The 52,061-nt window shown below is 50.3% G+C and carries 53 protein-coding genes (1 of these 53 only partly in view); all 53 read right to left on the bottom strand.

Going from position 1 to position 52,061, the window contains the following annotated elements:
- Window positions 1–559: 559 nt before the first annotated feature.
- Window positions 560–4,867 (bottom strand): PolC-type DNA polymerase III, encoded by a 4,308-nt coding sequence (locus AC0YOA_RS11435; protein ID WP_475786610.1) that lies wholly within the window; start codon window positions 4,865–4,867, stop codon window positions 560–562.
- A 28-nt stretch (window positions 4,868–4,895) separates the two neighbouring features.
- Window positions 4,896–6,344 (bottom strand): proline--tRNA ligase, encoded by a 1,449-nt coding sequence (gene proS, locus AC0YOA_RS11430; protein ID WP_475786609.1) that lies wholly within the window; start codon window positions 6,342–6,344, stop codon window positions 4,896–4,898.
- Between the two features lie 8 nt (window positions 6,345–6,352).
- Window positions 6,353–7,633 carry an RIP metalloprotease RseP gene (gene rseP / locus AC0YOA_RS11425; protein WP_475786608.1) on the bottom strand — a complete coding sequence of 427 codons (1,281 nt, stop codon included), beginning with the start codon at window positions 7,631–7,633 and terminating at the stop codon, window positions 6,353–6,355.
- A 79-nt stretch (window positions 7,634–7,712) separates the two neighbouring features.
- The gene (locus AC0YOA_RS11420) at window positions 7,713–8,852 is read right to left on the bottom strand and encodes a 1-deoxy-D-xylulose-5-phosphate reductoisomerase (protein WP_475786607.1); all 1,140 of its coding nucleotides are present in this window, start codon (window positions 8,850–8,852) and stop codon (window positions 7,713–7,715) included.
- A gap of 15 nt (window positions 8,853–8,867) precedes the next feature.
- The gene (locus tag AC0YOA_RS11415) at window positions 8,868–9,665 is read right to left on the bottom strand and encodes a phosphatidate cytidylyltransferase (protein WP_210041139.1); all 798 of its coding nucleotides are present in this window, start codon (window positions 9,663–9,665) and stop codon (window positions 8,868–8,870) included.
- 26 nt (window positions 9,666–9,691) lie between these two features.
- Entirely contained in the window at window positions 9,692–10,444 is a 753-nt protein-coding gene (locus AC0YOA_RS11410) for an isoprenyl transferase (protein WP_379112719.1), read from the bottom strand.
- Between the two features lie 86 nt (window positions 10,445–10,530).
- Window positions 10,531–11,085, bottom strand: coding sequence for a ribosome recycling factor (frr, locus tag AC0YOA_RS11405; RefSeq protein ID WP_475767696.1), 555 nt, complete (start codon window positions 11,083–11,085; stop codon window positions 10,531–10,533).
- Window positions 11,085–11,813: a UMP kinase gene (pyrH, locus tag AC0YOA_RS11400; RefSeq protein ID WP_210041145.1), complete on the bottom strand. Its 729-nt coding sequence runs from the start codon at window positions 11,811–11,813 to the stop codon at window positions 11,085–11,087. Before pyrH ends, frr begins: the two co-directional genes overlap by 1 nt.
- A gap of 212 nt (window positions 11,814–12,025) precedes the next feature.
- Window positions 12,026–12,676, bottom strand: coding sequence for a translation elongation factor Ts (gene tsf / locus AC0YOA_RS11395; protein ID WP_475767698.1), 651 nt, complete (start codon window positions 12,674–12,676; stop codon window positions 12,026–12,028).
- A 127-nt stretch (window positions 12,677–12,803) separates the two neighbouring features.
- Complete coding sequence (gene rpsB / locus AC0YOA_RS11390; protein WP_210041149.1) at window positions 12,804–13,502, bottom strand: 30S ribosomal protein S2; 699 nt, start codon at window positions 13,500–13,502, stop codon at window positions 12,804–12,806.
- A 232-nt stretch (window positions 13,503–13,734) separates the two neighbouring features.
- The gene (locus AC0YOA_RS11385; protein ID WP_475786606.1) at window positions 13,735–14,376 is read right to left on the bottom strand and encodes a hypothetical protein; all 642 of its coding nucleotides are present in this window, start codon (window positions 14,374–14,376) and stop codon (window positions 13,735–13,737) included.
- Entirely contained in the window at window positions 14,369–14,950 is a 582-nt protein-coding gene (locus AC0YOA_RS11380) for a hypothetical protein (protein WP_475786605.1), read from the bottom strand. Before AC0YOA_RS11380 ends, AC0YOA_RS11385 begins: the two co-directional genes overlap by 8 nt.
- A gap of 32 nt (window positions 14,951–14,982) precedes the next feature.
- Entirely contained in the window at window positions 14,983–15,315 is a 333-nt protein-coding gene (locus tag AC0YOA_RS11375) for a hypothetical protein (protein WP_475786604.1), read from the bottom strand.
- Window positions 15,316–15,373: 58 nt separating this feature from the next.
- Window positions 15,374–16,780 (bottom strand): DUF342 domain-containing protein, encoded by a 1,407-nt coding sequence (locus tag AC0YOA_RS11370; RefSeq protein ID WP_210041157.1) that lies wholly within the window; start codon window positions 16,778–16,780, stop codon window positions 15,374–15,376.
- A gap of 19 nt (window positions 16,781–16,799) precedes the next feature.
- The gene (locus tag AC0YOA_RS11365) at window positions 16,800–17,585 is read right to left on the bottom strand and encodes a FliA/WhiG family RNA polymerase sigma factor (RefSeq protein WP_475786603.1); all 786 of its coding nucleotides are present in this window, start codon (window positions 17,583–17,585) and stop codon (window positions 16,800–16,802) included.
- A 4-nt stretch (window positions 17,586–17,589) separates the two neighbouring features.
- Window positions 17,590–18,021: a hypothetical protein gene (locus tag AC0YOA_RS11360; protein WP_475786602.1), complete on the bottom strand. Its 432-nt coding sequence runs from the start codon at window positions 18,019–18,021 to the stop codon at window positions 17,590–17,592.
- A gap of 1 nt (window position 18,022) precedes the next feature.
- On the bottom strand, window positions 18,023–18,517 hold the full coding sequence (locus AC0YOA_RS11355; RefSeq protein ID WP_475786601.1) for a chemotaxis protein CheD: 495 nt from the start codon (window positions 18,515–18,517) through the stop codon (window positions 18,023–18,025).
- Window positions 18,514–19,101, bottom strand: coding sequence for a chemotaxis protein CheC (locus AC0YOA_RS11350; RefSeq protein WP_210041165.1), 588 nt, complete (start codon window positions 19,099–19,101; stop codon window positions 18,514–18,516). The genes AC0YOA_RS11355 and AC0YOA_RS11350 overlap by 4 nt, the downstream gene beginning before the upstream one ends.
- Window positions 19,102–19,138: 37 nt before the next feature.
- On the bottom strand, window positions 19,139–19,600 hold the full coding sequence (locus tag AC0YOA_RS11345; protein WP_475767714.1) for a chemotaxis protein CheW: 462 nt from the start codon (window positions 19,598–19,600) through the stop codon (window positions 19,139–19,141).
- Window positions 19,601–19,669: 69 nt separating this feature from the next.
- Complete coding sequence (locus AC0YOA_RS11340; protein WP_475786600.1) at window positions 19,670–21,754, bottom strand: chemotaxis protein CheW; 2,085 nt, start codon at window positions 21,752–21,754, stop codon at window positions 19,670–19,672.
- A gap of 49 nt (window positions 21,755–21,803) precedes the next feature.
- A complete protein-coding gene (locus tag AC0YOA_RS11335) occupies window positions 21,804–23,069 on the bottom strand; it encodes a protein-glutamate methylesterase/protein-glutamine glutaminase (RefSeq protein ID WP_475786599.1) in 1,266 nt (421 codons plus the stop codon).
- A gap of 29 nt (window positions 23,070–23,098) precedes the next feature.
- The gene (locus tag AC0YOA_RS11330) at window positions 23,099–23,971 is read right to left on the bottom strand and encodes a MinD/ParA family protein (RefSeq protein ID WP_210041173.1); all 873 of its coding nucleotides are present in this window, start codon (window positions 23,969–23,971) and stop codon (window positions 23,099–23,101) included.
- Window positions 23,964–25,313: a flagellar biosynthesis protein FlhF gene (flhF, locus tag AC0YOA_RS11325; protein WP_475786598.1), complete on the bottom strand. Its 1,350-nt coding sequence runs from the start codon at window positions 25,311–25,313 to the stop codon at window positions 23,964–23,966. The genes AC0YOA_RS11330 and flhF overlap by 8 nt, the downstream gene beginning before the upstream one ends.
- The gene (gene flhA / locus AC0YOA_RS11320; RefSeq protein WP_475786597.1) at window positions 25,310–27,343 is read right to left on the bottom strand and encodes a flagellar biosynthesis protein FlhA; all 2,034 of its coding nucleotides are present in this window, start codon (window positions 27,341–27,343) and stop codon (window positions 25,310–25,312) included. Before flhA ends, flhF begins: the two co-directional genes overlap by 4 nt.
- 64 nt (window positions 27,344–27,407) lie before the next feature.
- Entirely contained in the window at window positions 27,408–28,499 is a 1,092-nt protein-coding gene (gene flhB, locus AC0YOA_RS11315; RefSeq protein WP_475767725.1) for a flagellar biosynthesis protein FlhB, read from the bottom strand.
- A 20-nt stretch (window positions 28,500–28,519) separates the two neighbouring features.
- Complete coding sequence (gene fliR / locus AC0YOA_RS11310) at window positions 28,520–29,308, bottom strand: flagellar biosynthetic protein FliR (RefSeq protein WP_475786596.1); 789 nt, start codon at window positions 29,306–29,308, stop codon at window positions 28,520–28,522.
- An 11-nt stretch (window positions 29,309–29,319) separates the two neighbouring features.
- The gene (gene fliQ, locus AC0YOA_RS11305; RefSeq protein ID WP_210041183.1) at window positions 29,320–29,589 is read right to left on the bottom strand and encodes a flagellar biosynthesis protein FliQ; all 270 of its coding nucleotides are present in this window, start codon (window positions 29,587–29,589) and stop codon (window positions 29,320–29,322) included.
- A gap of 25 nt (window positions 29,590–29,614) precedes the next feature.
- Window positions 29,615–30,367: a flagellar type III secretion system pore protein FliP gene (gene fliP / locus AC0YOA_RS11300; RefSeq protein ID WP_475786595.1), complete on the bottom strand. Its 753-nt coding sequence runs from the start codon at window positions 30,365–30,367 to the stop codon at window positions 29,615–29,617.
- Window positions 30,364–30,924 carry a flagellar biosynthetic protein FliO gene (locus AC0YOA_RS11295; protein WP_475786594.1) on the bottom strand — a complete coding sequence of 187 codons (561 nt, stop codon included), beginning with the start codon at window positions 30,922–30,924 and terminating at the stop codon, window positions 30,364–30,366. Before AC0YOA_RS11295 ends, fliP begins: the two co-directional genes overlap by 4 nt.
- A 61-nt stretch (window positions 30,925–30,985) precedes the next feature.
- Window positions 30,986–31,348: a response regulator gene (locus tag AC0YOA_RS11290; protein WP_188992526.1), complete on the bottom strand. Its 363-nt coding sequence runs from the start codon at window positions 31,346–31,348 to the stop codon at window positions 30,986–30,988.
- Window positions 31,349–31,383: 35 nt separating this feature from the next.
- Window positions 31,384–32,607: a flagellar motor switch phosphatase FliY gene (fliY, locus tag AC0YOA_RS11285; RefSeq protein WP_475786593.1), complete on the bottom strand. Its 1,224-nt coding sequence runs from the start codon at window positions 32,605–32,607 to the stop codon at window positions 31,384–31,386.
- Window positions 32,597–33,598, bottom strand: coding sequence for a flagellar motor switch protein FliM (fliM, locus tag AC0YOA_RS11280; RefSeq protein ID WP_210041192.1), 1,002 nt, complete (start codon window positions 33,596–33,598; stop codon window positions 32,597–32,599). The genes fliY and fliM overlap by 11 nt, the downstream gene beginning before the upstream one ends.
- Before the next feature lie 42 nt (window positions 33,599–33,640).
- Window positions 33,641–34,123 carry a flagellar basal body-associated FliL family protein gene (locus tag AC0YOA_RS11275; protein ID WP_210041194.1) on the bottom strand — a complete coding sequence of 161 codons (483 nt, stop codon included), beginning with the start codon at window positions 34,121–34,123 and terminating at the stop codon, window positions 33,641–33,643.
- The gene (locus AC0YOA_RS11270) at window positions 34,120–34,347 is read right to left on the bottom strand and encodes a flagellar FlbD family protein (RefSeq protein WP_210041196.1); all 228 of its coding nucleotides are present in this window, start codon (window positions 34,345–34,347) and stop codon (window positions 34,120–34,122) included. Before AC0YOA_RS11270 ends, AC0YOA_RS11275 begins: the two co-directional genes overlap by 4 nt.
- 57 nt (window positions 34,348–34,404) lie before the next feature.
- Complete coding sequence (flgG, locus tag AC0YOA_RS11265) at window positions 34,405–35,226, bottom strand: flagellar basal body rod protein FlgG (protein WP_210041198.1); 822 nt, start codon at window positions 35,224–35,226, stop codon at window positions 34,405–34,407.
- 106 nt (window positions 35,227–35,332) lie between these two features.
- Entirely contained in the window at window positions 35,333–35,710 is a 378-nt protein-coding gene (locus AC0YOA_RS11260) for a TIGR02530 family flagellar biosynthesis protein (RefSeq protein WP_475786592.1), read from the bottom strand.
- Window positions 35,703–36,221, bottom strand: coding sequence for a flagellar hook capping FlgD N-terminal domain-containing protein (locus AC0YOA_RS11255; protein WP_210041202.1), 519 nt, complete (start codon window positions 36,219–36,221; stop codon window positions 35,703–35,705). The genes AC0YOA_RS11260 and AC0YOA_RS11255 overlap by 8 nt, the downstream gene beginning before the upstream one ends.
- 49 nt (window positions 36,222–36,270) lie before the next feature.
- On the bottom strand, window positions 36,271–37,770 hold the full coding sequence (locus AC0YOA_RS11250; RefSeq protein WP_475786591.1) for a flagellar hook-length control protein FliK: 1,500 nt from the start codon (window positions 37,768–37,770) through the stop codon (window positions 36,271–36,273).
- Between the two features lie 47 nt (window positions 37,771–37,817).
- Window positions 37,818–38,726 (bottom strand): MotE family protein, encoded by a 909-nt coding sequence (locus AC0YOA_RS11245; RefSeq protein ID WP_475786590.1) that lies wholly within the window; start codon window positions 38,724–38,726, stop codon window positions 37,818–37,820.
- Between the two features lie 53 nt (window positions 38,727–38,779).
- Entirely contained in the window at window positions 38,780–39,226 is a 447-nt protein-coding gene (gene fliJ, locus AC0YOA_RS11240; protein WP_475786589.1) for a flagellar export protein FliJ, read from the bottom strand.
- 26 nt (window positions 39,227–39,252) lie between these two features.
- Window positions 39,253–40,578, bottom strand: coding sequence for a flagellar protein export ATPase FliI (gene fliI, locus AC0YOA_RS11235; RefSeq protein WP_475767741.1), 1,326 nt, complete (start codon window positions 40,576–40,578; stop codon window positions 39,253–39,255).
- On the bottom strand, window positions 40,568–41,392 hold the full coding sequence (locus AC0YOA_RS11230) for a FliH/SctL family protein (protein ID WP_475786588.1): 825 nt from the start codon (window positions 41,390–41,392) through the stop codon (window positions 40,568–40,570). Before AC0YOA_RS11230 ends, fliI begins: the two co-directional genes overlap by 11 nt.
- Window positions 41,385–42,398 carry a flagellar motor switch protein FliG gene (fliG, locus tag AC0YOA_RS11225; RefSeq protein WP_475786587.1) on the bottom strand — a complete coding sequence of 338 codons (1,014 nt, stop codon included), beginning with the start codon at window positions 42,396–42,398 and terminating at the stop codon, window positions 41,385–41,387. The genes AC0YOA_RS11230 and fliG overlap by 8 nt, the downstream gene beginning before the upstream one ends.
- An 11-nt stretch (window positions 42,399–42,409) precedes the next feature.
- Complete coding sequence (gene fliF, locus AC0YOA_RS11220; protein WP_210041215.1) at window positions 42,410–43,981, bottom strand: flagellar basal-body MS-ring/collar protein FliF; 1,572 nt, start codon at window positions 43,979–43,981, stop codon at window positions 42,410–42,412.
- A 44-nt stretch (window positions 43,982–44,025) separates the two neighbouring features.
- On the bottom strand, window positions 44,026–44,283 hold the full coding sequence (gene fliE, locus AC0YOA_RS11215) for a flagellar hook-basal body complex protein FliE (protein WP_475768401.1): 258 nt from the start codon (window positions 44,281–44,283) through the stop codon (window positions 44,026–44,028).
- Between the two features lie 87 nt (window positions 44,284–44,370).
- Entirely contained in the window at window positions 44,371–44,820 is a 450-nt protein-coding gene (gene flgC / locus AC0YOA_RS11210) for a flagellar basal body rod protein FlgC (RefSeq protein ID WP_210041217.1), read from the bottom strand.
- Between the two features lie 5 nt (window positions 44,821–44,825).
- Window positions 44,826–45,230 carry a flagellar basal body rod protein FlgB gene (gene flgB / locus AC0YOA_RS11205; protein ID WP_210041219.1) on the bottom strand — a complete coding sequence of 135 codons (405 nt, stop codon included), beginning with the start codon at window positions 45,228–45,230 and terminating at the stop codon, window positions 44,826–44,828.
- A 238-nt stretch (window positions 45,231–45,468) separates the two neighbouring features.
- Window positions 45,469–46,239, bottom strand: a complete 771-nt coding sequence (gene codY, locus AC0YOA_RS11200) for a GTP-sensing pleiotropic transcriptional regulator CodY (RefSeq protein ID WP_210041221.1) — start codon at window positions 46,237–46,239, stop codon at window positions 45,469–45,471.
- A gap of 32 nt (window positions 46,240–46,271) precedes the next feature.
- The gene (gene hslU / locus AC0YOA_RS11195) at window positions 46,272–47,678 is read right to left on the bottom strand and encodes an ATP-dependent protease ATPase subunit HslU (protein ID WP_475767752.1); all 1,407 of its coding nucleotides are present in this window, start codon (window positions 47,676–47,678) and stop codon (window positions 46,272–46,274) included.
- 37 nt (window positions 47,679–47,715) lie between these two features.
- Window positions 47,716–48,261 carry an ATP-dependent protease subunit HslV gene (gene hslV / locus AC0YOA_RS11190; protein ID WP_475786586.1) on the bottom strand — a complete coding sequence of 182 codons (546 nt, stop codon included), beginning with the start codon at window positions 48,259–48,261 and terminating at the stop codon, window positions 47,716–47,718.
- 53 nt (window positions 48,262–48,314) lie between these two features.
- Window positions 48,315–49,661, bottom strand: coding sequence for an FADH(2)-oxidizing methylenetetrahydrofolate--tRNA-(uracil(54)-C(5))-methyltransferase TrmFO (gene trmFO / locus AC0YOA_RS11185; protein ID WP_475786585.1), 1,347 nt, complete (start codon window positions 49,659–49,661; stop codon window positions 48,315–48,317).
- 35 nt (window positions 49,662–49,696) lie between these two features.
- Complete coding sequence (gene topA / locus AC0YOA_RS11180; RefSeq protein WP_475767756.1) at window positions 49,697–51,793, bottom strand: type I DNA topoisomerase; 2,097 nt, start codon at window positions 51,791–51,793, stop codon at window positions 49,697–49,699.
- A 26-nt stretch (window positions 51,794–51,819) separates the two neighbouring features.
- On the bottom strand, window positions 51,820–52,061 hold the 3' portion of the coding sequence (gene dprA, locus AC0YOA_RS11175) for a DNA-processing protein DprA (protein ID WP_475786584.1). 895 nt of this gene lie beyond the right edge of the window; only the last 242 of its 1,137 coding nucleotides appear in the window; its start codon lies off the right edge, out of view; the stop codon is at window positions 51,820–51,822.

Below are 52,061 nucleotides of genomic sequence, written 5' to 3'. Positions count from 1 at the left end.
CTGCAACTGCTAGCTGCTGATTTATGCAGCTCAGTTGTCAGTCCAAATTCTGCAACTGCTAGCTGCTGATTTATGCAGCTCAGTTGTCAGTCCAAATTCTGCAACTGCCAGCTGCTGATTTATGCAGCTCAGTTGTCAGTCCAAATTCTGCAACTGCCAGCTGCTGTTTATGCAGCCCAGTTGTCAGTCCAAATTCTGCAGCTGTTAGCTGCAAATTTATGCAGCCTAGTTGTCAGCAAAACTTTGCAACTGCCAATTGCATATACAAGCAATCCAGTCGCCGCATCGGCAACTGTTAATTGCGCACATATGCAATTCAGTTGCACGTAAAAAATGCTATAACTGTTGGCCGATATCTTACCGGCCAATCGGTTAATCGTAACCGCAAAAAGCTATTGACAAAACGTAAAGAGTGGGTTTCCCCACTCTTCTGCGAAAAAGTCGTATCATCAGCATTGCCAGAAAGATTATACCATAACCATGATGTGGTGACAACAAAGGAATTACATACTCACTTGGAAACACAGGCATTAGACCGCTTTACTCTCTAAAATAAATTTTAGAATAAGGACAGCTGGTTCGATTCAGGAAGGCCGCGGAAGCAGCCCATTGTACCGAGCACTTCAATGATCGTTTTGGATGCCTTGGACTTCTGCTGAAAATCTTCCACGGAGAGAAATTCACCTGACTCCCGCGCAGCAGCAATGTTTCGGGCCGCATTATCCCCGATTCCGGCAATGGCCGCAAACGGCGGAATAAGCGAACGATCGTCAACGATAAATTTCGTGGCGTCCGAACGGTAAAGATCAATCGGCTTGAACGAGAAGCCGCGTGCCGTCATCTCAAGCGCCATCTCGAGCAGCGAGACGGATCCTTTCTCCTTGGGCGTCGCTGTAAAACCCTTTTGCTCGATTTCAATCAGCTTGCGCAAAATCGCATCATAGCCTTGACAGAGCAGCTCCAGATCGAAATCCTCCGCACGAACGGTGAAATAGGTCGCATAATAGGCAATTGGATAATAAAGTTTGAAAAAGGCCGTTCTGACGGCGGATATAACATAGGCGGCGGCATGCGCCTTCGGAAACATATACTCGATTTTCAGACAAGAATCAATATACCACTGAGGAACCTTGCAGTTCTTCATTTCCTCGATCCATTCCGGCGTCAGTCCCTTGCCCTTCCGCACGCTTTCCGTAATCTTGAACGCAAGCCCTGCATCCATACCCGCTTTATAGATCAAATAAAGCATGATGTCATCCCGGCAGCCGATAACCGTCTTGATCGTGCAGGTACGGTTCTTGATTAGCTCCTGGGCATTGCCGAGCCAAACACCGGTTCCATGCGACAGGCCGGATATTTGGAGCAAATCGGCAAATGACGACGGCTTCGTCTCCTCCAGCATTTGTCTGACAAATTTGGTGCCCATCTCCGGAACGCCATATGTAGCTACCGGGGTCCGGATTTTCTCGGCTGAGACACCAAGCACTTCCGAGGAATTGAACATGCTCATGACCTTCGGATCGTTCATTGGTATGGTTGTCGGATCAACGCCTGTTAAATCCTGCAACATCCTCATCATGGTCGGATCATCGTGCCCGAGTATATCAAGCTTGAGCAGATTGCTCTCGAAAGCATGATAATCAAAATGGGTTGTTTTCCACTCGGAGCCCGTGTCGTCGGCAGGATACTGAACCGGAGTGACTTCCTCCACTTCCATGTAATCCGGCACAACTACGATCCCGCCTGGATGCTGGCCCGTGCTTCGTTTCACCCCGGTAAAGCCCCCGGCCAAACGCAGAATCTCGGCGCCGCGCCACTTCTTGCCATGGTCTTCCTCATACTTCTTGGTATAGCCGTATGCCGTCTTCTCCGCGATCGTACCGATCGTTCCTGCCCGGAAAACGTTCTCTGGACCAAACAGCTCCTTGGTGTAATTATGGGCAATAGGCTGGTATTCACCGGAAAAGTTAAGATCGATATCGGGCACTTTATCGCCCTTGAAGCCCAGGAAGGTTTCGAACGGAATGTCCTGGCCTTCACCCTTGAGAGGCTTGCCGCAATTGGGACATTTTTTGTCCGGCAGGTCAAAACCGCTCGGGTAGCTCCCGTCCAGGAACCATTCGCTGTATTTGCAGGCCTCGTCCAGGCAGCTGTAGTGTGCAGGAAGCGGGTTAACCTCGGATATCCCGAGGAAAGTGGCCACAACCGATGATCCTACCGATCCCCGCGAACCGACGAGATACCCGTCTTCATTCGATTTTTTGACCAAACGCTCGGATATCAGGTAGTTGGCTGAGAAACCGAATTTAATGATGGGCACAAGCTCTTTCTCCAGACGCTGGACGACGACATCCGGCAGTTCTTCCCCATACAGCCGTTTGGCCGTATCGTAGCATTTGCTGCGTATTTCCTCATCCGCCCCATCGATGATGGGGGTGAACAGTTTTTCCGGGAACATATCAAACGGCTCAAAGCGGTCGGCAAGCTCCGAGGTATTTCTGACCACTACCTCAAATGCCCTCGCCTCTCCGAGAAAGGCGAACTCCTCCAGCATTTCCCTGGTCGTTCGTAAATGGGCATCAGGCTTGCGAATATCTTTAAGCGGGCTAAAACCCGTAATACCATGGATCGTAATATCGCGGAACAGCTTTTCCCTTGGCAGTAAATAATGCACATTGCCAGTGGCGATTACTGGCTTGCCCAACTTATCGCCGATCTCGCAAACGCGGCGCAAAGCCTGCTCGATTTCGGCACGGCTGGCAACAAAGCCTTTGTCGACCAAATGCATATAGAAGCCGACAGGCTGAATTTCCAGCACATCGTAATAGCGCGCCACTTCCTCCGCTTCCTCCAGCGATTTATTCATAACCGCCTCGAAGAACTCACCCTTCTCACAGCCCGAAATAATCAAGAGCCCTTCACGAAGCTCGGAGAGCTTGCTTTTAGGAATAGAGGCAACCCGCTTAAAATGCTCCGTATGCGACAGGGAGATCAGCTTGAACATGTTTTTCTTGCCGACTGCATTAAGCGCATATATACAGCAGTGGAACGGCCTCATATTTGACAAATCGAGTCCAACATAATCATTGAGCATATGTAAGCCGGTCACATTGCGTTTGGCTGCATCGCCAATCAATCCATATAGGATGCCGCCCAGCGCGATGGAATCATCGATCGCCCGGTGATGGCTTTCCAGACTCGCTTTATATTTATCGGCCAATGTATTCAGCCTGTGGTTCTTCATCGCCGGATGGAGAAAACGGGCAAGCTCGAGCGTATCCAGCACGGGATTCTTAAATTCCGGGAATCCGTTCTGTTTGCAGGCTGCCTGCATAAAGCCCATATCAAATCTTGCATTGTGCGCGACAAGCACCGCATCACCGACAAATTCGATGAATTCCCGCAGCTTGGGTCCGAGCTCAGGAGCATCCTGTACCATCTCGTTCGTAATATTGGTCAACTGCTGAATATTATAAGGAATGGCTTCATGAGGATTGATAAAGGTCGAGAAACGGCCAATTTCCTTGCCTTCCTGCATTTTCACGCCGGCCAGCTCAATGATTTTATTATTAACAACTGAAAGTCCCGTCGTCTCGATATCGAATACTACATAGACAGCGCTCTGCATGGCTTCTTCACGCGAGTTCATCACCATAGGTATCGCATCGTTGACAACATTGGCTTCTAACCCGAACAACACCTTGACCCCATGCTTTTTGGCCGCCTTCGCTGCCTCCGGGTAGCACTGCACGTTTCCATGATCGGTAATCGCAATCGCCTTATGTCCCCATTTGGCTGCCTGCTTGATGTAAACATCAATAGGGGTAACAGCGTCCATTGTACTCATTGTGGAATGAAGATGAAACTCGACACGCTTCTCCTCGGCGTCATCCTTGGCTTCCTTGGGAGAAACCACTTCATGAAGATCTGAAGGCATCATCACAAGCTCCGGTTCCTGCATAAACCGGTCATATTCTACACGTCCCCGCGCTTTGATCCATTTGCCGTTGGAAAGCTGACTGAGAACTTTCACATCGTCTTTCGTTTTGGCAAACATCTTCACCGCGATAGAGTCTGTAAAGTCGGTTACATTAAAAGTAAACAACGTGCTGCCGTTACGAAGCTCCTTCACTTCAAGGCCGAAGACGGTTCCCTGTATGGTGACCTTCTTCTCCTCCTCGAGGATATTCATAATCGGAACCGGTTCCTCGCGGATATCGTAGCCGACGACCAGCCGCACATCGCCTTCCGCCACCTCAGGAGCTTCCGCGGCAGCGCTTGTCATCATCTGCTGGATTACTTCACGCTCTTCCAGATCGCGCTTCTGGGCGAATTGCTCATAGGCTTCCTGATTCTTTACGCCAACTGATAACTTCACCCTGCAGTTCCGGCCGAATTGATCCTCAAAAAACTGCACGGCCATTTCATCAATCCTCTTCTTGCGCGCCAGCTCAAGTCCCATGTCGTCAAGCAGCGCAAGCGTCGCAAGCCCGTTCTCTACTTCCAGCCGGGCCTTGCCCAGCCAGCCGTTTACCGAAGCATTATGCTTCTGAACCCATTCTACAAATGCCGGCCAATATTCAATCAGGAGCTCATCGGTCTTTACCCCTTCTTCATACGTGAAGCAGAAGGAGACATCTGCAAGATGGGCGAACTTGGATTGTATGGTCCGGCAAAAAACGCCAAAAGCCGCTAGAGGAACCAAAGACGTTTTGCATATGCAAAACGTCCACTCCCGGTTGCTCCGGCTTACGATCACTTTGTCGATATATCCGTCCCCAAAATGCTCATCGGTCAGTTGCTGCGGCAGCTCAGCCTGCTTCATCATCAGCTCAAAGCGATGCCGCTTTTCCCCGGTTTGGCTCATCGTTTCCTCCCCTATTCAAGTCAAACAATCAATAAGCGCGAGCAAATACAACCGTATGCTGCGCCTTGTCTCCGCAAACGAGACATTTGGTTTTGTGCTCAAGAGGCTCAAACGGAATATTGCGGCTTGTAGCGCCGGTCTCTTCTTTGACCTGTTTCTCACAGGCTTCCGATCCGCACCAGCCGGCAAGCGCGAAGCCGCGCTTCTCTTCCATCAGCGTCTTCATCTCATCCAGCGTTTCGACCGAATAGGAATGATCCGCACGGAACTGCTTCGCCCGCTCAAGCATGCCGCTTTGAATCTCGGCAAGCATGCGTTCCACTTCAACCACAAGATCGGCTTGAGCAACCATTCGCTTCTCACCGGTCAAGCGGGAAACCAGAACAACCTGTCCATTCTCCATGTCGCGAGGCCCAAGCTCCAGACGCAGCGGCACACCGCGCATTTCATATTCATTGAATTTCCAGCCGGGACTAACATCGCTGCGGTCGTCCACTTTAACCCGGACGCCAGCCTTTTTCAGTTCCTTGTACAGCTCGTCCACACGGCCGACAACCTGCTCCCGCGTCTTCGGCGGTCCGATCGGGATCATCACGACCTGGGTTGGCGCTACCTTCGGAGGAAGCGCCAGTCCCCGATCGTCGCCATGGACCATAATGAGCGCGCCGATCATTCGGGTCGTCATGCCCCAAGAAGTTGTATGTGCAAACTGTTGTGTATTTTCACGGTCCAAGTATTTGATATCAAAGGCAACGGCAAAATTAGTGCCCAGATAATGCGAGGTTCCTGCCTGGACCGCGCGCCCGTCCTTCATCATCGCTTCGATGGAATAGGTATCAACCGCACCGGCAAACTTCTCCGAAGGCGTTTTTTGTCCAACGATAACAGGGATCGCCAGGAAGTTCTCGGCAAAGTCCTTATAGATACCCAGCATTTGATCCGTCTCGGCTCTTGCTTCCTCCTCCGCTTCGTGGGCGGTGTGGCCTTCCTGCCAAAGGAATTCCGTTGTCCGCAGGAAAGGAAGCGTCCTTTTCTCCCAGCGCACAACGTTCGCCCACTGATTGATGAGCAGCGGCAGGTCGCGATAGGATTGCACCCATTTGGCATACATATGACCGATAATGGTCTCGGAGGTCGGCCGGATGGCCAGTCTCTCTTCCAGCTTTTCCCCGCCGGCCTCCGTTACCCATGGAAGCTCAGGGTTAAAGCCCTCTACATGCTCCTTCTCTTTTTGGAAAAAGCTTTCGGGGATCAGCATGGGAAAATAAGCGTTGCGATGACCCGTTTCTTTGAACCTGCGGTCAAGCTCGTCCTTCATATGCTCCCAAATTTCAAAACCATCCGGGCGGAACACAATACAGCCCCGCACCGGTGAATAGTCCATTAATTCAGACTTCTTGATGACATCAATATACCATCTGGAGAAATCCTCGCCCTGCGGCGTAATTTCCGTGACAAACTGCTTCTCTTTCGACATAACCGGACTCAGTGCTCCCCTCGTACCAATCGCAAAATGTCATTATAGGTGACGGCAAGCATAAGCAGCATCAGCATTGCAAAGCCGATGAAATGCACCATGCTTTCCCGGTTTGGATCAACTGGCCTTCCCCTTACAGCCTCAAGACCCAGGAAGATTAAACGGCTTCCATCCAGCGCCGGCACCGGCAAAAGATTAAATATCCCCAGGTACAGGCTGAGAAGCGCCGCCCATGAGGTCAGTTCCGCTATCCCCTGCTCGGCGATTTGACTGGTTACCTGAGCAGTACGAACAGGTCCGCCTAAATCATCAAGCTTGAACTCGCCAAAAATCAATTTCTTGAATCCTTGAAAAATGCTGATTGTCATCGACTTCATGGCTTTTCCCGCCAGGGTGAAGGTTTCTCCGAATCCTGCAGCCCGCGTCGGATAAGCGGCCGTAATTCCCACCTTGCCGTCCCCTGAAGCAGGATCGGGCGCAGGTGTGAGTTTGAATTCAATCGGTTTTCCATCGCGAATGATATCCAGAGTAATCGGCTTGTTTGGGGACTCGCTGATGAGCTTGATCATTTTATCGTAATCAATGCCGATCTTCTGTCCATTGATGGAAACAATGACATCCCCTGACTTCAAATCAGCCTTCTCTGCGGGCATGCCTTTACTAACATCGCCAATAAGCAGACGATCAGGATTATCCACGGGCACTCCGGCCATTTGGAAATAAAGCCCAAACAGCACGAAAGCCAAAATAAAATTCATCATCGGTCCGGCAAAAATCGCAATCGCCCGCTGTCCGACTGTCTTGCTGCCGAATTGACGGTCAATCGGAGCGATCTGTGTTTCCCGGTTCTTGGAGATCATCTGTGCCTGAGGATCGATCGCGAACGTCTCCGACTCGCCGTCAGAGAGCAGCGTCAGCTTAAGCTTTCGTTCAATATCAATGGCTTCGACCTCGCCGCGTATAACGTTGGAACGCTCGTCAAGACGGTCCAGATACAATCTCGTCACGACATTGTCAACCAATCTGACAGCAACGGTCTGACCTGGCTGGACTTCCACCAGTTCCGGGTCCTCGCCCGCCATCCGCACAAATCCTCCTGCGGGCACCAAGCGCAGGGTATACCTGGTTTCACCGCGTTTTATCGAGAACAGCTTCGGTCCGAACCCGATGGCAAATTCTCTCACCAAAATTCCGGCCCGCTTCGCAAAATAGAAATGACCCCATTCATGGATGGTCACGATCACGAAGAAAACCAATACCGTCATAAAGACGATCTGAATCATATGCATCGCTGCTCTAGCCTCCTGTCCGTAACGGCCTGTACTAAGATTATCATTATTCTCACGTCCGTTACAAGAGAACTAAACGTTAGATCGATGCAGCTTCCATTCGGGCCCAAGCATCCACCTCGGCAATCGCCTCCACATCCGGCACTTCCAGAACCGTGTGGCGTTCAAGCACCTGTTCGATAACGCGTTCAATATCCAAAAACGTGATCGCACCCTCGAGGAACCGGGCAACCGCCATTTCGTTGGCAGCATTAAATACCGTAGGAGCAGATAGCCCCGCCCGGCCGCACTCATAGGCCATTCTCAGGCAGGGATATCTTGCAAAATCCATCTCCCGAAAATGCAGCGCGCCTACCTTCCTCAGATCAAGAGCTTCTGTCTGTATAGGGCGGCGCTGCGGATAAGTGAGTGCATATTGGATAGGTACGCGCATATCCGGCATGCCCAGCTGGGCGATGATACTGTTGTCCACATACTCTACATAGGAATGTATGATGCTTTCCGGATGAATCAGAACGCCGATCTGCTCATAATCCAAATCAAACAACCAATGGGCTTCAATCACTTCAAGCCCCTTATTCACCATGGTAGCGGAATCGATCGTGATTTTCGCTCCCATCGCCCAATTGGGATGGTTGAGCGCCTCCTCAACCGTTACGCCTTCCAGCTGCTGCCTAGTGCGTTCGCGAAATGAACCTCCGGAAGCGGTTAACGTAATTCCCTTTACCGCTGATCGGGCTTCTCCGTTCAAGCATTGAAAAATAGCCGAGTGCTCGCTGTCGATCGGAAGAATGGCAACCCCCTTCTCGGAAGCTCGCTTCATTACAATATGCCCTGCCGTCACCAGCGTCTCTTTGTTTGCAAGACCGATGTCTTTGCCGGCTGAAATTGCCGCAAGCGTCGCATTCAAGCCCCGGCTTCCCATAATGGCGGTCACGACCATGTCGGCTTCAGGAGCGGCAGCAATCTCGATAAGCCCTTCCTCACCATAAACAACCTTCATGCCGGATGGCAGATGAAGCTTTGCTTCTTCCGCAAGCGCTTTTGTTGACAAACATACTGTACGCGGCCGAAATCGCTTGGCCTGCTCGATCAGCAGCCCGATATTGCCGCCGGCCGCTAATCCGATTACCTCATAAGCCTCAGGCTCGCGGCTGACCACATCAAGCGTTTGCGTGCCAATAGAGCCCGTTGAACCCAGAATCGTAAGTTTTTTCATCGTTCACCTGTCCTTCTAAGCTAACGGCAGCAGCCCGGTCAGAACCAGAAGCGGAAACACTGCTATCCAGCTGTCGCAGCGGTCGAGAACACCGCCATGACCGGGAAGAATGGATCCTGTATCCTTGATGCCGCGAACCCGTTTATAGGCCGACTGAATGAGATCGCCCAATTGACCTGCCACGGCGGCGACAAGTCCGATCAGCAGCGCCTGTCCCATGCCAATGGCATCCGGGGCTGCCAGCGCGAACACAGCGGCGACAACCAGGGACAGCGCTACGCCCCCAAGTGATCCTTCAATGGTCTTATTGGGGCTGATAGCCGGCCACAGCTTATGTCTGCCTATCGCTTTGCCGATAAAATAAGCACCAATATCGGATGCCCAGATCGTTCCGAATGCAAGACAGGTCGTCAGCAGTCCGTAAGCTTCACCGCTTCGCACTTCATACATGGACTCAAATCCGAAACCGACATAAAGAGCTCCGAGCAGCAGCAAAGCCGCGCTGTCAATCGTCATTTTGTTTTTCGTAAGTACCGTAACGGCCAGTGCCAGAAACATAAGGAGCCACAACATATGTAGAGTTTGCGGAGGAACGGTTCCAAGCTCTTCCCAAGGAATGAGCAGAAACAGCATGCCTGCAAATCCAATCAGAGACGCCGGATGGTGCCATGCAAGGCCGTTCATTTTCGTGAATTCCGCATATCCGATCAATGCGAGCAGCAGCAGCAGCCCATAGAAAAACCAGCCGCCAAGTACGGTCAGAATAATAAATATGGCGCCACCAATGACGCCAGTTACGATACGTTGTTTCAAGATTAGGCACACTCCCGTACAGCCGTTTACACTCCGCCGTATCGACGCGCTCGACGTTGATATTCGCGAACGGCATCGTAAAAATGCTCGTCTGTAAATTCAGGCCAATAAACATCTGTAAACCACATCTCGCTGTAAGCAAGCTGCCAAAGCATAAAGTTGCTCAGTCTGAGTTCACCGCTGGTCCGAATAAGCAGGTCGGGATCAGGGACACCGGCTGAGAGAAGATGCTCCGTCATATGGGATTCTTCAATATCCTCCGGATTCAGACGACCGGCTTGCACGTCTTCTCCGATTTGTCTGACGGCTTCAATCATTTCTTTGCGGCTGCCATAATTCAAAGCAAAATTAAGAACGAGTCCGGTATTATCCGCCGTTTGACGAATAGCCTCTTCTACAGCCTCAAGTGTATGTGAAGGAAGTGCCTGCTTATAGCCCATCATACGTACCTGCACATTTTTTTCCATAAGCTCTTTCAATTCAATAGCCAGAAACTCCTGTGGAAGCTTCATCAGAAATTCAACTTCCGCTTTGGGCCGCTTCCAGTTTTCAGTGGAAAAAGCATATAAGGTCAAATACTTCACGCCAAGCCGGTCAGCAGCCATTGTAATCCGCTTCACCGTCTTCATTCCGGAATGATGGCCTGCCATCCTGGGCAATCCCCTGCTCTTGGCCCATCTGCCGTTGCCGTCCATAATGATTGCAATATGCTGCGGTATGTTGTCTGTATCAAGCGTCTGCAACGGTGTCGCCGGCGCTTTACCGAATAAGGCTCTCAGTCGCTGAAACACATGTTCGTCCTCCCACCGCTAACGTCAAATTTATGCAATAAACCCCACCTGTCGGAGGGGCCGGTGAGCTTGCATTATACTTCCATAATTTCTTTTTCTTTGGAAACGAGCACCTTGTCGACTTCAGCGATAAATTTGTCCGTCGCCTTCTGAACATCTTCTTGATGGCGGCGCGATTCATCTTCGGAAATATCTGTTTTTTCGAGCTTCTTGATATCGTCGTTCGCATCGCGGCGGACGTTTCGGATGGCAACCTTGGCTTCCTCACCAAAACGCTTGGTCATCTTGACCAGTTCCGTACGGCGCTCTTCGGTCAGCATCGGTATACCGATGCGAATAGTGCTGCCGTCATTGGAAGGTGTAAGTCCGAGATCCGACTTCAAAATAGCCTTCTCAATGGCACCCAGTGACGTTTTGTCCCATGGCTGAATGATCAGCGTCCGCGAATCCGGAGTATTAATATTAGCCAATTGGGCTACCGGGGTCATGGTTCCGTAATATTCAACCTGAACGCGATCCAGCAGGGCTGGAGTAGCGCGGCCTGCACGAAGCGTTGAGAGATCGCGTTTCAATGCGCCTATCGCTTTATCCATCCGCTCTTCAGCGTTTTTCTTTATCGTTTGAGGCATTAATCGACACTTCCTTTCACGATGGTTCCGATTTTCTCGCCCAGCACAACCCGCTTAATATTTCCCTGTTTGGTAATAGCGAATACCACAAGCGGAATATTATTGTCCATACAAAGAGAAGTTGAGGTAGAATCCATAACGCCGAGATTGCGGTTTAGTACATCCAGGTAAGTCAGCGTATCGAATTTTTCCGCCGTCGGATCCTTGAAAGGATCTGCGGAATAGACGCCATCCACTTTATTTTTGGCCATCAGAATGACCTCTGCTTCGATTTCGGCTGCACGAAGAGCAGCCGTTGTATCTGTTGAGAAGAACGGGTTACCTGTACCTGCGGCAAAGATGACGACCCGGCCTTTCTCCAGATGGCGAATCGCCCTGCGGCGTATATAAGGCTCGGCAATTTGCTGCATGGCGATCGAAGTCTGTACCCGTGTAGGCACTTCCATCTGCTCCAGAGCATCCTGAAGCGCCAGCGAGTTCATAACCGTAGCTAACATTCCCATATAATCGGCGGTCGCCCGGTCAATTCCTTTGGCAGTACCTGCAATCCCCCGCCAAATGTTCCCACCACCAACGACTATCGCCACTTCAACCTTTAATTCTACAACTTCCTTAACTTGCTCGGCTATAGATGCAATCACTGCAGCATCGATTCCGTATCCATTATTACCCGAAAGCGATTCGCCGCTTACTTTTAATACAATACGTTTGTACACGGGACTTTGCAACGTGGTATACCTCCATCTTTGACCTTGTTTCAAGGCCGTATACTTTTATTCGGTGAACATCCATTGCTGCTATCGGGAGCTGCTTCAGGGCGATAAACGGAACTTGAACCCATGTATAAACCTATTTGGAAGTTTCTTCAATGCGAGGCTATGATGCGTCTTCAAACGAATAGGCGGGGCGGACGCCCCGCCCCATCCTGGCACGTTCGGATTTATCTTTTTACTTGCGACATAACTTCAGCTACGAAGTTATCTTCTTTTTTCTCCAAGCCTTCACCCAGTTCATAACGAACAAAGCGGCGGATTGTAATGTTTTCACCGATCGTGCTGATTTTCTCGTTCAGCAGGGCCGAAATTGTTTTGTCAGGATCTTTGATGAACGGCTGTTCCAGCAAACAGAACTCTTCATAGTATTTGCCGATACGGCCATCGACCATTTTCTCTACGATATTGGCAGGTTTGCCTTCGTTCAGCGCCTGGGCTTTCAAAATCTCACGCTCTTTATCCAGTTCTTCCTGCGAGACCTCCTCACGGCTGACGAACTTAGGGTTAGCCGCTGCAATTTGCATGGCGATATCACGGGCAAATTCACGGAACTGATCCGTTTTTCCAACAAAGTCGGTTTCGCAGTTGATTTCTACCAAAACGCCAATCCGGCCTCCGGCATGAATATAGGATTCAACAACGCCTTCTGTAGCAATACGGCCTGCTTTGTTCGCCGCTGCGGAGAGGCCTTTCTCTCTGAGAAGATCAATAGCTTTTGAGATATCACCGTTTGCTTCTTCGAGAGCCTTCTTGCAATCGAGCATCCCTGCTCCTGTTTTCTCACGTAGTTCCTTAACTGCACTAGCATTAACCGCCATCTTGATAAACCTCCTATAATTCTTGAATGTTTGCCTACTGATTTGCTTGTTGTTCCTAAAAAAAGGGCGGTGAGAGGTTTTACACCGTCTGACCACCCTTTTTCATGCTGACTCTATTAAACGAGGACTAAGCCGTCGTTTGTTCACCTTGGTTAGCTTCGACGATGGCATCTGCCATTTTAGCCGTAAGCAGTTTAACTGCGCGGATCGCGTCATCGTTGCCTGGAATGACATAATCGATTTCGTCCGGATCACAGTTGGTGTCTACGATACCGACAATTGGGATACCCAGTTTGCGGGCTTCAGCAACTGCGATACGTTCTTTACGGGGATCAATGATGAAAAGTGCGCTTGGCAAGCTTCTCATGCCTTTGATGCCGCCCAGGAATTTCTCGAGGCGATCTTTCTCTTTGCGGAGAATGATAACTTCTTTTTTCGGCAGCACGTTGAATGTGCCGTCCTCTTCCCATTTCTCAAGCGTGCGCAGACGTTCAATACGTTTTTGGATGGTTTGGAAGTTAGTCAGCGTTCCGCCGAGCCAACGTTGGTTGATGTAGAAGTTGCCGCAACGCTCAGCTTCTTCTTTAACCGAATCCTGTGCCTGTTTTTTCGTGCCGACGAAGAGCATTGTGCCGCCTTCTTCCGCTACCGAGCGTACGAAGTTGTAGGCTTCTTCGACTTTCTTGACTGTTTTTTGCAAGTCAATGATGTAAATTCCGTTCCGTTCCGTGAAGATATAACGATCCATCTTTGGGTTCCAGCGACGAGTCTGATGACCGAAGTGCACCCCAGCTTCAAGCAGCTGCTTCATGGATATAACCGCCATTCTTCAACACCTCCTGTTAAATGGTTTTTTTGGTTTCCTCCGCAAATATCATTTCCCGTTAAAACTTCGACCGAGCCGAAGCACCGTTAACGAAATTAATTTGCGTGTGTTTTTAACACCGTCAATTAATATACCATATCTGCATGTCCACGTGCAACATCGTTTCCCTTGAATCTCAAGGCGTCATTATTGAATTCCATCGGTCAATAAAAAAAGAGCAAAACCTTCCGGCTTATGCCTTATTAGCCAGTTCCGCTTCAGCTTCCTCGGGGGGCATCGGCTTGCCGGTAATTATCTTTTTTATCTCCTGGACAGAAGGGCTGCCTGTAAATAGAAAATAGCCTGCACGCACTTTAAGATTACGCATCAGGTCTATGAATGTAGTCTTATCCGTAATGATATTGTTCTTGCCCAGCAACTCAACTGCCTCCGTCAGGCTGGTATTCGGGGGAATGCGAACGATGATTCGCTTATCCTCCACTGTTCCCGGATCTGCCGATCCGTTAGCGTCTGCAGGCCTGCCACCGGCCGTCTCCTGCCCGGTTGGAGGCTGCTGTTCCTGCTGGCTGTTTCCTTCGATGACCGTATTGGCGGCCTCCTCAGATTGCAGCTCGTTATCATCCCCTGCTGGGGGTCCGTTCTGTTCCTTCTGCCCGACGGAGCCGCTGCTGCCTTGCTGGGCTTGCAGCTTCTCCCGCTCCAAATCAAGCTGCTCATCAAGCTCGGACTGGGTGTACTGCTTCTCGCCTGCGTCTTCCTTTTGAAACGAATCCAGACCGCTGGCTTGCCTCTCTCCGACTATCATCAACTGCAGCAGCAATGCTCCTATGATGATTCCAACACCGAGTCCAAATAGAAATGGCCTTTTATTCATAGCGAGCGGCTTCCTCCTGTTTGGATAACTGGAGAATAAGCTGCACTTCTCCTTTATTCATCGCGAGCTTTCTGGCAATCGAGTCAACTGACTTTCCGCCGTCATACAGCTCAAAAAGCTCCAAATAACGGCTGCGTATCGTTGGTTTGATTTCGACGGGAGCCAATGGCTCAACAAACTCGGGCACCGCCGGCTGCCCTGCTCCGGAATGGACGGCAGACACTCCACGATCAGTCTCAGCCGCGGCAGCAGGCGCTGACGAGACTGACGCAGCAGCGAGCAGAAGCTTCGCCTGGTCGGCAAGCGAGTTCTCAAGCTCCAGGCATCGCTGTTCCAGCTCCTTGATCCGGTTATCACGGCTCAATGACTGCTGACTTGTTTCCTGCTGCGCTTTGGTAACGAGATTCGCAAGATCGCGGTTGTCCGCTTCCATATTTTCCATAAATTGCTCGAGCGCCGTCTCCATATTCCGCACAGTCTGTGATTGATTGTCCTGACCGCTTCGTCTGGGTATCATTACCCCTCCGACAATAGCAAGCGCCCCCAGAAGTACGATGATCTGCCATGATTCCATTACCTTCACCTGCAATTCGCTGATTCATGCGGTCAAAGCGAGATATCAATATGTTTGCCTTTGTAAGGATGATTGTGTGCAGCCTGTTCAGAATGACCCACTTCATCCTGAATCGAGCAATCCTCGGCTTTCCCGCGCCGCTTCCGCTTGGAGTGATCCCCTTGCTGTGGCTGGTCCTTGATACCCAATTTCACGCTCTGCTCGATCTCACTGTTTTTGCTCCGCAGCTGCTCCGTCTGTTTCACCGAATCGCCTTCAAGCCGAGTTTGATCGATGACCGGCTTTTGATTCAATTGGTTTTGAAGGCTTCCCTTCTCTTGTGTCCGCGGAATGGATACTTGCAAGTCTATAGACCGATAGGTCATCCGCTTCCCCTCCCGCACATAGCAGATCAAAGCTTACTTGAAGATATCCGCTACGATTTTAGTGATAAGGCGCAGTAATGATATCTCCATCCGAATAGCGGAACGATACGCGCTCGATAGGTTCCTTCACGAAACGCGTGTAACGTCCAATGACAATTTTGGTTCCGCCATAGATGATATTGACCGCATCCACCTTGGCGTTGTCCGTATCCTCCAGCGATTTTTCGATTTCCAGAATCCGTTCACGAAAACCGGACATCTCTTCATTCGATTGGCGCTTGGTTGCGCCAAGCTTGATGCGCATGCCCATCTTATCCTGAGGCAGCTGCCCGGCCGCCGCCAATTGATCAAGAAGCGTCAGTGCCTTATCGGTCTTGTCCAAATTATCCATCAACTGTTTAACCTGGCGGCGCAGTTCAAGCAGCTCGCTTCTCAGCTCAGGTCTGACCCCTACCTCAATGGCGGTTGCCGTAGACATTGTATTGCCGATCGTGCGTGCGACAACACGCTCTCCCGCCTGCACCATACCGCCAACAATCAATCCTTTTGCCCCGCTGCATACGACGCTGTGTCCCGCTCTTACATGTGAGTGCATGATGCTTTGGGTTACCAGAACATCTTCCATAGCGGAAACATTTCCGTCTTGAATGAAGGAGCTTTTTACATTCTTGCCTGCCCGCACATATCCTTTATTGCTGGCCAAAATGCCGCCAGTTACTTCAATCGATCCATCCGACTCCAGCTCGGCCCCTTCAACACCGCCGATGACCCGGATATCTCCGGAAGCTTTTATACGAAATCCCGTCAGCACATTGCCTCTTACGACAACAGTGCCGACAAAATCGATATTGCCAACCCTATAGTCAATGTCCCCGTTTACCTCATATACGGGAAACACATTGATTTTGTTCTTGTCTGTCATGGTAATAAGACCGTCAATTGCTGCATACAACGCTGTTTGCTCCGGATTGACAACAACATTTTTACCTAATTTAAAATAAGCCTCTTTGCCATTTTTACAAGGCAGGTCTTCTCCGGTAACGGTTTTCCCCATTTGACCCTCGGTCGCAGGAATTTTCTCTGCGATGAGCTGCCCGCGAAGAACATTTTTCAGCTGATTCACTTCTTTAAAATCAACCTTGCCGCCTTCAATCTCGGTAGGTTTATGCTGTTCTTCCTTCATGTTCTGAATGAAACGAATGGCCCCGTCCTGCCCGTTCTTGGCCGGCAGCCCTTGTGCAATAACTGTTTGCTTATAGAAAAAAAGGCTTGGCTGCTGCGCTATCTGCTGAATCACCTCGGTTTTGAGTCCGTAAAAAATCCCGTGGCTGCGTATATATTCCTCAAGCTGGTTCGGCGTACAGGCGAATTTCTCGTCCGCTGCGTTGAATTGCAACAATGATGTCAGTTTGTCCTGCGACAACTGGACGACAATGTAAGCTTCGAGCGTTTCGGAAATTGACACTGCTGATCCCCCTTCAAAGCTAATTTTGCATCAATTGATCCTTCTGTTTATCAAGTGCCCCCCGTAACCGTAAAATAGCTTTTGAATGCAGTTGGGAAATTCGAGACGGAGACAAGGACATGACTTCAGCTATTTCACTTAACGACAGCTCTTCATAATAAAATAAGGAAACGACGGTTCTTTCTTTCTCGGTCAGACGCTCTATACCGCGCACCAGCGATTCCTTCAAAAAGAACTCATGCACCTTATGGTCGGGATTTTTGGCTTTTTCATCAACCAGCAGCGATAACCGGGTCTCCGAATCTTCCTCCCGTATCGGATCTTCCAGTGAACAAACCGTCGTCACTGCAATTTCCTGAAGCATGTGCCCGAATTCCTTCTCGCTGACGTTCAGATAATTGCTTATCTCGGAATCTGTAACAGAACGCAGCACTCTTTGCTCCAGAAGCTGGTAGGCCTCTTCGATCTTTTTCGCTTTTTCCCGCACGGAGCGAGGCACCCAGTCTCCCTGGCGCAGCCCGTCGATAATAGCTCCCCGGATTCTCCATGAAGCATACGTCTCGAACTGCAGGCCCCGGCGGTAGTCAAACTTCTCAATGGCATCAATAAGACCCATTACCCCGTTGCTGGCCAGATCATCTTTGGATACATTTTTGGGCAAGCCAATCGCCATCCGGTTGCTGACATAATCGACCAGCGTCAAATAAAACTCAATCAGCCTTTTTTTTGCTTCAATGTCTCCGTCTTCTTTCCATTTCCGCCAAATCTCGATGTTAGACAAATGAGGCGCTTTCGGCTCAATCATCGTTTCACCCTCCTGTCAGGTGACGAATGGCTTTTGCCAATTCTTCAGGCTCTTTGTTTTGTGTGGATACAAGCTTGGGAGGCGTAAGAGGCTGAAAGGGCGCTTGCTCTACCTTATCCGTCTTTACGTTCCCATCCAATTGCATTTTCAACATATCATGTAACTGATCGGTTTCATCCGGCGTCGACACATCAAGGGTGCTGCCTTTATTCTCATCTATGGACTTGCCAGGTTCCTCGCCGGCCTCCCGGGTGTTTCCCCGTAAGCTGGCAGCTAATAATATACGGAATAGAAACGCCAGCGCAAAAAATGCGATAAAGGCATAAACAGACCGCAGAACGGTAACTTCAAGCCCATTGCTGCCGAGCGAAAATAATAACGTAAGCACGCCCCCGAACAGGCCGAGTACAACGTTCCAGCGCCATGTTCCAATCATGTTAAATCTCCTTTACACCAAACTGGACGCTTCTGATGCTTAAAACGCCGCTAATGCCGTCAAACTCGATGGTTCTTCCGTAATTCCCGCCCGTATCCTCCGATTGAATCGGGATGGATAGTTTTGCCAATACAAGTTTGCATGACTCTACATTGCGCGGGCCAATCCGCATCGCATCGCTTTGCGAGGCAAAAGCGAACATCTGAGCGCCGCCAGCCATCTTGGCCATTAGTCTGGCAGAGACGGCTCCAGCCTGCTTCATTTTCTCAATAAGCTCTGGAATCGCAGTATCCGCGTATTTGGCGATATTATAGGAAGCTTCACGCGCAATACCCGAAGAAGGCAGCATCACATGCGCCATACCGGCGATCTTCGCCCGTTCGTCAAAGAGGGTCAGGCCCACACATGATCCAAGGCCGGATGTTTTGAGCGTGCTTCCATCGCTTACGATATTCAGATCGGCCATGCCTACTTTTACTACATTCTGCTGTATCATTCGATCGGCACTCCCAGGGAGCTGAAGATTTTGTCAAACGACTCCGGATCCGGTATGAGAAAGAAATGCCCTTCGAGCTCTTCTTGCCCCTCCAGAAACGTTGTATCAATCAGAAGTGCCGAATCGCCCATCTCCCCGTACTGTGTAATTCCATAGCTCATGATGGCACCTGCCATATCGACCGTAATGGCCGGAACAGTTGGCGTCATCGAAAGCTTCGTGAAGTCCGCAAGAGAGGAGAGATAAGAGCCAGCCAATATGTTGCCGATCTCAGACAAGGCGGAGAATTCCATTTCCGAGTAGCCGGAATCCGCCTCAACCGGTATGGACAGCAGGTTCCCGAGCAGCTTCTTGGCAGAGTCCTCTTTAATGAGAAAGAACATGCTTCCTGGAGCGTCTCCTTCTACCCGGAGGAATACGGCTACGACAACTTGTTCGAATCCTCCGACTCTGTCGGCGACCTGCTCGAAAGGAATTAGGCTGACAGTAGGTACATTCATATCAACTGGCTTGTCCAGGAGTCTCGAAAGAGCAGTCGCGGCGTTCCCGGCGCCGATATTTCCGACTTCTTTCAACACATCCATTTTAAAGCCCTCTAGCTTCAGCAGCGGGTTCACCTGGTTAATCCTCTAGCTGCTCAAGCTGAATGATTTCCTTTTTATTCAACACTTCGGACAGATTCAGCATAATGAGCAGCCGGCTATCTCCAATCTTGGCAACCCCCTGCAAATATTTGGCCTGAATGCCGCCAACGACTTCAGGAGGAGTGTCAATATTGTCAGTATCAATATCGATGACGTCATTTGCCGTGTCTACAATAAAACCCACTTCCAGATCATCAACAGCGACGATGACGATTCTGGAGCTTTCCGTTGCTTCCGATTCCTCAAGACCAAATCGGCCCCGCAAATCAATGACGGGAAGAACAACGCCGCGCAGATTAATGACACCCTTGATAAATGAAGGTGTTTTGGGAACCCGGGTAATTGGAATCATTCGTTCAATTGTACGAACTTTTTCAACTTCAATACCGTATTCCTCCGATGCAAGTCCAAAGACGATCACTTTAATTTCCTCACCCATGCTTATATCCCCTCCCGAGAGTATCTGTAAATCATCTTGATGGCCTGCTGCAGACAGCAAGCCTTGCAATTACTTGATAAGCGCATTCGGATCGATAATCAGGGCTACCTGACCATCCCCGAGTATCGTCGCTCCCGAGACAGCTTCGATGTTGGTCAAATACTTGCCGAGTGATTTCAATACGATCTCGCTCTGGCCGATAAACTCATCCACCGTAATGGCGCCCATTTTATCACCTTTGCGGATGACGACAATTTCCGTTTCATCCTCTTTATCCTCTAAGAACGTCGTGGACTCCATAACCTGGCTAAGCGATATAACCGGGATAACCGCGCCGCGGTATTCAATCATGCGGTTGCCATGAATTTTACGGATATGCTCTCTGCGGATAATGCCTGTCTCTACAATAGAAGAAAGCGGAATCGCATACTTCTCGCTGCCTAATTTAATCAGCATAGCCGAGATAATCGACAGGGTAAGCGGAAGCTGGATCGAAAACTTGGTTCCCTTGCCAAGCTCCGATTCGACGGTTACATGCCCGCCAAGCGTTGCGATTTTGGACTTTACCACGTCCAGGCCGACGCCCCGCCCGGAGATATCGGAGATCTTGTCAGCTGTGCTGAAGCCTGCCGCAAATATCAGCATATTGACTTCATTATCCGTCAGACGCTTGGCTTCATCCGGTGTAATAACTCCGTTCTTGATCGCTGTTTGCTTGACTTTATCGCGGTTGATGCCGCGTCCGTCTTCCTCAACTTCGATGAAAACATGGTTGCCGCTGTGAAATGCCCGCAGATTGACGCTGCCTACCTCAGACTTGCCTGCAGCGATGCGGTCGGCAACCGGTTCGATTCCATGATCAAGCGAATTGCGAAGCAGATGAACGAGCGGATCGCCTATCTCATCCACGACCGTTCGGTCAAGCTCCGTGTCCGCGCCGGAAATAACGAGATCAACTTTCTTATCCAATGATTTGGCAAGATCGCGCACCATCCTTGGAAACCGGTTGAAAACGGACTCCACAGGCACCATCCGCAGCTTCAGTACAATATTCTGCAGATCCCCGCTGACACGGGTCATATGCTCGACTGTTTCATTTAGATCGTTGCGCCGGATCTCGCTGGCCAGCTGCTCCAGCCGGACGCGGTCGATAAGCAGCTCGCTGAAAAGATTCATCAGCGCATCCAATCTTTCAATATCAACGCGGATCGTCCGGGATGCATTGCCCGGGGCCGTTTGTGCCGGAGCTGCCGGGGTCTGGGGCCGGACAGCAGCGGCAGAGGAGACAGCAGCAGGCGGTGCTGCTTGAACGGCGGCGGGAGCAGGTGCCTGAACTGTACTTTGCATGCTTGCTGCCGTCTGCAAAACAGCTCCGCCGATCTGCATCAGTGTGTCACGATCAAGCGCTGTAACCGCCGCGCTCTCGATTTCAGAGACGGATTCGATGCCCTTTTGCAGCTCGTCACCGCTAATACTTGCGATCGTGAATACGGTAAACGAACGTTCAAACTTTTCCTGCTCGATATCCTGTACGCTTGGTGAGGATTTGACCACTTCCCCGTTTCGCTCCAGAAAGTCGAAGACCATGTAGGCTCTTGCCGCTTTCAGTACGCAATCCTCACGGATAGTAACCACAACGTGAAAAACGGAGAGTCCGCTTTCTATGGACTGCAGCAGGATCGAGGACTGGAATTCATCGAGCATCGCAGAACTGTCTCCAGCTCCGCTTGGTGACGATTGTGCAGCAAAACCGGACGGCTGATCCTTCTGGTACTCCCCTTTGACAATGGCTTTGAGCGCAGCCACGATTGGCGTAACATCGGCCTTGCCTGTTCCTCCGGCAATAATGTCCTGAACCATCGACTCAAGAGCGTCCAGACCTTTAAACAGTGTGTCAAATATAAAGCTGTCCATTTTGAGCTTGCTGTTGCGGACCAAATCCAGAACATTCTCCATCTCATGGGTGAGCGATGCCAAATCTTCATATCCCATTGTCGCCGACATCCCTTTGAGCGTGTGGGCAGAACGGAAAATGACCTGGACAATGCTGATGTCCTCAGGATCGCCCTCCAGCTTTAGCAGGTTTTCATTAAGCGACTGCAGATGATCATTCGATTCATCAATAAACATTGATAAATAGGCGTTCATATCCATTTCAAGGCACCTCCTGTTGAAATATTTTCCAGGCGAATAATGGTTGCTTCTATCTCCTGACCGCTTCTATGAGCGCAGGAGCAATTTGCCGCAGTGGAACAATCGACTTGGCAACACCCGCTTCCACCGCTGAGCGGGGCATGCCGTAAACAACGCAGGTCTCCTCCGCTTCCGCAATGGCGCTTTCCCCACCGCTTGCATTGAGAGCCCGCATCCCTTTCATACCGTCGCTCCCCATGCCTGTCATAATGACGGCATGGCGTTTTAATTCGGAGAAAGCAGCGCAGGATTCAAACATGACATCCACCGAAGGACGGTGTCCGCCCTGCGGAGGCTCCTCGGTAAGCTTGATGAAGTACCCGCCCGCATCCTTCGCCAGCTTCATATGGTAGCCTCCGGGTGCAATGTATACCACCCCGGCATACACCCGCTCATCCTGCTCCGCTTCCCTTACATGGACGGAACTGAATGTGTCCAGCCGCTGGGCCAGCGAGCGTGTAAATTTAGGCGGCATATGCTGGACAACCAGCACCGGCGCCGGCAAATCCCCAGGCAGGGCGGAAATGACTTCGTGCAGGGCACGGGGGCCGCCTGTTGAGGTGCCGATTGCAATAAGATGGCGAAACGTGCCGGCAGGCGCGAGCTTCGTTTTCAAGCGTGGTACTTCAAGCTCCATTTCTTGAAAAGGTTCCAGCGGACAGGATTCATCCGTCTGAGGATAAGGAAGTTTATATTTAGCCTCCTTATCCCCCGCGTTCTTCGTTGTTTTTGCAGCAGGCAAAGCATTTTCCTCTTTATTAGAAACAGGCGGTTTCGCCGGTTTGCGCGGTTTCAGCACTTGCTGCAGATCTTCCATTGCCTTAGCTGCCGCCGCAGCCGGCTTTTGTGTCGGTTGCACAGGGTTGGCCTGACGTTTGGTCATGACGGCAATCCGCATTTTTTCCAGCAGCTGCTCTGCAACGGTATGAATATCAGGCGACAATGGCCCAGATGGTTTGCGGATGAAATCGAAAGCCCCGTACTGCAGCGCCTTGATCGTTTCTCTGGCGCCATCGTCACTTATGCTGGAAAGCATGATGATCGGAGCCCTGTAAATACGCATGATTTGTCTTAAGGCCTCCAGGCCGTTCATCTCCGGCATTTCCAGATCCATCGTGATGACATCCGGCATCCATCGTGCCACAGACTCAATCGCTTCCCGCCCGTTAGCCGCGGTGGCAACAATCTCGAACTTGGGGTCAGTGGCGATGATATCGCATAAAATTTTGCGCATGAATGCGGAATCATCTACCACGAGTACCCGATGAGCGTTCATAGGTGTTTTTCCTCCCTGTAATCAAAGGATTATTTCATCAGCCTGAACATCTTGTGTAAAAATCCTTTGACTCCATTGTTGGCAGAACCCCCAGCATCCGGGACTGCCATGAAACGATTCGCAATATCCAGAATGGATTTGGTGGCGTCGCTTCCTGGATAGGCAATGGAGAACGGAACCTGTTTTTTGACCGCTTTGGTCACATTCGGATCATCGAGAACGATACCGAGCATAGGAAGCTTTATATCCAGAAACCGTTCAGCGACCATGCTTATTTTGTCGGCAGCAGCCTTGCCTTCTTTATGATCCATGGCCCTGTTCACGACAAGCTTGAATTCGATTTGATGATCCATCGCTTTCACCATTTTGATCAGCGCATAGGCATCTGTGATGGATGTGGGCTCCGGTGTTGTAACAACAAAGGTTTCCTGGGCAGCGACAATAAACTTGACGGTTTCCCTGGAAAGCCCCGCTCCGGTATCAAAAATGATGACGTCGTACTCGCCGTGCAGTTTGCCGATCTGTTCCTCAAAATAGTCCAGCTCCGCAGGCGTCAAATCCAGCAAATCCTTGAAGCCCGAGCCTCCCGCAATAAAATGCAAGCCGCCAGGACCCTCTTCTATAATGTCCCAGATCGTTTTTTGCTGTTTGAGGAGATGGTACAGGTTATACGGTGCGGAAATGCCCATCAATACATCAATGTTGGCCATCCCGATATCAGCATCAAAGACCAACACCTTGAGTCCCAGCTTCTGCAGGGCCAGGGAGAAATTCAGGCTGAAATTCGATTTCCCCACACCGCCTTTGCCGCTTGTCACCGTTATGACCCGGGTTGTCCTGCCTTGATTTTGCAGCTCCCGGCTGCGCACCATGTGACGGAGCGCTTCCGCCTGGTCATTCATCCCTTGCCGCCCCCAGTAACTGTTCAATGTATCTCTCGGTGCGGAATGCGGCTATATCATCGGGAACGGTTTGTCCGTAAGCTATGTAAGCCGGTTTCAGACCATGCTCCATGACAAGATTCAGAATGGCTCCATAGGAGCTGGTTTCATCCTGTTTCGTAAAAATGGCGCTTCGTATGCCATATTTGGCAAAGTTTTCTGCAACGGCCGACATATCCTTATACTTGCCGGTTAAACTGAGCACCAGATAGGATTCAGCGTGTTCGCTAGATTGAAGAAGGCTGTTTACTTCCGATACGTAAAGCTCATTGCGGAAATTCCTGCCTGCCGTGTCCATAAACACCAGCTCCCGATCCTGAAGCTGAGTGAATGCCCGGGCTACCTCTGAGGGTGAGAAGACCACTTCGAGCGGCACATTCAGAATGGTTGCATAGGTTCTAAGCTGATCGACAGCGGCTATCCGATACGTATCGGAAGTGATGAATCCAACCTTCCTTCCCGCCTTCAATGTCTGTTCCGCAGCAAGCTTGGCAATTGAAGTGGTTTTTCCTACTCCGGTAGGACCTACGAAATGAACGACTCTCGTTGACTTGTTGATACCGGAGCCTTCGAAATCATCCAGCCACTGACCCAGCGTTCTGCCCGCCGCTGCCCATACGGCCTGATGGCTGGGTTCTGTCAGATTCTGTGCTTCCAGCTGCTCCTGAACAGCATCCAGGCATTTGTCAATCCAGGCTGCTTCAACCTCCTGACCGTTCAGTCGGTCATACAACGCCTGCAGCGGCTCCGGCCAGGTTTTCAGCTGCTGCTGCTTGGACATTTTGATAATCCAATGCTTCATATCCATGATTTCATCCATCAAATCGCTATCGGAGATCTTCTTGACGGAAACCGCAGCGGTTCTTTCCACTGGAGGCTCGATCTTCGGTATTTGCTGGTTCAAAGCAGCCTCATGGGAAGCCTGTACGGGCTTGATCTGCACGGATACAGGCGAAGCGCCTGCCTGCTTCTGAATCGAATTCGCGTATTGGGCAGCTGCGTTATTCATGCTTGTTGTCTGCTGAGCGCCAAGTGCCGCAATCGTCCCCAAAGCTGTATGGGCTGCAGCTGACGTCTGCCTGGGCTCTACAGGCTGCTGCGAGCGGGCCGCAGGTGCAGGCCTTGCGCTGCCTGCACTTTCCACAGCAGCGATTACTTCCATCTTCTTCTTGCTGAACATCCCGAGGAAGCCGCCAACACGGATGACTTTTGTCCCCAGGATGACGGCATCGACACCAAGCTCGCTGCGGATCATGGGCAGAGCATCGGGCACGGCGTTTACTATATAGCGTTTCACCTTCATAGATTAACCACCCCGATGCTCTGGACTTCAACACTGGGCTCAAGCTCGCTGTAGGAGAGTACCGGAATGTCCTGCATCGTCCGTTCCACGATTTGCCTCAAATACATCCGGATGGTGGGCGATGCCAGAACAATGGGCTGATAGCCGGATTGAATCAGCTTGCTTACCTGCTCATTCAGCTTCTGATAGATCGTTTGGGTAGCTATTGGATCCATCGCCAGATAGCTTCCCTGTTCGGAGCTTTGAACCGATTCCGCGATTTTCTTCTCTAATGAAGGACCGACCGTTATGACGCGCAGCGTATCACCATTTTGCGAGAACTGCTGTGTGATTTGGCGGGACAATGACTGTCTCACATACTCGGTCAAAATATCGGGATCCTTGGTATAGGTGCCATGATCGGCCATCGTTTCAAATATGGTAACCATGTCGCGAATAGAGATTTTCTCACGAAGAAGCTTGGACAATACTTTCTGGATATCGCCTATCGTCAATATGGAAGGGATAAGCTCATCGACAAGCGCCGGATAAGCCTCCCTAACATTGTCCACAAGCGCCTTTGTTTCTTGTCGTCCAATCAGTTCATGCGCATGCCGTTTAATGATTTCCGTCAAATGCGTTGCCACAACGGACGGCGGATCTACGACAGTGTATCCGGTAAGCTCAGCCCGTTCCCTGTTCGCTTCATCGATCCAGATGGCCGGCAAGCCAAATGCCGGCTCCGTCGTCTCGATGCCAACAATCGATTCGTCATCGAATCCAGGGCTCATAGCTAAATAATGATTAAGCAGCAGCTCGCCTCTGGCGACCGTATTTCCTTTAATTTTGATCACATATTCATTTGGCTTCAGCTGGATATTATCGCGGATCCGGATAACCGGCACCACCAGCCCAAGCTCCAGAGCGCATTGTCTGCGTATCATGATGATACGATCCAGCAAGTCGCCGCCCTGCTGCGTATCCGCAAGGGGAATCAGACCGTAACCGAACTCAAACTCAATAGGGTCAACCTGCAGCAGGCTGATCACACTCTCTGGACTTCGAACCTCTTCAATTTGCTGTTCTTCCACCATCATATCTTCTTCAACCTGCCGTTTGACGAGCGATTTCTGCATCCGGTAGCCCGCAAAAGCCAGCAGTGCGGCAAAAGGCAAGGTCGCAACCGGGCCAATTGGTGTGAAAATCCCAAGCAACGAGATAGTTCCCGCAACAATATAGAGCAGCTTCGGGTAACGGAACAATTGATCGGTGAGATCCGAAGCAAGATTCCCATCGGATGCCGCCCGCGTAACAATCAGGCCTGTTGCCGTGGAGATCAGCAGTGCAGGAATTTGACTGACAAGCCCGTCACCGATCGTCAGGATCGAGAAGGTATGCAGCGACTCCGAGAAAGACATGCCGTGAATCGCCATCCCGATAATAAAGCCACCCAGCAAGTTGATAATGAGAATAATGATGGATGCGATCGCATCCCCCTTAACGAATTTGCTGGCTCCGTCCATGGAGCCGTAGAAATCCGCTTCCCGTTCAATCTTATGGCGGCGTTCTCTAGCCTGCTGTTCATTAATGAGGCCGGAATTCAAATCCGCATCGATGCTCATTTGTTTTCCCGGCATCGCATCGAGGGTGAACCGCGCCGCAACTTCAGCAACGCGCTCGGAGCCTTTGGTAATAACAATAAACTGGACAACCACGAGAATTAGAAACACGACAAAGCCGATCGCGATTTCCCCGCCGGCCACCCAGCTTCCGAACGTATGAACGACTTTACCTGCTTCTCCGTACTGCAAAATATTACGGGTCGTCGAAATATTGAGCGCCAGCCGAAAGAGAGTTGTAATCAAAAGCAAAGCGGGAAAGATGGAGAACTGCAGCGCATCCTGCGTGTTCATGGATATGAGCAAAATTGCCAGCCCAGCGGAGATATTGACGATTAATAATACATCGAGCAGTCCGACGGGTATCGGGATGACCATCATGAGAACGATGCAGATGATTCCGATTAAAATGGTCAGGTCCCTTGCCTTCATGACTTTCCCTCCTCCACTAGAAAATACTTCAAGTCCGTCAAAAGCAGACTTTTTTGCAACTTTTTCATTTCACTCTGCCTTTAAGCTTATATACATATGCCAGTACTTCTGCCACAGCTTGGAACAAATCAGCCGGAATCGTCTCTCCGATTTCCGCTCTTTCATATAAAGCTCTGGCAAGCGGCTTATTTTCCATTGTGATAACGCCGTGCTCCTTCGCCGCTTCCCTGATTCTCAAAGCGACAAAATCCATACCCTTGGCGACAACTGTAGGAGCTTCCATTTTGGAACTGTCATACTGCAGGGCAATAGCAAAGTGAGTCGGGTTGGTTATAACGACATCGGCCTTAGGCACATCCTGCATCATCCGCTGCAGCGCCATTCTGCGCTGGCGTTCGCGAATCTTGCCCTTGATGAGCGGATCGCCCTCGGATTTCTTGTGTTCATCCTTAATGTCCTGCTTGGACATTTTCAGGCTTTTCTCATGCTCATATTTCTGATAAAGAAAATCGAAGACGGCAAGTATGATCAAAACGGCGCCGATTTCCAGTCCGAGCCGGATCGTGATGCTGGCCACATAGCTGAATATGCTCTCCACCGGAACGCGCGCAAGCGATAGAATATGACCGCGTTCATTCCATAGGGTCAAATAGACGATGAGTCCGATCACAAGCAATTTCAAAATATTTTTGACAAATTCGGCAACCGAGCGCATGGAAAATATATTTTTAAAACCTTTGAGCGGGCTAAGCTTGCCGAGGTCCATTTTCAGGGATTCACCTGTCAGCAAGAAGCCAAACTGCAGATAATTGCCGAGCAGCGCCACGATAATGGCAATGGCAAACATCGGCGCCAGCAGCATCAACCCCTGCATGATCAAATCGGAAAACATGCTGATCACATTGCCAACCGATACATCCATCAAGAGATCCTGTTCCAGCATCAGACCAAACATGAGGATAAGCCGCTGCTTGTAATAACCGCCCAGCATGATGAAACTAAAAAAAATGAACATCATGATGAACGCGCCGGGAAGCTCGTGACTTTTGGCAACTTGACCTTTTTGGCGGGCTTCATCCCTCTTTTTAGGCGTTGCACGCTCCGTTTTTTCCTGTGAAAACAGCTGTAAGTCGAGCGTCCAACGATACGATCGCATGATCGTGAGCCCTCCTTGCCTTAAGTTGCCGGATTTCGAATGATGCCCAGCAGTTCTTGAATGGCTGCGAATAATTGCGAGAACAAATGTTCAAAGATGGCCAGCATACCGGGAAGCAATATAACGAGCATAAGCAGCCCGATGATGATTTTGAGCGGAATGCCGATAACAAACACATTATATTGCGGGGCCGTGCGCGCAAGAAAACCAAGCCCGACGTCCGCCAGAAACATGGCAACCACAATCGGCGCGGACATTTGCAAGGCAAGCATGAAGGTTTCAGCAAATGTATGGACAAGAAAGGTAGAAATGCTGCCATTATAGATATGGCTGAACAACGAATTCGACAGCGGTATCCATTCATAACTGTCTAGTAAAGCCATAATCAGAAAATGATGACCGTTCACGGATAAAAAAATGAGGGTCGCCATCATAAATTTCAGATTCGCAATCAATGGCGATGAAGCCCCTGTCATGGGATCTATGACATCCGCGATGCCAAAGCCGATCTGCAGATCCATAAATCCGCCGGCGGTCTGAATCGCAGCAAAAAATAGATAAGCTGTGAATCCCAGCAGGACACCCGCCAATATTTCGCGAATGATCGCGAGAATAAACGAGGCATCCGGTACGACGGTTTGCTTCAATCCATAGGTCATGAACACGATGATCGATAACATAAAACAAAACCCGATTTTGAACGTCGTCGGCACCGTTCGCGTAGAAAAGACAGGAGCCACGACGAAAAATGATGTTATTCGACAAAAAATAAGCAAAAAAACTGGGAAACCTTGTACGAACACCTCCATCGATTCACAGCCTATCCGATGTATTTATATAAATTATTCAGCAGATTGTAAGTGAAATCGACCAGCGTGTTCAAAATCCATGGACCAAACAGCAAAATCGAGAGCAGAACGGCGACTATTTTCGGGATAAAACCAAGTGTCTGCTCCTGAATCTGGGTCGTCGCCTGGAAGATGCTTACAAGCAGCCCTACTACAAGACCAAGCACCAACATGGGTGCGCTAGCTTTAAGCACCGTGTATACCGCTTGCCCAGCTAAACCGATAACAAAGTCTGAACTCACGGCTGTACTCCTTCCCTGACAGGCATTACGTGTTGAAACTTAGCAGCAGCGACCTGACAATCAGATACCACCCATCGACAAGAACGAACAGCAGGATCTTGAACGGGAGTGAAATCATGACCGGCGGAAGCATCATCATCCCCATTGCCATCAGCGTACTGGCCACAACCATGTCGATGATCAGAAACGGAATAAAAATCATAAATCCCATTTGAAACGCCGTACGCAGCTCACTCAAGGCATAGGCAGGAATGATAACCGTAATCGGGATGTCCTCATAGGTTTCAGGCTTCGCGGTCTTGGTATAATCCATAAACAGGAGCAGATCCTTCTCCCGTGTCTGGTTAAACATAAATTTCTTCATCGGTACTGCCGCTTGGGAGAGCGCCTCGGTCTGCGTCAGTTCTCCCTTCAGGTAAGGCTGCAGGGCCACATCATTCACTTGCCCCAGCGTCGGGGCCATGATAAAAAAGGTGAGGAACATGGCCAACCCGATTAAAACCTGATTAGGCGGCATCTGCTGCGTACCGAGTGAGGTACGGACAAATCCCAGCACAATAACAATCCGTGTAAAGCTGGTCATCAGAACAAGTATAGCCGGCGCCACACTGAGCACGGTAATGATCAGCAGCAGCGAGATCGCGCTTGTTCCCGGACTCTCCCCGTCGTCGCCGATATCCAGACTGATGTTGGGCAAAGGCTCGGCAAAGGCATGAGATCGAAACAAAAGCGCCATCAACTGGATTGCCAAAAACGATAGTATGATTTTTTTGTTCATTCATCCAACAACCGATCATTATGATTTTGCTCTTTAAGCAGATCTTCCACCTTTTGCTTCTGATCCGATTGACGCTTCATCTTGCTCTGGAGCAAATCCTGAAATGAGGATGCTTCTTGCCAAGGTTCGTCCGATGGCCCGGAAGACTCCCTCCGGTTCCGGAAACGGTTCAGGAAATCCGTGACGGATGGGGAATTCCACTGGCGCCCATTCTGCAGCTCAATCGCATCCAATATGGCCATTGCGGCTTCGGGATCATCTATTTTATCAAGCAGCGTAATGCTGTCAGCCACACCAACAACATAAACGCGGCCGGATAGTTCAAGCACCTGCAGTGACTTGTTCTGGCCCAGCGGAATTCCGCCTAATGAACGAAGAGCCCGGTTGCTTCCCCAACCCCGGTTCTTGTGGGAAAGCCACTTGATCAGAAGGACAATCAGGCCGATTACCAGGGCAAGAGCGACAATAACCCATATCAGGTAACCAATGCCGGGTCCGGCAATATCCCCAGGCATCTCATCATTTACTGCCGCCGCTGCTGATACATTCGCCGTCATTATCCATCCGCCAGCTACAAATCCCGCAAGCCTTAACCCGCTAATTTGTTTCATAAGCAAACTAACCGAGCGTTTTCTTGATGGCTTCTATTACCCGGTCAGCTTGGAACGGCTTAACAATAAAATCCTTGGCTCCCGCTTGAATGGCGTCGATAACCATAGCCTGCTGCCCCATGGCGGAGCACATAATAACTTTGGCATTGCCATCGATTTTCTTGATTTCTTTCAGTGCCACAATACCGTCCATCTCGGGCATCGTAATATCCATCGTGATCAGGTCGGGCTTTAATTCCTTGTATTTCTCAATTGCCTGTGAACCGTCCTGTGCTTCTCCGACTACCTCGTAACCATTCTTTGTTAAAATGTCGCGGATCATCATTCTCATGAACGCAGCGTCGTCTACGATCAAAATGCGGTTTGCCATCGTTTGTTCCCCCTAATTGTTTGTGCAACTGGATGTTATTGAAGCTTTGCAATACGATCCCATTGGCTGACGATATCAGTGACCCGGACGCCAAAATTCTCATCGATAACGACAACCTCGCCTTTGGCGATCAATTTGTTATTGACCAGAATGTCGACCGGCTCTCCTGCAAGCTTGTCCAACTCAATGATCGAACCCTGCGACAACTCAAGAATATCCTTAATTTGCTTTTGAGTTCTACCTAATTCTACTGTGACTTTAAGCGGAATGTCGAGCAATAAATTCAAGTTTGAATCATCCGGCTGAACGTAATTCGCACCCTGAAAATTCGCGAACTGCACAGGCTGTACGTTAACGTTCCGATTCGGCATTCCACCGTAGGTTTGCGGTCCATTTTGCGGTGGTACAGCGTACTGCGGCGGCATTGGAGGAACATTCGCAGCAGGCGGTGCCATTGGTGCTTGCGGCACTTCCGGGGCTGCAGCATAGGCTGGCTGTCTCGGCGGCTCTGAATAAGCTGCTGGGGCTGCTGGGGCTGTCGATGCGGCAATCGGAGCCGGATCGCCAACGCCTCCCATAAGCGTATCAACCATTTCCTTAGCGAACGGAATAGGCAGAAGCTGCATAATAGTAGAGTCGATCAGATCGCCAATCGTCAAACGGAATGCAATTTTAATGAAGGTATCATCAGGCGGGAGCTGATCCACCCCTTCACCGTTGGAAATGTTCAAAATATCAATGCCCGGAGGCGAGATATTGACAAACCGATTAAAAATCGTGGACATGGATGTCGCTGACGATCCCATCATCTGGTTCATGGCTTCCTGTACGGCACTGATATGAATCTCGTTCAAAGCTTCCTCCGCCGGATTCCCATCACCGCCAAGCATCAGATCCGCGATAATTTGCGCATCCTTGGTTTTAATGACAAGCGAGTTGATCCCTTGAAAGCCATCCACATAATGAACGGAAACGGCAACATGCGGTTTCGGAAACTCTTCATCAAGCTGGGTGCGCGTAATGATCGAAACCTCCGGCGTTGTAATATCAACTTTCTTGCCGAGCAATGTGGATAACGCAGTAGCCGCGCTTCCGAAGGTGATATTGCCGATTTCCCCGAGGGCATCCTGCTCCATGGCATTCAAATACTGGTTAAGTTCCTGCTGGTTCCCCTTCGAATCCGGCATGTCCGGCATATCGGAGGATTGACGCAGCAGGGCATCAATTTCTTCTTGTGATAAATAATCTTTACTCGTCATAGTCGTCCTCCACTCCTTCACTGACCACTTCATCGATTTGCACAGCCAAGCGATCCTTGACTGAACCCGGACTGCCGATAAATTTCAATTTATCGCCGACCTTCAGATCCAGTCCCTGACCGATCGGTTTATTCAATGCGATAACATCTCCTACCGCAAGACCCAGAAACTCACGGATCGAAATACTGGATTGACCAAGCTCGGCCACAATCGGCAGCTTTGCTTTGCTGACCCGCTGTTTCAGCACTTCTACCTCTTCCGGAGCACGTGTTTTCTTCTGTGATACAAACCAATGATGGACAGAGAGTCTCGGCATAATCGGTTCGATGACAACATGCGGTATGCACAGATTAATCATCCCCGTCGTATCGCCAATCTTCGTACTCAATGAAATCAGAGCGATCGTTTCATTGGGAGAAACGATTTGCATGAATTGCGGATTGGTTTCCAGCGCTTCCAGCCTTGGCGATATATCGACAATCGTCTTCCATGCTTCCTGGAGGCTCTCAAAGGTACGGCTGAAAATCCGCTCCATGATAATGGTCTCGATCTCTGTCAGCGCATTGATCTTGGATGGGGCGACACCCTGGCCTCCGAGCATCCGGTCCAGCATCGCATACGCAACATTGGGGTGAACCTCCATAACCATCCGGCCTTCAAGCGGCTCTGCTTCGAAGATATTCAGGATCGTCATCTTCGGAATGGAGCGGATAAATTCATCATAGGGCAGCTGTTCCACCTGGACGACACTAATTTGCACAAACGTACGAAGCTGTGCCGAGAAATAAGTCGTCAAATATCGCGCGAAGTTCTCGTGTATCCGCGTAAGGCTTCGGATATGATCCTTCGAAAAACGGACCGCACGCTTAAATTCGTAAGAGCGAATTTTCTTCTGCGTCTCTTCCTTTTTCAGTTCTTCCGCATCCATCTCTCCGGATGATAAAGCAGCAAGCAACGCGTCAATCTCGTTCTGCGATAAAACATCAACCAACTATTTCACCCCCTTCAATGGAATGCTCTTTAAGCCTTATAGCTACAGTTTGGTTACGATAAAGTTTGTGATCTCCACTTTTATAAGTTTGCCTTTTGGCAGCACAGGATTAATCAGATTGAGCAGTTTGGAGCTCAGCTCGTCTTTTCCCTTGGAGCCGTTGATCTGCTCAGGCGTCATGTCTGAAAGTGTACGGATGATGATCGGACGAATTTGGATTTCTTTTATTTTGTCGAAATCTTCTTTGGTTGATTTCTTGTCCATCTGAAAAGCCAGACCCATTACAGCAATGTAATCGGGTTCGGATAGATTGGTCTTGATATCGGTCAGCTCGCTGGTCACTTCGACCCGCTCGTCGGCGTTAAGCTTCTCCACCTTCACGCTATCCGCGTTGCTTGCCGCTTTGGCAGCAGAGTCTTTTGGCTCGTCTCCGCCCATTAAAGATTTGTATAAAATAACAGCTACAACTGCGATAAGCGTTATCGCGAGCAAAATCGTAATTAACCAGGGCAGCATTTTCTTCATGTCAAAGGTCCCTCCGTTTGTCCGCTCTTAACGTTCGCCGCATAGACGCCGATAGAGTGAAGATAAGCCTGCATGGAGGAAATCACTTCAGTTGCTTTCTCCAAAACCAATATTTTTTTCCCCGTTGTTAGCGTAATAAGGGTATCCGGGGTCTCTTCGATCGTTTCAATGAGAAGCGCGTTAATATAAAAATGTGTTCCGTTCAAACGCGTTACGTTAATCATGGGCTCCCTCCCCTAACCTGTCAGGGAGACATCAATGTCTCCCCTACGGCATCCTGCCTATCGTTTTAAGTTAACTACCTCTTGCAAAATTTCATCGGATGTGGTGATAATCCGCGAGTTGGCCTGGAATCCGCGCTGCGCCACGATCATCTCCGTAAATTCGGAGGTCAGGTCAACGTTTGACATTTCCAGCTGTCCGGCTATGAGAGCTCCTGTTCCCGCTTCAAGATCGCCAGGGAATGTCAGCGTCTGATCGTCGCCCTCCGGGTTGGCATTTTGCGTCACTTTATACAAGCTGCCTCCGATCTTCTCAAGGCCTGAAGGATTGACTACTTTCATCGCAGCTAACTGGGCAATGACTGAACTTGTGCCATCAGGAGCCACACCAATGACAGAACCATCCTGTGCGATCGAGAACGATTTTACAGCTGCAGGATCCATAACGATCTGAGCCCCGCCACTGTCCAGCACGAACAGTCCGTCACCGTTCACAAGCTGTCCAAGCGCATCCACTGTAAAATTACCGGCCCTCGTCAAGTACCTTGTCGTACCGTCGTCAGGGGAAACGACAAAGAATCCGTCTCCGTCAATCCGCACATCGGTTGGAACATTCGTCGTCATGGCACTGCCCGGCGTATGGATGGTATCAATGGAGCCAATCGCAACGCCCAGACCAATCTGCTTGGCGTTCACTCCGCCTGTAGTCGCATCTTCAGGGCGTGTAACACCCGATACCGATTGACTCAGGATGTCTTTGAACATGACGCGCCCGGCTTTAAAGCCGACCGTATTCACATTGGCAATATTGTTGCCGATAACGTCAAGCTTGGTTTGAAATCCGCGCATACCCGATACTCCGGAATACATCGATCTTAACATGCTTGTTTTGCCTCCTCATTCGTTCTGGTTTCGAAATCCATTCCATCCGGCCGCTTCCGTCGATCAGCGGCTAATTGGCTTCCTCCATGAGGTCCAGCCTTTTCGTTTATGAGACAATAACTGCGCTGTCGATCTGGGTAAATACATTGCCCTGAAGCGAGCTGCCGTCAAGTGCAGTGACTACCGTTCGGCTTGGAATGTTCACGATCATGGCAATATCCCGATAAACAACCAATGAATCCTTGGCCCCTTTTGTAGCAGCCTGGTCAATCGCGTTCACGATTTTGGTCAGCGTTTCTGGCTTGAATGAGATCCCCCGCTGCTCCATCCGCTGCTGCGCGTGATGGCTGAACTTCAGAACATTGCGGTCCAGAACCTCCTTGAACGATGCGGCTCCTGCCGTCTTTTCCTGCGGCGGCGTTTTGCGCAAGCCAGGATTCGTATTGGATAAGCTAAGATGGCCAATTTTTATCTGGTCATTCATGGGCAGGCTCACCACCTTCGGCGGCTGGGTCGCCACTTTCTGCAGGCTGCTCATCGCCTTCACCGGCAGGTTCCCCGGCATTGGTGATTGAAACTATGTTGTCCAGGTTGATATCTTGATCGCCTATCCTGGCATACTGCACGCCTTCGGTGACGATAATCGAGTCTACGATTCCGGTCTTCGGAACAAGCTCTCCGTTCTCCCCATTCTCATACCATTGAACTTCCTTGCCGATCATCGTCGAGGCCATCCCGAGATTCTGGCGGAGCTTGGTTAATTCCCCTGACATGCTCATGAGCTGCTCAACGGATGAGAACTGTGCCATTTGAGCAATAAAATCTTTATCTTCAAGCGGCTGCATGGGATCTTGATTCTGCAGCTGAGTGAGAAGAATACGTAAAAATTGATCTTTTCCAAGTGTGTCGTCTTTTGGTTTGGCCGCAGCATTTTGCACATTGCTGGAAGAGTAGTAAGGCCATACATTGCTGGTTGAGATCGCATCATTCGCCATTCTCGCTTCACCTCCATTCCTTAAAGCATTTTGCAAACCCGGTTAATCCTTACGCTCTTGCATGAATTCCACGGCCCAGACCCATGTGACGGTCCACAGCCTGATCAACAGCCAATTCTTCCAAATCCGTATCAAAATTTGATATACCGCCGAGTGAGTCATCTTTTCCCTTGCCGCGCTTGCCGGTCTGCTGGTCTCTCCCGCTTTGCCCCTGACGATCCTGGAACAGACTGGTTTGAACCGTGTTCTGCGAAACTTCAAGCTTGTCCACTTGAAGACCTTGTGTCAGCAGCGAAGCACGCAGCTGAGCCATCTGGTTCTCCAGCATATCCTTGGCTGCTGATGTATCCGTCATAAACATTGCAGTCAACAAACCGTTCTGGACGGTAATCCGCACATCAACTTGTCCCAGATGCTCCGGAAACAAGGAGATGCGTGCTTCCGATATACCATCTGCCGACGAAACATGAAATTGCTTCACGATCAGATTTTGCATGTTTTCAGCAAACTGCTGGACCGGAACAGGCTGTGCGAGAAGCGGCTTGGCCATTTGGATGTGACGCTGCAGCTCCTGATTGGCTGTAACAACCGGCGTTTCCGTTCCAAGGCCCTCCGCGATTGCCGCTCCAGGGTCCTCCGCCGTCAGCACCTTCTCCTCAGAAGACGCATCGTTCGTCAATACGCCAACATGGAACAATTGATGAGCCATCCGCTGCAAGTGTACGTTCGGTGCTGGTGCTGCCGTTAATATGGGACGAAGAGAATCAAGCACTTCCTCGCTTATTTCCGCAAAAGCCTGGGGCAGGGCAGCAGTATGTTTCTTGCCGTCCAGTTTTTGCTCAAGCTCGGTCAGCTGTTGGCCTACCGCCGCGAGCAGGTCGCGATTTGTTTTGCCGTTTTTTCCCTGCTGAAGCAAGGATCGGAGATCAACAAGGGCATCCTGAAGACCGGCTTTAAGCACAACAACCGCCTCGCTATTATCCACTTCAGGAACAACCGGCGGCTGTGTAGAAGGTTGGACCGCAGCGGCAGACAGCACATTGAGGAGCGGCTGAACAACTGCGGCTGTGGCTGAGCCTGTGACCACATCGACCTGGATTGGTAAGTTAGTGGTCGGAAGCTGTTCATTCTCCGTTCCGCCAGACTCAGCAGCAGGATCAGTAACGGGCTGCGGGATGAGCGGAACAGCACCAAGCATGGCAAGCAAATCCTCAACCTGCTTAAGCGCATCCGTCAAATCCTCTTTGGATACCGACGTATCTCCATCTTCCTCATCCAGGGAATCCAGCTTCTTCAGAAGTTCTGTAATGGCGGCGATCAAGTCGGCCGCTGAAACATTTTCGCCGAGCAGCGCAGTCAGCTGGGCAGCATCCATCATTTTGCCAGTGGAAACTCCGCCTTCTGCGGCTTGCGAAGTCCCAGCATTACTGCCTGTAATGGTTTGGACTAAGGTTTGGACAAAAGCATCGCTTCCGGACTGCTTGGCTGAAGCCGTGCCAGCCTGTGCCGAAGATGCGCCGGGTGCCGCTTGAGAAATAGGCATTTGCATTTTTATTTCACCTCCTTTCCAAGAAGCCCCTCGATAGGCGCATATCCCTACTTGCCTGTCATCAATTTCGAAACAAGCTGTGCAGTAATATCTTTATTCAAGCCGGACATGGCTGCGACAATTCGGGATCGAGCAGCGTCATCCACTGTATTTAGAATGCGAAGTACCTTGCTCGGACTTACATCGGCCATTTTCAGCAGCAAATCTGCCGCGCTGTTGGCGTCCATGGTGTTGAAGGTTGCCTTGAGCTGATCCTTGTCCAGCACAGTTACCGTTTGTGCGGCGGCCGTGTCCTGCTGCTTGATGCGCGCCTGCAGCGCTGCGATCTGGCGGTCCTTGGCGGTCTTGCCATCCTTAAGCATGACAGTTGCGTCAGCCGCGACCTTCGGGGTCATTTTCTCCAAAATTTTCACACGGTCATCCGGACGCATGGCATCAAGGACGAGCACAGCCTCTTCGATTGTCATACTTTCCAGAATCGGGGCCGCCTTGCTCGGTGTAATTTTGGCATACATACTTGCCAGCTCAACGATTTTGTTTTGATACTGCTCATCGTCCAGCTGCTTGGCCGAGTTAGATGCCTTAAGCTGATCGACCTCAGCCTGCAGATCCTTGATTTCCTGTGTCTGCTTCGTCTTGGCTTCTTCCGCCTGTCTAAGCGTTGCATCCTTCGCAGCAATCGAAGCCGTCAGCTCGGCAATCTTGGCTGTATTGTTTGTATTGATTGTTTGTTCCTGATTCTTGTCGTTCTCCTCGCCGGCAACCGACGGCTCAGGGAGAACGTCTCTCAATAAGGGAATCGCATTACCTGCCTCAAGCGCCTTATTCCGCAAATCGAAATCAAACAAAGTAACCAGTACGCCAAGCAGTACAATCGTAAATAAAATAGGGGTAACAAAAAACATAAACTTCTCAAAACCGCTGTACCCTTGCTTTTCATTCTCAATATCCGCCAAGTTTACCCCTCCCTCGGGAACTAATATCCCGATTCGTCAAGCTGGATTTTTCATCATCGGGCTGCAGCTACGAAGCGTACTGTCGCCATTTCATCGAGTTCATTCTGCTCTTTTGTCTGGATCACCGAACGAAAGCGGTCAAGCGCCCGTTCCTTGGATTTTTGCCAAACCTTCTCATCCATCATCTTGCCGCTGAGCACCGTGCGGCTGTCATCCACTTGCCTTTGGGCCTGCTTGACATCCATCTGCTTGCGCGCGATACATGCATCCACATAATCAACATACCGCTGCATAAGCAGCAGCTCCGAGAGAGCTACAGCCGTCGTGGATGCATCATGCAAACGTTCACTCCATGATGCCCTCTCCTGAAACAACTGCCCGAGCGTCATCTCTTCCGCCTGCAGTTTGCCGATTGCTGCCGACAGCAGCCATTCCGCTTGTGTTTTCTCACTGGACTTAAGATCGACGATTTTCTGATAAGCATAATGAAAGCTGGCCATTATCCATCATCATCTCCTGCGTACGGTTATTTAGGGTGAAAATCAGAAATCAGCCGCTCCTGCGCCTCCTGATAATCCACCTTTTCCGATGTCTTCTGGCGGGTGAAAGCTCTTATGGACTCATTGGAATCAATTGCCTTGTCGATTTCCATATTGGATCCGCGCTGGTACGCCCCAATATTGATCAGATCTTCCGAATCCTTATATATCGCCATTAATCGTTTCATCTCATTCGCTGCGTCCTGCTGCTCTTCAGGCACAATTTCTTTCATGACCCGGCTGACCGATGAAAGAATATCAATGGCTGGAAAATGTCCTTTGTTGGCCAAATCCCTACTGAGCACGATATGTCCGTCCAGAATGCCGCGAACGGCATCGGCTATAGGTTCGTTCATATCATCACCATCAACCAGCACGGTATAGAAAGCGGTTATGGAGCCCTTGGGCCCCGTACCTGCCCGCTCGAGAAGCTTCGGCAGATTCGCAAATACAGACGGTGTGTAGCCTCGTGTGGCCGGCGGTTCGCCGATGGCAAGCCCCACTTCGCGCAGTGCCATCGCGTAACGGGTGACCGAATCCATCATCAGCATCACATTCAATCCCCGGTCGCGAAAATACTCGGCTATCGTGGTGGCGATCAATGCACCCTTGATGCGGATAAGCGCCGGTTGATCGGATGTCGCAACAATTACAACAGACCGGGCAAGTCCTTCCGGGCCGAGATCCTTCTCGATAAATTCGAGCACTTCCCGTCCACGTTCACCGATCAGGGCGATGACATTGACGTCAGCCGATGTATTGCGGGCAACCATCCCGAGCAGGGTACTTTTTCCAACTCCCGAGCCCGCGAAAATACCAACACGCTGTCCTTGTCCGATTGTCAGCAGTCCATCAATGGCGCGGACGCCAATACTGAGCGGATTCAGAACACGCGGTCGGCTGAGAGGATTACTCGGTATGTTATGCGTTGAATAATGCGGCATCCGGCTGGAAACAAATGAACCGTCAAGAGGCTGTCCCAATCCATCCAGCACTCTTCCGAGCAATTCGGATCCAACCTGCACGGTCAGCGGTTTTCCCGTACCCACCACATCGCAGCCGGGACCGATCGACTGAAGCTCGCCAAGCGGCATCAGAATAACTTTATTATTGCGAAAGCCTACAACCTCCGCTTTGAGAGGCTTGGCGGATTTTACCGGATAAATATAACAGACATCGCCGATACTGGCGTCAGGGCCTTCCGACTCAACGGTAAGTCCGATAACCTGCGTCACTTTTCCGTTAACGCGTACGGGATCGATCGATCTCATATGCTCAATATATTTTGAAGCATCCAACTGTTTAGTTTTCATCAGCCTGCCCCCGCTCTTCTGCCTGCAGGGTCAGCTGGATCAGCTCACGCTTGATCTCGGATAGCTGGGTATTGATTCTGGCGTCGATGCTTCCGAATGCGGAGCGGATGACGCAGCCAAAATCCTTGACTGACACATCCGGCACAATCTGCAGCTCCGCCTGCGAATCAATCGCCAGGCTCAGCTCCTCGCGCGCTGCCTGTACAAAGGTCAGCTGCTTGGGAGATACACAGAGAATAATGACTCCCTGTTCTCTTCTGCGCTCCAGCGACTTGCGAATCAGCTCCAGCGACCAATCCGGGGAAACCGTCAGCTGCCTGGCAATGATTTTCTCGGCAATTGCGGCGCTCAGCTCTACCAGGAAAGGCTCGGATTCCTGAATGATCTGTTCCTTTGTCTGATAAGCGGATTCCAGAATGGATTTGGCTTCGGTTAGCATCGACTCCCAGTGGGCCCGCACCTCTTCCTCTGCCTGTGCCTTGCCTTCACTGTGACCCTGACGGGAGCCTTCCTCCCGGATCTGAGCGAACTGCTGTTCATCCTGCAGGCGCCGCTCCAGCCACCAGCCGTCGATTTGATCATTGGCTTCCTGGTACATCGCTTCAATCTGCTGGCTTGATTCATCAATACGCTGTTTGGCAAATTCCTCGGCATCCGACAGGATCTGATCGCGAAGGGAGATCGTCTCTTCATCGGCCACTGGCTCTGCCGGCTCCTCGGCATTTACTTGTCGGGCTGCATATTTGTTGTACCATTCCAACCGTTTGAGCTCTTCAACTGAAATGACATCAGAGGACTTGAATAGTTTAGACAATGATGTCATCTCCTCCGCCGCGCGCGATGATGATCTCTCCTGATTCTTCAAGTCTGCGGATTGTGGCTACGATACGGGTCTGAGCCTCTTCAACATCACGCAGTCTGACAGGTCCCATATATTCCATTTCTTCCTTGAAGGTCTCCGCCATACGTTTGGACATGTTCTGGAAGATCGCTTCACGAACTTCTTCACTTGCCACTTTAAGCGCAAGCTGCAAATCGGCATTCTCGATATCCCGGATAATCCGTTGAATCGAGCGGTTGTCGATATTGACGATATCCTCGAAAACGAACATCCTTTTTTTGATTTCTTCGGCCAGTTCCGGATCCTGAATTTCCAGCGCATCAAGGATTGTACGTTCCGTACCCCGATCGACGCCATTTAATATTTGAACAATTGATTCAATTCCACCTGCACTGGTGTAATCTTGAGTAACGGTAGCTGAAAGCTTCTGTTCGAGTATGCGTTCTACCTGTGAAATCACCTCTGGCGAGGTACTGTCCATCAACGCAACTCTCCTTGCCACATCCGCCTGTTTTTCCTGCGGAAGCGAAGAGAGAATTTGCGCGGACTGTTCCGCCTGCAAATAAGAAAGCACGAGTGCGATGGTCTGGGCGTTCTCATTCTGGATAAAATTGAGAATTTGACTTGCCTCTGCTTTACGGGCGAAATCAAATGGGCGCACCTGCAAGGTAGCTGTCAGACGGCCGATGACCTCCGATGCCTTCTGTTCGCCAAGCGCCTTCTCCAAAATTTCTCTGGCATAGGCGATACCGCCTTGCGATATATATTCCTGGGCAAGACAGATCTGATGAAACTCGCCCAGAATCGTTTCTTTGTCAATCGTATCAACCTTGCGTACATTGGCGATTTCAAGGGTTAGCTGCTCGATCTCCTCGTCCCTCAAATGCTTGAAAATTTGAGCGGATACTTCAGGCCCTAGTGAAATTAACAAGATAGCTGCTTTTTGCCGACCACTGAATCCTTGTGATATTCTCGCCACCTGGGCCACCTCTATTCATCAACAAGCCAGGTACGGAGTAGATTAACAAACTCCTCTGGTTTACGTTTAGCAAGTGTCTCAAGCTGCTTACGTACCTGGCTCTCATTGTTAACAGCATCAAGATCAATCGTCGGATATTCCACTTTACCGGGAACGACGAGATCATCCTCTTGAGCTGCGTTTTGTTTACGGCGACGAACCACCACGAAGACAAGGCCGGCAATGATAGCCAGCGCTGCAAGGCCGATCCCGATAAGCCATCCTGTGGATAAACCAGATGCCGAAGCATCGCTGCTGGTGCTGGCAAATGTTTGTCCAATAACTGCAACCTTTTTCGCAATTAATACGTCATCATTTACATCCTGGCCGGATTCGATCAGCTGCGACCGCACGAGGGAAGTAAGGAAGGCATTCATCCCGTTTGTCGTATCAACATCCAGCCTCGTCTTCTCAACACCGACGCTGATTGACAAATCCTTAATTACATAGGGTCCTGATTCGATTTGGCTGTTGATTCGATTCACTTCATAATTCGTGGTCTGGGAATTCTCTTCAGAGCTCCCTGCTCCGCCTCCATCTGTGGCCTGATAGCCTGGAACATCCGTTGCACCGGTTCCCGCCACCCCGCCGGCAGCACTTGAGCCTGTTGATGTTTTGCTGTCTGATTGCTCGCTGATAATAATGCCATTATTACTGTTGTTCGGGAGCGGCTCTACCAGCTGCTGATCAGTCTTCTTCTTGTCAAAATTAATGGTGCTTTGGACATTCACGACCAAATTGTCCATACCGACCATACGGCCTAAAAATTGCTGAATATTACGTTTCAAATCGGCTTCGTATTTATGCTGAATTTGATAGTGGGTTTCCAAAGCAAGTGCACTTCCAGCTGCACTTCCGCCGACACCAGTCGAGGCAAGCAGTTCTCCTTCTGGGCTGGAAATGGTAATATTATCGACACTTAAATTGGGGACGGCTGTTTTTACCAGATTGTAGTACCCGTCTACTTCTTTTTGTGATGGCCGGTAACCTGGCTTGAAATCCATCATGATAGAGGCAGATGCTTGTTCCTTCTCTTCTGTCGAAACAAACACGCTGGTTTCTGGCAAGTTGACCAGAACGTTGGATTTCTGAACACCCTGCATATTATTAAGGAGCTGCTGAATCTCGCCGTTTAAAGCGTTGCGGTATTTCACATCAAACTCACGATCCGTTGAACCGAACATCGATCCACCGGCATTGAAAGCTTCAAATCCGATCGATCCATTTTGCACAAGTCCCTGAGAGCCGGCTTCCACCTTGGCCTTGGCAGCGTCGGCGGATGGAACGGAAATCGTCGTTCCGCCATTCTCAAGCTTGTAAGGAATTTTATTCGTATCCAGATAATTCATTACTGCAGCGGAATCCGTACTGTCCAGATCTTGAAAGGCCACTTCATACTGGGTTCTGGAAAAAAAGATGGTAAGCAAAATCACGGAAAGCAGCAGGACCCCGACAGACGCACCAAGCAATATTTTCTGATTCTTCCCCATTGCATTCCAATACTGGGCAATTCTCCCCCGATATTGGGCGAATTTCTCGTTCACAATTCCACCCCAATCATGTGCTATGACTCCTCAAGAAGTAGGTATTACACTTGCATTCGCATTATTTCTTGATAAGCTTCTATCACCTTATTCCTGATTTGAGAGGTTAACTGCAAACTGAGCTCCGCTTGCGAAGAAGCAATCATTACTTGTGAAACATCTACTTGTCCCAGCATGAACTGGTCCGTTAATGCCGAAACATTCGATTCTTGAGCGCTGACTCCGTCAAGCGCATTTTGGAGAAAATCCCCGAAGCTTTGCGTCATTTCCGCCGGTGTTGCTTTCTCGCTGACTGGATTTATATTGGTCAAGCGGCTTGACAGCACCGGACTAATCGTTGCTTGATTAATCACTGGAATCCCTCCGTATTATATCTGTTAGATTTAGTTTTAACTTCTGCCAATCTCAAGTGCCTTCGTAAACATGCCTTTAGTCGCATTCAATGCCGTGACATTAGCTTCATAAGAACGTGATGCAGCGATCATATCGACCATTTCCTTCGCAATATCAACATTGGGCATATTCACATATCCATTGGCATCGGCATCGGGATGAGTCGGATTATAAACCAATTTGGAAGGGCTGCTGTCCTCCATGATGCGAACCGCTTTTACTCCACCATTGCCGGTACCGTTCAACTGACCGCTCATAATGCTTGAGAACGAAGGTTGATTCGGCTCAAGCACAACCATTTTTCTTTTGTACGGCTCGTATCGGCCATTGACAAAGCTTGCTCTGGTCGTTTCCGCGTTGGCAATATTGGAAGAAATGACGTCCATCCGCAAACGCTGCGCCGTCAGAGCTGATGCGCTGGCATTAAATCCGTTCGTCAGCTTCATCTGTTCTATCTCCCTTCAATTGCTGTTCGCATCATTTTGACATCATGGTTAACCTGCTGAATGTAGAAATTATAGGATAACTGATTTTCGGCAAGAATCGACATTTCACGATCAATATCGACATTATTGGAGTTGTTATTCATCACACTATTCTCATCCGTCACAACTCTGGGAGCAGGTACGGAAGAAGATGAGCCGATTGGAATATGGCGTGCATTCGTCCGCCTTCCTGCCAGAGCAGGCGTTCCATTGCTCAGACTCTGATCCAAAAGCTCCTCGAATGAAACGTCAGAACGTTTGTATTCCGGCGTGTCGGAATTGGCTACATTGTCAGAAAGGACACGCTGGCGCATTTCTGCAGCACTAATTGCACCCTGCAGCCTGTTGAAACCCGGGCTGTTCAATAACATGGATGAGACCCCGCTTTCTAATCTTGTCTGCTTCTGTTAATATTCAACAGAATTTTCCTCATTCCTGCTTCGTTCGACAAAAGAATATTAAAAAAATGAGAACTGATTGTCGATAAATGCCGTTAAATTAATATTCCTTAATTTCCTAATTTATTACAATAAGAAAAAAGCCCTATCTTTTTGAAAGATAGGGCTGAAAATCGGGATTTTAGGACTGCTTTTTACATTTCCTGTGTCCTCAGGCTTTATTTTTGGCCAATTCCTGCAGGAGCATCGTATTTAAAGTTTTTATATAGGTCCCTTTCATGCCTAAAGAACGAGTTTCGATTACACCCGCACTCTCCAGTTTGCGCAGCGCGTTAACAATAACCGACCGTGTAATACCTACCCGATCCGCTATTTTAGATGCAACGAGAAGTCCTTCCTTACCGTCCAGCTCTTCAAAAATATGCTCAACCGCCTCCAGCTCGCTAAAGGACAGAGAGCCTACCGCTACAGCTACCACCGCCCTGCTCCTTGCCTCGACTTCGATTTCTTCCGCACGCTCGCGAAGAATCTCCATGCCGACAATAGTAGAACCGTATTCAGCAAGTATCAAATCATCATCGCCAAAAGGCTCAGAGCTTCTCAGCAGCACTAAAGTTCCCAAACGGTCTCTTCCGCCAACAATGGGGACAACCGTCATTTTCTCATGACCGGCCATCATCGGGAACGCATCACATACGCCTTCATCAGGCTTGGCATTGGTAACCGTCTCCTGCATGCTCATGAAACGGTCATTGCATTCGGTTGAGAAACGCATGTCCTCAAGCGGCAATGCCCGAAGCTGCTCATGCTGGTAAGGTCCAACGGCGGCACAGCCCAGCACCTTGCCTCTGCGGCTGACCACAAATACATCCGCTTGTATGGTTGTGCACAGCACCTCCGCCATTTCCCGGAAATTGAGCGCCCCTCCGGCCGCACGCTGCAGCAGCCGGTTCAGCGTTCTCGTTTTTGCAAGTAAAATCATTACCTCTTCCTCCTACTTTCCACTCCGAGCCTTTACAAAATATATTGACTCAAATCTCTGTTTTTCGCAATGTTGCCCAGCTTCTCCCGGACATATTCCGGTGTTATGGTCATCTGGTCGAGCGATAGCTCAGGAGCTTCAAACGATAGATCCTCAAGCAGCTTCTCCAGCACGGTATGCAGTCTTCGTGCGCCAATGTTCTCCGTATTCTTGTTCACCTCTGCCGCAATGGATGCCAGCTCATGAATCGCTTCCTCAGAAAAATCAATGCGTATGCCTTCCGTTTCCAGCAGCGCCGTATATTGTGTTGTAAGGGCGTTTTTGGGCTCGGTCAGAATCTTCACAAAATCTTCAAGGGTCAAATTGGTCAGCTCCACCCGAATCGGGAACCTCCCCTGCAGCTCAGGAATCAGATCGGACGGTTTGGCAATATGGAAAGCGCCGGCGGCAATGAACAACACAAAATCCGTCTTTACCGGCCCATATTTGGTCATCACGGTCGAACCTTCGACAATGGGCAGTATATCCCGCTGAACGCCTTCGCGCGAAACGTCGGGACCCGAGCCTCGCGAACCGCTGGCGATTTTGTCAATTTCATCGATAAAAATAATTCCCGACTGCTCGGCCCGGCTTACGGATTCCGCAATCACATCATCCATATCAATCAGTTTGTTCGCTTCCTCTTGTGTAAGGGCCTTGCGGGCTTCTTTTATCGGCAGCTTTCTTTTCTTCGTGCGCTTGGGCATCAGCTGGCCGAACATTTCCTGGATGTTCATCCCCATGCCCATTCCTTCGCCGCCTTGCCCGGACAGCATATCAAGCATATTCGGAGAGGAATCCTCCACTTCGATTTCAATGATTTCCTGCTCCAGCTTGCCTGCGAGAAGCTGTTCCTTAACCTGCTTTCTGCGATCCAGAATCGACTCGCTCTCCTGCGGCTCTTCCTGCGGCTCCTTGGCGCCCGAATTACCGCCGAACAGCATTTCAAGCGGGTTTTTCTGCGCTTTGGATTTGGATGCGGATGGCACCAGCATGGACACGATACGCTCATTTGCCAGTTCTTCCGCCCGGTCACGGACCTGCTCTGTCCTCTCGGACTTGACCATACGGATTGACGTTTCCACCAGATCGCGTACCATCGACTCCACATCGCGGCCGACATAACCGACCTCTGTGAATTTGGTAGCCTCCACTTTAACGAACGGAGCCTTCACGAGCTTGGCCAGACGTCTGGCAATTTCGGTCTTGCCGACTCCTGTCGGCCCGATCATCAAAATATTTTTCGGCACAATTTCATCACGCAGCGTCTCGTCCAGACGATTTCTCCGGTAACGGTTGCGCAGCGCTACGGCCACCGATCGTTTCGCCTGCTTCTGACCTACAATATATTTGTCAAGTTCCGTGACTATTTGTCTCGGCGTCATCGCTTCGTTTACCATCGATTATCCCTCCACATAGGACCTCTCACGGGCCGCACTACTCAATTTCTTCAACAATAATATTACGGTTGGTAAATACACAAATATCGGCGGCAATTTCAAGCGCAGACTTCGCCATATCTCTAGCTTCCAAATTCGTCGCATGCAGACTGAGCGCACGGGCTGCAGCAAGGGCAAAGCTTCCTCCTGAACCAATCGCCAATATGCCATCATCAGGTTCAATTATTTCCCCATTGCCGGAGATGAGCAGCATTCCGGTTGCATCCATGACTATCATCATCGCTTCCAGCCTGCGCAGCACGCGGTCCGAGCGCCAATCCTTCGCCAGCTCCACAGCCGAACGCTGCAGATTGCCATGATGCTCCTCAAGCTTCGTTTCAAACTTCTCGAATAACGAAATCGCATCTGCTACTGATCCGGCAAACCCCGCTACAACCTGACCGCGGTACAGCCGCCGGACCTTCTTCGCATGATGCTTCATCACCATGCTGTTGCCGAAGGTTACCTGACCATCTCCTGCGATGGCCCCTTTGCCGTTATGGCGAACGGCGCATATTGTCGTCGCATGAAACTGCATTTCCATCAGAATCATCCCCTTCTTCATTTCCGCATACCCGTAAGCTTGGGCTCTAACGACTATTCGCCTGCAATGCCTGCGGGTGCACCATTTATGTACTGCTCTTTGAACTGCGCGAGCTGATCCAGTGCGCGCCCGGCGAGGGCTTCATTCTTTTCCTTCTTGCTGCGTGCCCGTTTCTCCGGAGCCGGGAATAAACCGAAATTCGCATTCATCGGCTGGAAATGCTTGAAATCGGCAGTAGTTATATAATTCGCCATGCTGCCGAGCGTCGTGCCGGCCGGGAAGACGAGCGGCTCAAGCCCCTTGGCCAGCCTCCCTGCGTTAATACCGGCAATAAGACCCGACGCCGCAGACTCCACATAGCCTTCCACGCCGGTCATTTGCCCTGCAAAGAAGAGGCTTTCCCGGTTGATCAGCTGGTAAGTTGGCTTCAACAGCTTCGGCGAATTGATGAATGTGTTGCGGTGCATAACTCCGAACCGAACAAATTCGGCATTCTCAAGTCCCGGAATTAAAGATAATACCCGTTTTTGCTCGCCCCATTTAAGATGGGTTTGAAAACCGACCAAATTGTAAAGCGTTCCCGCAGCATTGTCCTGACGCAGCTGGACGACGGCATGTGGCAGCCTGCCGGTATGCGGATTGACCAGACCGACCGGCTTCATCGGTCCGAAAAGCAGCGTCTGTTTGCCGCGGCTGGCAATGACCTCGACAGGCATGCAGCCTTCAAAATACTGCTCTTTCTCAAACTCCTTCACTTCGGCTTTCTCTGCTGTCACAAGCGCCTCATAGAAAGCTTCAAACTCTTCTTCGCTCATGGGACAATTCAGATAAGCCGCTTCTCCTTTATCATAACGGGAAGCCAGGTAGACTTTGCTCATATCGATAGAATCTTTCTCAACAATCGGCGCTGCGGCATCGTAGAAATAAAAATACTCCTGGCCCATCAACGCCTGGATTTGAGCGGACAGCTTAGGCGCGGTCAACGGGCCGGTAGCGATAACCACGATCCCATCGGCAGGAATATCGGTTACTTCTTCGCAGCGCACCTCCACTAGCGGATGCTCATGCAGGCGTCTGGTTACCTCCCCGGAGAAGCCGTCGCGATCAACGGCGAGCGCCCCGCCCGCAGGTACGGCATGCAGATCGGCAGATTCCAGAATAAGCGAGCTTAGGCGCCTCATCTCTTCTTTGAGGACACCTACTGCATTCGCGAGACCATTGGCCCGCAGGCTGTTGCTGCATACGAGCTCGGCAAATTGATTGGTATGGTGGGCCGGTGTCTGGGTTTGCGGTCTCATTTCATATAGAGTCACGGGTACACCCTGGGACGCGATTTGCCAGGCAGCCTCGCTGCCGGCAAGGCCCGCTCCAATAACGGTGACGCGTTGTAAATCGGACAATGAACTTACCATCCTTTCCTATAATACGGAAGTTGTTATTCGGCTTGATCCTGATCTTCCAGCACCTCTTCGGTGTGGTCGCACTGCGTGCACTGCAGACGGGCGCCGCTCCTGTTGCGCTTCTCGACCATTAAGCCGGCGCACTGCGGACAAGGCTTGCTTGACGGTTTATCCCAGGAGACATAATCACAGCCAGGATATTGATCGCAGCCATAGAAAAACCGGCCTTTCTTGCTTCGTCTTTCAATAATTTTGCCGACCGCGCATTTGGGACAGGTCACCCCGATATCCTTGACGATAGGCTTCGTGTTGCGGCATTCCGGAAATCCCGAACAAGCCAGAAATTTTCCGAAGCGGCCCATCTTATAGACCAGATGCCTGCCGCATTTCTCGCAAATCTCATCGGATACTTCATCCTGGATCTCAATTTCCTTCATTTCATCTTCGGCCACTTCCAACCGTTTCTCGAATGTCTCGTAGAAGGCCGCCAGAACGCGAACCCAATCCTCTTTGCCATCCTCGACATGGTCCAGATCCTCTTCCATATGGGCGGTAAATTCGGCATTGAGAATTTCCGGAAAAAACTCCTCCATCAGTTGGATAACCAGGTCGCCCAGCTCTGTAGGAATGAATTTTTTCTCTTCCATCGCCACATAGCCGCGCTTTTGGATCGTTTCAAGCGTAGGCGCATAGGTGCTCGGGCGGCCGATGCCGACTTCCTCCATTGTACGGACCAGACGCGCTTCCGAATATCTTGGGGGAGGCTGCGTAAAATGCTGTTTGGGATCTACGACTTCCGGCTCGGCGATATCGCCTACAGCAAGCGGGGGCAGGAACTTCTCTTCATCCGTAGCTCCATCGTCATTGCCCTCGACATAAATTTTCATAAAGCCCTGGAACTTTATTTTGGAGCCGTTTGCCCGGAATACGGCCGTACCGACATTCAGATCAACCGTCATCGTATCCAGTACCGCAGATGTCATCTGGCTGGCAACGAACCGTTCCCAAACCAGTTTGTATAGACGGAATTGATCGCGGCTCAAGAACTCTTTCATCGAATCCGGATCGCGGAGCACAGATGTCGGTCTCACCGCTTCATGGGCATCCTGCGCATTGCTGTTCTTCTTGACATAGACACGGGGCTGATCCGGAACGAAGGAAGAGCCGTATTTCTCCTCGATATAGCCCTTTGCTTCCTCTTGAGCTATCGGGGAAATACGGGTCGAATCGGTACGCATATAAGTGATGAGACCTACCGTTCCTTCTTTGCCAAGTTCCACACCCTCATACAGCTGCTGCGCGACGGACATGGTCTTCGAAGCGCGGAATCCGAGCTTGCGGGCAGCCTCCTGCTGAAGCGAGCTTGTAATGAAGGGAGGCGCCGGATTGCGCAGTCTCTCTTTCTCCTTCACATCTGCGACGGTATAGGCGGAGTTCCCCATTGCCTGAAGAACCTCCTGCACATCCTGTTCGCTTCCCAGCTCCCGTTTCTCCCCGTTCAAGGAATGATACTTGGCTTCAAAGGAGACATCATTATGCTTGAGCTGGGTGGTGATCGTCCAATACTCCTCGGGAATGAACGCATCGATTTCGTTCTCCCGATCGATAATGAGCTTGACCGCTACCGATTGGACGCGACCTGCAGAAAGACCTTTTTTTACCTTCTTCCACAGCAGCGGACTGATTTTATAGCCGACAAGTCGATCCAGGATCCGGCGTGCCTGCTGGGCATTCACCAAATCCATATTAATGGGACGCGGAGTCTTGAATGCATCCTTGACCGCTTGCTTCGTAATTTCATTAAACACAACGCGGCAGGAATCGCCTTCGTTGATTTCCAGATAGTGTGCCAAATGCCAGGCGATCGCTTCCCCTTCGCGATCCGGGTCAGCCGCGAGATAAACTTTTTTGACTTTCTTGCTGGCGTCCTTGAGTTCCTTGAGAACGCTGCCTTTCCCGCGGATCGTAATGTATTTGGGATTGAAGTCATTGTCGACCTCAACACCGATCTGGCTTTTCGGCAAATCGCGTATATGTCCCATCGATGCTTTTACGATGAATTTGCTGCCTAAATATTTTCCGATCGTTTTCGCTTTTGCCGGTGATTCGACGATTACAAGTGAATCCGCCATTCATGCGTCCCCCTTTCTGCTGCATATTACCTAACACTATATATGGAACCAGGATGCTGTTCAATCTTCCGTTTTACAGTTAAATTTATCAGAGTTGCGTGTAAAAGTCCAAACGGGAACGATGTCAGCTCGTGGAGCTCATCCGAAGTGAGCGGTTTATCCTTTAGTAAAGTATAGATGAAAGCCTCATCCTTGCTCAGTGTAATATCTTCCCGGGCGTCCTGTTCCCTGTCTCCTGCACTTCCCTCATGCGGGAGCGGCAGCCGGC

The organism is Paenibacillus sp. JT22N12 (assembly GCF_056269365.1).
The sequence above is the reverse complement of the archived record's forward strand: the minus strand, read 5'-3'. Positions and strand labels throughout refer to the sequence as shown.

Excerpts from the sequence above, each read along its gene's own strand:
- fliP (WP_475786595.1), bottom strand. The coding sequence starts at position 30,367 with ATGAACAAAAAAATCATACTATCGTTTTTGGCAATCCAGTTGATGGCG.
- rseP (WP_475786608.1), bottom strand. The coding sequence starts at position 7,633 with ATGCATATGATTCAGATCGTCTTTATGACGGTATTGGTTTTCTTCGTG.
- AC0YOA_RS11335 (WP_475786599.1), bottom strand. The coding sequence starts at position 23,069 with ATGAACGCTCATCGGGTACTCGTGGTAGATGATTCCGCATTCATGCGC.
- AC0YOA_RS11375 (WP_475786604.1), bottom strand. The coding sequence starts at position 15,315 with ATGACCTATCGGTCTATAGACTTGCAAGTATCCATTCCGCGGACACAA.
- codY (WP_210041221.1), bottom strand. The coding sequence starts at position 46,239 with ATGATTTTACTTGCAAAAACGAGAACGCTGAACCGGCTGCTGCAGCGT.
- AC0YOA_RS11250 (WP_475786591.1), bottom strand. The coding sequence starts at position 37,770 with ATGCAAATGCCTATTTCTCAAGCGGCACCCGGCGCATCTTCGGCACAG.
- AC0YOA_RS11345 (WP_475767714.1), bottom strand. The coding sequence starts at position 19,600 with ATGGGTGAGGAAATTAAAGTGATCGTCTTTGGACTTGCATCGGAGGAA.
- frr (WP_475767696.1), bottom strand. The coding sequence starts at position 11,085 with ATGCCTCAAACGATAAAGAAAAACGCTGAAGAGCGGATGGATAAAGCG.
- flgG (WP_210041198.1), bottom strand. The coding sequence starts at position 35,226 with ATGTTAAGATCGATGTATTCCGGAGTATCGGGTATGCGCGGATTTCAA.
- AC0YOA_RS11330 (WP_210041173.1), bottom strand. The coding sequence starts at position 23,971 with ATGAATGACCAGGCGGAAGCGCTCCGTCACATGGTGCGCAGCCGGGAG.
- AC0YOA_RS11355 (WP_475786601.1), bottom strand. The coding sequence starts at position 18,517 with ATGATACAGCAGAATGTAGTAAAAGTAGGCATGGCCGATCTGAATATC.
- flhA (WP_475786597.1), bottom strand. The coding sequence starts at position 27,343 with ATGAAGGCAAGGGACCTGACCATTTTAATCGGAATCATCTGCATCGTT.
- AC0YOA_RS11340 (WP_475786600.1), bottom strand. The coding sequence starts at position 21,754 with ATGGATATGAACGCCTATTTATCAATGTTTATTGATGAATCGAATGAT.
- flhF (WP_475786598.1), bottom strand. The coding sequence starts at position 25,313 with ATGAAGGTGAAACGCTATATAGTAAACGCCGTGCCCGATGCTCTGCCC.
- hslU (WP_475767752.1), bottom strand. The coding sequence starts at position 47,678 with ATGGTAAACGAAGCGATGACGCCGAGACAAATAGTCACGGAACTTGAC.
- flhB (WP_475767725.1), bottom strand. The coding sequence starts at position 28,499 with ATGCGATCGTATCGTTGGACGCTCGACTTACAGCTGTTTTCACAGGAA.
- AC0YOA_RS11365 (WP_475786603.1), bottom strand. The coding sequence starts at position 17,585 with ATGATTGAGCCGAAAGCGCCTCATTTGTCTAACATCGAGATTTGGCGG.
- fliY (WP_475786593.1), bottom strand. The coding sequence starts at position 32,607 with ATGACGAGTAAAGATTATTTATCACAAGAAGAAATTGATGCCCTGCTG.
- AC0YOA_RS11275 (WP_210041194.1), bottom strand. The coding sequence starts at position 34,123 with ATGAAGAAAATGCTGCCCTGGTTAATTACGATTTTGCTCGCGATAACG.
- AC0YOA_RS11255 (WP_210041202.1), bottom strand. The coding sequence starts at position 36,221 with ATGGCGAATGATGCGATCTCAACCAGCAATGTATGGCCTTACTACTCT.
- proS (WP_475786609.1), bottom strand. The coding sequence starts at position 6,344 with ATGTCGAAAGAGAAGCAGTTTGTCACGGAAATTACGCCGCAGGGCGAG.
- AC0YOA_RS11380 (WP_475786605.1), bottom strand. The coding sequence starts at position 14,950 with ATGGAATCATGGCAGATCATCGTACTTCTGGGGGCGCTTGCTATTGTC.
- hslV (WP_475786586.1), bottom strand. The coding sequence starts at position 48,261 with ATGGAAATGCAGTTTCATGCGACGACAATATGCGCCGTTCGCCATAAC.
- fliJ (WP_475786589.1), bottom strand. The coding sequence starts at position 39,226 with ATGGCCAGCTTTCATTATGCTTATCAGAAAATCGTCGATCTTAAGTCC.
- AC0YOA_RS11270 (WP_210041196.1), bottom strand. The coding sequence starts at position 34,347 with ATGATTAACGTAACGCGTTTGAACGGAACACATTTTTATATTAACGCG.
- AC0YOA_RS11420 (WP_475786607.1), bottom strand. The coding sequence starts at position 8,852 with ATGAAAAAACTTACGATTCTGGGTTCAACGGGCTCTATTGGCACGCAA.
- fliI (WP_475767741.1), bottom strand. The coding sequence starts at position 40,578 with ATGAAAACTAAACAGTTGGATGCTTCAAAATATATTGAGCATATGAGA.
- flgB (WP_210041219.1), bottom strand. The coding sequence starts at position 45,230 with ATGTTATTGAACAGCCCGGGTTTCAACAGGCTGCAGGGTGCAATTAGT.
- tsf (WP_475767698.1), bottom strand. The coding sequence starts at position 12,676 with ATGGCGGTTAATGCTAGTGCAGTTAAGGAACTACGTGAGAAAACAGGA.
- AC0YOA_RS11350 (WP_210041165.1), bottom strand. The coding sequence starts at position 19,101 with ATGGATGTGTTGAAAGAAGTCGGAAATATCGGCGCCGGGAACGCCGCG.
- fliR (WP_475786596.1), bottom strand. The coding sequence starts at position 29,308 with ATGGAGGTGTTCGTACAAGGTTTCCCAGTTTTTTTGCTTATTTTTTGT.
- AC0YOA_RS11260 (WP_475786592.1), bottom strand. The coding sequence starts at position 35,710 with ATGAATGACCAGATAAAAATTGGCCATCTTAGCTTATCCAATACGAAT.
- flgC (WP_210041217.1), bottom strand. The coding sequence starts at position 44,820 with ATGAAGCTGACGAACGGATTTAATGCCAGCGCATCAGCTCTGACGGCG.
- AC0YOA_RS11435 (WP_475786610.1), bottom strand. The coding sequence starts at position 4,867 with ATGAGCCAAACCGGGGAAAAGCGGCATCGCTTTGAGCTGATGATGAAG.
- AC0YOA_RS11290 (WP_188992526.1), bottom strand. The coding sequence starts at position 31,348 with ATGGCAAACCGCATTTTGATCGTAGACGACGCTGCGTTCATGAGAATG.
- AC0YOA_RS11360 (WP_475786602.1), bottom strand. The coding sequence starts at position 18,021 with ATGATTGGAACATGGCGCTGGAACGTTGTACTCGGCCTGTTCGGGGGC.
- AC0YOA_RS11295 (WP_475786594.1), bottom strand. The coding sequence starts at position 30,924 with ATGACGGCGAATGTATCAGCAGCGGCGGCAGTAAATGATGAGATGCCT.
- topA (WP_475767756.1), bottom strand. The coding sequence starts at position 51,793 with ATGGCGGATTCACTTGTAATCGTCGAATCACCGGCAAAAGCGAAAACG.
- AC0YOA_RS11385 (WP_475786606.1), bottom strand. The coding sequence starts at position 14,376 with ATGAATAAAAGGCCATTTCTATTTGGACTCGGTGTTGGAATCATCATA.
- rpsB (WP_210041149.1), bottom strand. The coding sequence starts at position 13,502 with ATGGCGGTTATATCCATGAAGCAGCTGCTTGAAGCTGGGGTGCACTTC.